53 protein-coding genes and 1 tRNA gene (2 of these 54 only partly in view) are annotated in these 57,022 nt (G+C 54.2%); 28 read left to right on the top strand and 26 right to left on the bottom strand.

Going from position 1 to position 57,022, the window contains the following annotated elements:
- The 5 genes from rpoN to npr form a co-directional block, all read left to right on the top strand.
- On the top strand, nucleotides 1-1,072 hold the 3' portion of the coding sequence (gene rpoN, locus AC6I8C_RS02005; protein ID WP_442798808.1) for an RNA polymerase factor sigma-54. Its footprint begins 362 nt before the window's first position; only the last 1,072 of its 1,434 coding nucleotides appear in the window; its start codon lies beyond the left edge, outside the window; its stop codon occupies nucleotides 1,070-1,072.
- 21 nt (nucleotides 1,073-1,093) lie between these two features.
- Entirely contained in the window at nucleotides 1,094-1,381 is a 288-nt protein-coding gene (gene hpf / locus AC6I8C_RS02000; protein WP_013359877.1) for a ribosome hibernation promoting factor, read from the top strand.
- 150 nt (nucleotides 1,382-1,531) lie between these two features.
- Entirely contained in the window at nucleotides 1,532-2,011 is a 480-nt protein-coding gene (gene ptsN, locus AC6I8C_RS01995) for a PTS IIA-like nitrogen regulatory protein PtsN (RefSeq protein WP_013359876.1), read from the top strand.
- A 47-nt stretch (nucleotides 2,012-2,058) separates the two neighbouring features.
- Nucleotides 2,059-2,913 (top strand): RNase adapter RapZ, encoded by an 855-nt coding sequence (rapZ, locus tag AC6I8C_RS01990; RefSeq protein ID WP_010251920.1) that lies wholly within the window; start codon nucleotides 2,059-2,061, stop codon nucleotides 2,911-2,913.
- Entirely contained in the window at nucleotides 2,910-3,182 is a 273-nt protein-coding gene (gene npr / locus AC6I8C_RS01985) for a PTS phosphocarrier protein NPr (RefSeq protein ID WP_010251923.1), read from the top strand. The genes rapZ and npr overlap by 4 nt, the downstream gene beginning before the upstream one ends.
- Before the next feature lie 3 nt (nucleotides 3,183-3,185).
- Here npr and mtgA read toward each other — a convergent pair whose 3' ends face one another.
- The gene (gene mtgA / locus AC6I8C_RS01980; RefSeq protein WP_497821463.1) at nucleotides 3,186-3,905 is read right to left on the bottom strand and encodes a monofunctional biosynthetic peptidoglycan transglycosylase; all 720 of its coding nucleotides are present in this window, start codon (nucleotides 3,903-3,905) and stop codon (nucleotides 3,186-3,188) included.
- 869 nt (nucleotides 3,906-4,774) lie between these two features.
- The gene (arcB, locus tag AC6I8C_RS01975; protein ID WP_135910351.1) at nucleotides 4,775-7,126 is read right to left on the bottom strand and encodes an aerobic respiration two-component sensor histidine kinase ArcB; all 2,352 of its coding nucleotides are present in this window, start codon (nucleotides 7,124-7,126) and stop codon (nucleotides 4,775-4,777) included.
- Nucleotides 7,127-8,013: 887 nt separating this feature from the next.
- On the opposite strand from arcB, the gene AC6I8C_RS01970 reads away from it, so the two are divergent.
- Both AC6I8C_RS01970 and AC6I8C_RS01965 read left to right on the top strand, forming a co-directional pair.
- Nucleotides 8,014-13,545 (top strand): glutamate synthase-related protein, encoded by a 5,532-nt coding sequence (locus tag AC6I8C_RS01970; protein ID WP_497821462.1) that lies wholly within the window; start codon nucleotides 8,014-8,016, stop codon nucleotides 13,543-13,545.
- Nucleotides 13,546-13,730: 185 nt separating this feature from the next.
- Entirely contained in the window at nucleotides 13,731-15,488 is a 1,758-nt protein-coding gene (locus AC6I8C_RS01965; protein ID WP_013359872.1) for a sulfite reductase subunit alpha, read from the top strand.
- Nucleotides 15,489-15,599: 111 nt separating this feature from the next.
- On the opposite strand, the gene sspB is transcribed toward AC6I8C_RS01965, so the two are convergent.
- The 5 genes from sspB to zapE form a co-directional block, all read right to left on the bottom strand.
- Complete coding sequence (sspB, locus tag AC6I8C_RS01960; protein WP_013359871.1) at nucleotides 15,600-16,085, bottom strand: ClpXP protease specificity-enhancing factor; 486 nt, start codon at nucleotides 16,083-16,085, stop codon at nucleotides 15,600-15,602.
- 3 nt (nucleotides 16,086-16,088) lie between these two features.
- Nucleotides 16,089-16,730, bottom strand: coding sequence for a stringent starvation protein SspA (gene sspA, locus AC6I8C_RS01955; RefSeq protein WP_003851135.1), 642 nt, complete (start codon nucleotides 16,728-16,730; stop codon nucleotides 16,089-16,091).
- Between the two features lie 330 nt (nucleotides 16,731-17,060).
- Entirely contained in the window at nucleotides 17,061-17,453 is a 393-nt protein-coding gene (gene rpsI, locus AC6I8C_RS01950; RefSeq protein WP_008925401.1) for a 30S ribosomal protein S9, read from the bottom strand.
- Between the two features lie 15 nt (nucleotides 17,454-17,468).
- A complete protein-coding gene (gene rplM / locus AC6I8C_RS01945; RefSeq protein WP_008925400.1) occupies nucleotides 17,469-17,897 on the bottom strand; it encodes a 50S ribosomal protein L13 in 429 nt (142 codons plus the stop codon).
- Nucleotides 17,898-18,124: 227 nt separating this feature from the next.
- Complete coding sequence (zapE, locus tag AC6I8C_RS01940; RefSeq protein WP_095706327.1) at nucleotides 18,125-19,252, bottom strand: cell division protein ZapE; 1,128 nt, start codon at nucleotides 19,250-19,252, stop codon at nucleotides 18,125-18,127.
- A 179-nt stretch (nucleotides 19,253-19,431) separates the two neighbouring features.
- Between zapE and zapG the strand changes: the two genes are divergently transcribed.
- From zapG to degS, 3 genes are all read left to right on the top strand, one after another.
- Complete coding sequence (gene zapG, locus AC6I8C_RS01935) at nucleotides 19,432-19,833, top strand: Z-ring associated protein ZapG (RefSeq protein ID WP_003848291.1); 402 nt, start codon at nucleotides 19,432-19,434, stop codon at nucleotides 19,831-19,833.
- A gap of 110 nt (nucleotides 19,834-19,943) precedes the next feature.
- Complete coding sequence (degQ, locus tag AC6I8C_RS01930) at nucleotides 19,944-21,317, top strand: serine endoprotease DegQ (protein WP_010251960.1); 1,374 nt, start codon at nucleotides 19,944-19,946, stop codon at nucleotides 21,315-21,317.
- 89 nt (nucleotides 21,318-21,406) lie between these two features.
- Nucleotides 21,407-22,468, top strand: a complete 1,062-nt coding sequence (gene degS, locus AC6I8C_RS01925; RefSeq protein ID WP_033781618.1) for an outer membrane-stress sensor serine endopeptidase DegS — start codon at nucleotides 21,407-21,409, stop codon at nucleotides 22,466-22,468.
- Between the two features lie 160 nt (nucleotides 22,469-22,628).
- On the opposite strand, the gene epmA is transcribed toward degS, so the two are convergent.
- Nucleotides 22,629-23,606, bottom strand: a complete 978-nt coding sequence (epmA, locus tag AC6I8C_RS01920; RefSeq protein ID WP_497821461.1) for an elongation factor P--(R)-beta-lysine ligase — start codon at nucleotides 23,604-23,606, stop codon at nucleotides 22,629-22,631.
- A gap of 135 nt (nucleotides 23,607-23,741) precedes the next feature.
- Here epmA and AC6I8C_RS01915 point away from each other — a divergent pair, with 135 nt between their 5' ends.
- Nucleotides 23,742-24,266: a lipocalin family protein gene (locus AC6I8C_RS01915; protein ID WP_033781615.1), complete on the top strand. Its 525-nt coding sequence runs from the start codon at nucleotides 23,742-23,744 to the stop codon at nucleotides 24,264-24,266.
- A 55-nt stretch (nucleotides 24,267-24,321) separates the two neighbouring features.
- Here AC6I8C_RS01915 and AC6I8C_RS01910 read toward each other — a convergent pair whose 3' ends face one another.
- The 3 genes from AC6I8C_RS01910 to efp all read right to left on the bottom strand — a co-directional run bounded on the left by AC6I8C_RS01910 (nucleotide 24,322) and on the right by efp (nucleotide 25,307).
- Entirely contained in the window at nucleotides 24,322-24,456 is a 135-nt protein-coding gene (locus AC6I8C_RS01910; protein WP_003848302.1) for an entericidin A/B family lipoprotein, read from the bottom strand.
- 102 nt (nucleotides 24,457-24,558) lie between these two features.
- On the bottom strand, nucleotides 24,559-24,690 hold the full coding sequence (locus AC6I8C_RS01905; RefSeq protein WP_003848306.1) for an entericidin A/B family lipoprotein: 132 nt from the start codon (nucleotides 24,688-24,690) through the stop codon (nucleotides 24,559-24,561).
- Nucleotides 24,691-24,740: 50 nt separating this feature from the next.
- Complete coding sequence (efp, locus tag AC6I8C_RS01900; protein WP_098051707.1) at nucleotides 24,741-25,307, bottom strand: elongation factor P; 567 nt, start codon at nucleotides 25,305-25,307, stop codon at nucleotides 24,741-24,743.
- 43 nt (nucleotides 25,308-25,350) lie between these two features.
- Here efp and epmB point away from each other — a divergent pair, with 43 nt between their 5' ends.
- Nucleotides 25,351-26,379 carry an EF-P beta-lysylation protein EpmB gene (gene epmB / locus AC6I8C_RS01895; protein ID WP_497821460.1) on the top strand — a complete coding sequence of 343 codons (1,029 nt, stop codon included), beginning with the start codon at nucleotides 25,351-25,353 and terminating at the stop codon, nucleotides 26,377-26,379.
- Nucleotides 26,380-26,432: 53 nt separating this feature from the next.
- Here the strand turns inward: epmB and AC6I8C_RS01890 are convergent, their stop codons facing one another.
- From AC6I8C_RS01890 to AC6I8C_RS01875, 4 genes are all read right to left on the bottom strand, one after another.
- Complete coding sequence (locus AC6I8C_RS01890) at nucleotides 26,433-26,780, bottom strand: DUF4156 domain-containing protein (RefSeq protein WP_008925394.1); 348 nt, start codon at nucleotides 26,778-26,780, stop codon at nucleotides 26,433-26,435.
- 323 nt (nucleotides 26,781-27,103) lie between these two features.
- Nucleotides 27,104-28,753, bottom strand: coding sequence for a chaperonin GroEL (gene groL / locus AC6I8C_RS01885; RefSeq protein ID WP_003848314.1), 1,650 nt, complete (start codon nucleotides 28,751-28,753; stop codon nucleotides 27,104-27,106).
- Between the two features lie 48 nt (nucleotides 28,754-28,801).
- Complete coding sequence (locus tag AC6I8C_RS01880; protein ID WP_009092502.1) at nucleotides 28,802-29,095, bottom strand: co-chaperone GroES; 294 nt, start codon at nucleotides 29,093-29,095, stop codon at nucleotides 28,802-28,804.
- Nucleotides 29,096-29,323: 228 nt separating this feature from the next.
- Nucleotides 29,324-29,785 carry an FxsA family protein gene (locus AC6I8C_RS01875; protein ID WP_181405311.1) on the bottom strand — a complete coding sequence of 154 codons (462 nt, stop codon included), beginning with the start codon at nucleotides 29,783-29,785 and terminating at the stop codon, nucleotides 29,324-29,326.
- A 328-nt stretch (nucleotides 29,786-30,113) separates the two neighbouring features.
- Here AC6I8C_RS01875 and aspA point away from each other — a divergent pair, with 328 nt between their 5' ends.
- The 6 genes from aspA to AC6I8C_RS01845 all read left to right on the top strand — a co-directional run bounded on the left by aspA (nucleotide 30,114) and on the right by AC6I8C_RS01845 (nucleotide 35,843).
- Nucleotides 30,114-31,550: an aspartate ammonia-lyase gene (gene aspA / locus AC6I8C_RS01870; protein WP_150011885.1), complete on the top strand. Its 1,437-nt coding sequence runs from the start codon at nucleotides 30,114-30,116 to the stop codon at nucleotides 31,548-31,550.
- A 111-nt stretch (nucleotides 31,551-31,661) separates the two neighbouring features.
- Nucleotides 31,662-32,963, top strand: coding sequence for an anaerobic C4-dicarboxylate transporter (locus AC6I8C_RS01865; RefSeq protein WP_497821459.1), 1,302 nt, complete (start codon nucleotides 31,662-31,664; stop codon nucleotides 32,961-32,963).
- A gap of 64 nt (nucleotides 32,964-33,027) precedes the next feature.
- Entirely contained in the window at nucleotides 33,028-33,342 is a 315-nt protein-coding gene (gene cutA, locus AC6I8C_RS01860; RefSeq protein ID WP_419139108.1) for a divalent cation tolerance protein CutA, read from the top strand.
- Entirely contained in the window at nucleotides 33,318-35,018 is a 1,701-nt protein-coding gene (locus AC6I8C_RS01855) for a protein-disulfide reductase DsbD (protein ID WP_497821458.1), read from the top strand. Before cutA ends, AC6I8C_RS01855 begins: the two co-directional genes overlap by 25 nt.
- A gap of 63 nt (nucleotides 35,019-35,081) precedes the next feature.
- The gene (gene dicD, locus AC6I8C_RS01850; RefSeq protein ID WP_497821457.1) at nucleotides 35,082-35,660 is read left to right on the top strand and encodes a division control transcriptional repressor DicD; all 579 of its coding nucleotides are present in this window, start codon (nucleotides 35,082-35,084) and stop codon (nucleotides 35,658-35,660) included.
- A gap of 107 nt (nucleotides 35,661-35,767) precedes the next feature.
- Nucleotides 35,768-35,843, top strand: a tRNA-Phe gene (locus AC6I8C_RS01845).
- Between the two features lie 108 nt (nucleotides 35,844-35,951).
- Here the strand turns inward: AC6I8C_RS01845 and AC6I8C_RS01840 are convergent.
- Nucleotides 35,952-36,890 (bottom strand): LysR family transcriptional regulator, encoded by a 939-nt coding sequence (locus AC6I8C_RS01840; protein ID WP_497821456.1) that lies wholly within the window; start codon nucleotides 36,888-36,890, stop codon nucleotides 35,952-35,954.
- A 271-nt stretch (nucleotides 36,891-37,161) separates the two neighbouring features.
- Here AC6I8C_RS01840 and AC6I8C_RS01835 point away from each other — a divergent pair, with 271 nt between their 5' ends.
- Genes AC6I8C_RS01835 through AC6I8C_RS01815 form a run of 5 tightly spaced genes read left to right on the top strand, consistent with a single transcriptional unit; the run spans nucleotide 37,162 to nucleotide 42,413 of the window.
- The gene (locus AC6I8C_RS01835; RefSeq protein WP_497821455.1) at nucleotides 37,162-37,650 is read left to right on the top strand and encodes a nucleoside 2-deoxyribosyltransferase; all 489 of its coding nucleotides are present in this window, start codon (nucleotides 37,162-37,164) and stop codon (nucleotides 37,648-37,650) included.
- Nucleotides 37,640-38,722 (top strand): thymidylate synthase, encoded by a 1,083-nt coding sequence (locus tag AC6I8C_RS01830; protein WP_497821454.1) that lies wholly within the window; start codon nucleotides 37,640-37,642, stop codon nucleotides 38,720-38,722. The genes AC6I8C_RS01835 and AC6I8C_RS01830 overlap by 11 nt, the downstream gene beginning before the upstream one ends.
- Before the next feature lie 16 nt (nucleotides 38,723-38,738).
- Entirely contained in the window at nucleotides 38,739-39,971 is a 1,233-nt protein-coding gene (locus AC6I8C_RS01825; protein ID WP_497821453.1) for an MFS transporter, read from the top strand.
- Nucleotides 39,955-41,220 (top strand): ATP-grasp domain-containing protein, encoded by a 1,266-nt coding sequence (locus tag AC6I8C_RS01820; protein WP_497821452.1) that lies wholly within the window; start codon nucleotides 39,955-39,957, stop codon nucleotides 41,218-41,220. The genes AC6I8C_RS01825 and AC6I8C_RS01820 overlap by 17 nt, the downstream gene beginning before the upstream one ends.
- A complete protein-coding gene (locus AC6I8C_RS01815; protein WP_497821451.1) occupies nucleotides 41,217-42,413 on the top strand; it encodes an ATP-binding protein in 1,197 nt (398 codons plus the stop codon). The genes AC6I8C_RS01820 and AC6I8C_RS01815 overlap by 4 nt, the downstream gene beginning before the upstream one ends.
- A 253-nt stretch (nucleotides 42,414-42,666) precedes the next feature.
- On the opposite strand, the gene AC6I8C_RS01810 is transcribed toward AC6I8C_RS01815, so the two are convergent.
- The 3 genes from AC6I8C_RS01810 to AC6I8C_RS01800 form a co-directional block, all read right to left on the bottom strand.
- On the bottom strand, nucleotides 42,667-43,836 hold the full coding sequence (locus AC6I8C_RS01810; protein ID WP_497821450.1) for a Gfo/Idh/MocA family protein: 1,170 nt from the start codon (nucleotides 43,834-43,836) through the stop codon (nucleotides 42,667-42,669).
- A gap of 10 nt (nucleotides 43,837-43,846) precedes the next feature.
- On the bottom strand, nucleotides 43,847-44,764 hold the full coding sequence (locus AC6I8C_RS01805; RefSeq protein ID WP_497821449.1) for a TIM barrel protein: 918 nt from the start codon (nucleotides 44,762-44,764) through the stop codon (nucleotides 43,847-43,849).
- 150 nt (nucleotides 44,765-44,914) lie between these two features.
- The gene (locus tag AC6I8C_RS01800) at nucleotides 44,915-45,940 is read right to left on the bottom strand and encodes a LacI family DNA-binding transcriptional regulator (protein ID WP_497821448.1); all 1,026 of its coding nucleotides are present in this window, start codon (nucleotides 45,938-45,940) and stop codon (nucleotides 44,915-44,917) included.
- A gap of 326 nt (nucleotides 45,941-46,266) precedes the next feature.
- Between AC6I8C_RS01800 and AC6I8C_RS01795 the strand changes: the two genes are divergently transcribed.
- From AC6I8C_RS01795 to AC6I8C_RS01780, 4 genes are all read left to right on the top strand, one after another.
- Complete coding sequence (locus AC6I8C_RS01795; protein ID WP_497821447.1) at nucleotides 46,267-47,310, top strand: Gfo/Idh/MocA family protein; 1,044 nt, start codon at nucleotides 46,267-46,269, stop codon at nucleotides 47,308-47,310.
- 18 nt (nucleotides 47,311-47,328) lie between these two features.
- Nucleotides 47,329-48,207, top strand: a complete 879-nt coding sequence (locus AC6I8C_RS01790; RefSeq protein ID WP_497821446.1) for a sugar phosphate isomerase/epimerase family protein — start codon at nucleotides 47,329-47,331, stop codon at nucleotides 48,205-48,207.
- A 218-nt stretch (nucleotides 48,208-48,425) separates the two neighbouring features.
- Complete coding sequence (yghU, locus tag AC6I8C_RS01785; RefSeq protein WP_013359849.1) at nucleotides 48,426-49,292, top strand: glutathione-dependent disulfide-bond oxidoreductase; 867 nt, start codon at nucleotides 48,426-48,428, stop codon at nucleotides 49,290-49,292.
- Between the two features lie 11 nt (nucleotides 49,293-49,303).
- Entirely contained in the window at nucleotides 49,304-49,600 is a 297-nt protein-coding gene (locus AC6I8C_RS01780; RefSeq protein ID WP_497821445.1) for a DUF1330 domain-containing protein, read from the top strand.
- 255 nt (nucleotides 49,601-49,855) lie between these two features.
- Here AC6I8C_RS01780 and AC6I8C_RS01775 read toward each other — a convergent pair whose 3' ends face one another.
- The 4 genes from AC6I8C_RS01775 to AC6I8C_RS01760 form a co-directional block, all read right to left on the bottom strand.
- On the bottom strand, nucleotides 49,856-50,170 hold the full coding sequence (locus AC6I8C_RS01775) for a DUF5862 family protein (RefSeq protein ID WP_497821444.1): 315 nt from the start codon (nucleotides 50,168-50,170) through the stop codon (nucleotides 49,856-49,858).
- A gap of 91 nt (nucleotides 50,171-50,261) precedes the next feature.
- Nucleotides 50,262-50,561: a DUF5862 family protein gene (locus tag AC6I8C_RS01770; protein ID WP_161736373.1), complete on the bottom strand. Its 300-nt coding sequence runs from the start codon at nucleotides 50,559-50,561 to the stop codon at nucleotides 50,262-50,264.
- A gap of 406 nt (nucleotides 50,562-50,967) precedes the next feature.
- Nucleotides 50,968-52,059 (bottom strand): YncE family protein, encoded by a 1,092-nt coding sequence (locus AC6I8C_RS01765; protein WP_497821443.1) that lies wholly within the window; start codon nucleotides 52,057-52,059, stop codon nucleotides 50,968-50,970.
- 197 nt (nucleotides 52,060-52,256) lie between these two features.
- Nucleotides 52,257-53,198 carry a LysR family transcriptional regulator gene (locus tag AC6I8C_RS01760; RefSeq protein WP_497821442.1) on the bottom strand — a complete coding sequence of 314 codons (942 nt, stop codon included), beginning with the start codon at nucleotides 53,196-53,198 and terminating at the stop codon, nucleotides 52,257-52,259.
- A gap of 64 nt (nucleotides 53,199-53,262) precedes the next feature.
- Between AC6I8C_RS01760 and AC6I8C_RS01755 the strand changes: the two genes are divergently transcribed.
- Nucleotides 53,263-54,333, top strand: coding sequence for a tartrate dehydrogenase (locus AC6I8C_RS01755; RefSeq protein WP_497821441.1), 1,071 nt, complete (start codon nucleotides 53,263-53,265; stop codon nucleotides 54,331-54,333).
- A gap of 1 nt (nucleotide 54,334) precedes the next feature.
- Here AC6I8C_RS01755 and AC6I8C_RS01750 read toward each other — a convergent pair whose 3' ends face one another.
- The 3 genes from AC6I8C_RS01750 to AC6I8C_RS01740 all read right to left on the bottom strand — a co-directional run.
- Nucleotides 54,335-55,666 (bottom strand): glycoside hydrolase family 28 protein, encoded by a 1,332-nt coding sequence (locus AC6I8C_RS01750; protein WP_497823295.1) that lies wholly within the window; start codon nucleotides 55,664-55,666, stop codon nucleotides 54,335-54,337.
- Between the two features lie 103 nt (nucleotides 55,667-55,769).
- Nucleotides 55,770-56,585, bottom strand: a complete 816-nt coding sequence (locus AC6I8C_RS01745; protein WP_497821440.1) for a carbohydrate ABC transporter permease — start codon at nucleotides 56,583-56,585, stop codon at nucleotides 55,770-55,772.
- On the bottom strand, nucleotides 56,585-57,022 hold the 3' portion of the coding sequence (locus tag AC6I8C_RS01740) for a carbohydrate ABC transporter permease (RefSeq protein WP_013359841.1). It continues 435 nt past the right edge of the window; 438 of the gene's 873 nt are visible here — the last part of the coding sequence; its start codon lies off the right edge, out of view — the gene reads right to left on this strand; it ends in the stop codon at nucleotides 56,585-56,587. The genes AC6I8C_RS01745 and AC6I8C_RS01740 overlap by 1 nt, the downstream gene beginning before the upstream one ends.

Genomic DNA, 57,022 nt, shown 5'->3' with positions numbered 1-57,022 from the left:
GGATTACCTGATGTGGCAGGTCGAATTGACGCCTTTCAGCGATACCGACCGCGCGATTGCGACCTCTATCGTCGATGCTATCGATGACACCGGATATCTCACCGTCTCGCTTGAGGAGATCCTTGACAGCATCGGCAATGATGAGCTTGAAGCGGATGAGGTTGAGGCGGTGCTGAAACGCATCCAGCGCTTTGACCCGATTGGTGTGGGCGCACGTGATTTGCGTGACTGTCTGCTGGTTCAGCTCTCCCAGTATGCGCCAGAAACGCCGATGCTGACTGAAGCACGCCTGATTGTCAGCGAACATCTCGACCTGCTGGCCAATCACGACTTCCGCAGCCTGATGCGCGTCACGCGCCTCAAAGAAGAGGTGCTGAAAGAGGCGATGCTGCTGATTCAGTCGCTGGACCCGCGTCCGGGTCAGTCCATCAACACCGGCGAGCCGGAATATGTTATCCCCGACGTGCTGGTGCGTAAGGTTGGCAGCCGCTGGACAGTTGAACTCAATGCCGACAGCGTGCCGCGTCTGAAGATTAACCAGCACTACGCGGCAATGGGTGGCTCAACGCGCAATGACAGCGACAGCCAGTTCATTCGCAGTAATCTGCAGGAAGCGCGCTGGCTGATTAAGAGCCTTGAAAGCCGCAATGACACGCTGCTGAAAGTTACGCGCTGTATCGTTGAGCAGCAGCAGGCGTTCTTCGAGCAGGGTGAAGAATTTATGCGTCCGATGGTGCTGGCCGATATCGCCCAGGCCGTTGAGATGCACGAATCGACCATTTCCCGTGTGACCACGCAGAAGTATCTGCACAGCCCGCGTGGCATTTTTGAACTGAAGTACTTTTTCTCCAGTCACGTTAATACGGAAGGTGGCGGTGAAGCCTCCTCTACCGCGATCCGTGCTCTGGTGAAGAAATTAATTTCGGCGGAAAATCCAGCCAAACCCTTGAGCGACAGTAAACTGACCTCCATGTTATCTGATCAGGGGATCATGGTGGCACGGCGTACCGTCGCCAAATATCGTGAGTCTTTATCCATCCCGCCATCGAACCAGCGTAAACAGCTGGTTTGAAAGAAATGAGAAGGAAGACCTATGCAGCTGAACCTGACCGGGCAACATGTTGAAATCACGCCACCTTTACGTGAATTCGTCAGCGGTAAATTTGCCAAACTGGAACACTATTTTGAACATATCAATCAGGTCTATATTGTCCTGAAGGTTGAGAAAGTCACGCAGGTGGCTGACGCAACACTCCACGTGAACGGTGGCGAGCTGCACGCTACGTCGGAAGCGGAAGATATGTATGCGGCAATTGACGGGCTGATCGATAAACTCGCCCGTCAGCTGACCAAACACAAAGATAAACTGAAAAAACACTAACCTTCACGCTAGCTACGCGCGCATGGCGCGCAGAGCCGACAGGATGGGGCGGATAATCCGCCCCGTTTTGTCATCTGAGCAAGCGCCGTTTGTCGCACATATCAGCGCGCTGGTGGTGAATGGCCTGGTGAACACGCAAGTGAAACGATAATGAACAACGACCTTACACTGGAATTGAGCACAGTGCTTTCGCCAGACTGCACCCGCAGCGGCGTACACTGCCAGAGCAAAAAACGTGCGCTGGAAATCATCAGCGAACTGGCCGCTAAGCAGCTCAACCTGCCGCACCAGACGCTTTTCGAAGCGATTCTGACCCGCGAACGCATGGGCAGTACCGGTATTGGTAACGGAATAGCCATTCCTCACGGCAAGCTGGAAGAGGATACTCTGCGAGCGGTTGGGGTATTTATCAGCCTTGAGCAGCCGATTGCGTTTGATGCCGTCGACAACCAGCCGGTCGACCTGCTGTTTGCATTGCTGGTTCCGGCTGACCAGTGCAAAACACATCTGCACACCCTTTCACTGGTGGCAAAACGTCTGGCAGATAAAACGGTTTGCCGTCGTCTGCGTGCTGCGCAGAGTGATGAAGAGCTCTATGCCATTATTACGGAAGTCCAGACAGAGCAGTAACGCGTCTTTACCGGCCCGGTGCCGGTTTTAAAACGGGAGAGAAGGTCATGGTGCTGATGATCGTTAGCGGTCGTTCAGGCTCGGGGAAGTCAGTGGCGCTCCGTGCGCTGGAAGATATGGGATTCTACTGCGTTGATAACCTGCCGGTCGTGCTGCTGCCTGAATTGGCCAACTCGCTGGCGGAACGCAATATTTCGGCGGCGGTCAGCATCGACGTGCGTAACATGCCTGAATCCCCGGAAATTTTTGAAACCGCGCTGAATAATCTACCTGACACATTTTCACCTCAGCTGCTGTTTCTCGACGCCGATCGCAATACCCTGATTCGTCGTTACAGCGATACGCGCCGTCTGCATCCCCTCTCCAGCAAAAATCTGTCGCTGGAGAGCGCTATTGATGAAGAGAGCGATCTGCTGGAGCCGCTGCGTTCGCGTGCCGATCTGATCATCGACACCTCAGAGATGTCGGTACATGAGCTGGCCGAGATGCTGCGTACCCGTCTGCTGGGCAAGCGTGAACGCGAACTGACCATGGTGTTTGAATCCTTTGGCTTCAAACATGGCATCCCGATTGACGCTGATTATGTCTTTGACGTGCGCTTTCTGCCTAATCCCCACTGGGATCCTAAGCTGCGCCCGATGACCGGCCTCGATCGTCCGGTGGCGGCCTTCCTTGACCGCCACACTGAAGTGCACAACTTTATCTACCAGACACGCAGCTATCTTGAACTCTGGCTGCCGATGCTGGAGACCAATAACCGTAGCTATCTTACCGTGGCGATTGGCTGTACCGGTGGCAAACACCGCTCAGTTTATATTGCAGAACAGCTGGCGGATTACTTCCGTTCGCGCGGTAAGAATGTACAGTCACGCCATCGCACGCTGGAAAAGCGCAAATCATGACCGTCAGACAAACTGTAGAAATCAAAAATAAGCTGGGCATGCATGCCCGTCCGGCAATGAAGCTGTTTGAGCTGGTGCAGAGCTTCGATGCCGAAGTGTTGCTGCGCAACGAAGCGGGCACGGAAGCTGAGGCCAGCAGCGTGATTGCGCTGCTGATGCTCGACTCGGCTAAAGGCGGGCACATAGAGATTGAAGCCAGCGGCCCGGAGGAAATACCGGCGCTGGCAGCGGTCATTGAGCTGTTTGAAGCGGGCTTTGATGAAGACTAAGTCTTAGTCGAGCTTATTACGCTGCAGGAAGCCCTCCCCACCAAGCTGGCGCATCTGACGCATTATCCACTGCTGTCGCTCTCTGACGTAGCCTGAAGGCGCACCCGCACGATAACGAATAGGATTAGGCAGAACGGCCGCCAGTAAGGCGGCATCGGCAGCGGTAAGCCGGCTGGCTGGCTTGTGGAAGTAGCGCTGTGAAGCTGCTTCAACGCCAAAAATACCCGGCCCGAACTCTGCAATATTAAGATAGACGGTCAGAATACGACGTTTCGACCAGACTGTCTCAATACCTACTGTCAGCCCCGCTTCCAGACCTTTACGCACCCAGCTGCGGCCATCCCACAGAAACAGATTCTTTGCTGTCTGTTGTGACAATGTGGAGGCACCACGCATCCGGCTATCGCTGTTATCCAGTACAGATTCAATCGCCGCGACATCGAACCCCCAGTGGTCCGGAAACTTTTGATCTTCTGAGGCGATAACGGCCAGCCCCATCCACGGCGAAATCTCATCATGTCCGACCCAGTCAGAATGGGCGACATAGCTAAAGTCACCGCGTAACCAGGCACCGATCTGTCGTTCAGCCATTACCGCTGAAAACGGTACCGGCAGGAACGAAAAGAGCAAAATTCCCGCCAGCCATACGCCCAGCCATACCAGCAGAACACGACCAATAATACGTCTGATACGCTGTCCGACGCTTCCTTTATGCTTGTTCATGCAATCTTCCCATACCTGTTTCAGACGTTAATTAATCACTCATGTAATCACTGCCAGAAAAGCAGCTTTTTCACAAAAATCGCTGAAAACCTCACAGCGGTTTCCAGACTTTATTCAATCATTTTGCATCAAAATGCTGCAACAGTTCGAAATAGTTCAAGGACTTCCGGAAAAAAGGAATCGGTTCCATTGATTGTCACGGCTTAGCATCTTTCCAGATAAACACTTAATAATGGGTGATAAGCGCCGGTTCAAATCATTCAATATTCTTAACTGTTATTTTTTTATGAATGATGAGCCGCCCAAAGCTTAAACAGAATCACGCTGATAACGTTTAAATAAACAGCGCTTATCCGCGTTGCTCAGAGTTATTGTGTCCCTCTTTACTCTCATTAAGCGCAATGATGTCAGCGCAAGTTAAGGACAAAGTTTTAGATTCTTTTTTATCATTCCAAATCGTTTTGGATAATTCGTGTCATTTCAGGGCGGTCACTTGCAATATCAGCGCGTTAGCTTCCCTGAAGAGGCAAAGGTTAATGCCAGCTTAATTTACTGCTGTTCAGTCTTTGCTTTGCAGCTGAGCAGCATCAAAACTATACCAAAAACCACAAATTTGATTAAAATAACAGCAATGCAGCAGAGAAAATGATTCCTTACTTGACTGTGTTGCCAAATTAATGTTTTCTGTATTTAAACGCTGCTCAATATCACAAATTTTAATGAATCTTGTCGCATGAGAAGATGAATTTGCTAAGGTGATGTCAGTGTTAACCAATACCCTGCGGCTGCATTAATTATTCAAATCATAGCGGCCGCAATGCTTTCCCTGGTGTTGGCGCAGTATTCGCGCACCCCGGCCTCGGCTGGGGTCATTTTTTTCCGGGATATGACTTATCCTGCTCTGCCACCCAGTCGCGCAATACCTGCACATCATGTCGCCACTCATGCTTCAGCTCGTCAATCCATTCAACAACGTTGTCCCACCAAGCCGGTAATTCAGGACTCTGAATCTGTTTCGCCAGCATCTGCAAGCGCTGCAGCCCGACCGAACCCGCCGCCCCTTTGATCTTGTGCCCCTCTTCAGCAATGCCTTTCTGATCGCGCGCCATCAGATTCGATTCCAGCACCGCAAGATAGTCCGGCATCATCTTTTCAAACATCGTCAGGCTTTGGGTGATCAGACCGGGACCAACCAGCTCGATATACTGTTCGAGCATCGCGACATCCAGCAGCATCCGGGTTTTGTCATCGCTGACCTCTGCGGTTTCCTCTTCCGAATCTGCCTGATAATCCCAGTATTTTTTGATCATCGCGGTCAGCGCCGGCACGGCCAGCGGTTTGCTCAGGACATCATCCATTCCCGCGTCGAAATATTCTTTTTTGTCTTTAAGGACATTGGCGGTCAGTGCCACCAGCGGTGGCAGATGCGTTCCCTGATACTGCTGGCGAATCGCACGCGAGACATCCAGCCCGGTCATATCGGGCAGCTGAATATCCAGCAGCACCAGATCAAACTCCAGCGGGTCGAACAGCGCCAGCGCTTCGCTGCCGGTCATGGCGACCTCGACGCTGCAGCCCAGCTTCTCAAGCACCGAGCGCGCCACAATCACATTCAGCTCAATATCTTCAACCAGCAGCACATGCAGCGCAGGGAGTGGCAGGCTGTCGTCCAGGCCTTCATCCTCCACCTCTTCAGCAATGCGCGGCGCCTTAATCTCTACGGTGAAGCATGAGCCCTGCCCTGGTGCGCTGTGTACACGGATGTCGCCGCCCATCGCCTGCGCCAGACGACGTGAAACCGCCAGCCCGATACCGGTGCCGGTCGCCGGTTTACCGCCATGCTGATCTTTGACCTGATAGTACATCGCAAAGATCTTATCCTGCTCCTCCTGCCGAATACCCATACCGGAGTCCTGCACCTCAAAGCGCAGCGTTTCGTCCTGCTCATAGGCTACCCGCACTACGATTTCGCCCTGCTGAGTAAACTTCACGGCGTTACCAATCAGGTTCCACAGAATCTGACGCAGACGCGTTCCATCTGTCGAAATCATATGCGGCAGCGGCAGTTGTGGCGCAAGCACAAATTTCAGCCCTTTTGGCTGAGCCAGCAGGCCGGAAAGATTTTCTAAATCGGCGAGGAAACCGGTGAAGTCGAGCGGCTGATTGTCCAGCTGCACTTTGCGGCGCTCGATTTTGTCCACCTCAATCACATCATTGAAGATGTTGCCCAGCGTGATGGCAGAGACGTGAATGGTTTTCAGGTATTTCAGCTGTTCCTGATTAAGGTCGGTATCCAGCAGAATACGACTCAGGCCGACAATGCCATTAAGCGGCGTACGAAGCTCGTGGCTGATCGTAGAGATAAAGGTGGTCTTCTCCCGGCTGGCGTTCTCTAACGCGTCCTGATAGCGCTTACGCTCCGTTATATCGCGGCCAAAGCCCATCAGCCCGCTGCGCTTACCGACGCGGTCGTAATAAGGCACTTTACGGATCTCGAAACAGGCTTTGCGCCCGTCGGGATATTGCAGCCACTGTTCATAAGTCAGCGAGACGTTATGACGGAACACCTTCTCGTCCGTTTCCAGCACTTTCGTTGCCGCTTCATCATCATAGATATCGCGCGGCGTCAGGCCAATAAGCTGCTTCTCGCTTTTGCCGGTCAGCAGTTCCATCGCCCGATTACAGCCGGAGAACTGCTTATCGATGTTGCGATAGAAAACCAGGTCAGGCGAAGCATCCAGGAATGAGCGCAGGAAGGAGGATTGCTGCTCCAGCTCAATCTGTGCCTGCTCGCGACGGGTCACCTCTTCACGAAGCTTGTCCATCACCTGTTCGCGAGCCAGCTCCGCCTTCTTACGATCGCTGATCTCCTGATTCAGCTGCGTGATGGTCTCTTTCATCTGCTGGTTCAGTTCCAGGTCGCGGGTGCGCATCTCTTCCAGCTTATCCACCAGCCGTGCCAGCCGTTGCCGCGATTCCTCCAGCTGATCGACCACCACAGACAGAAAATAGACCGCCCAGGGCGTAATCAGCAGCCCGAAGAAGACCGAACGCACCACGTCAATGCTCTCGACATGACCCCGCAGTACCATCGTAACCGCCATCTGGACGATCATCGCCAGCACCACCAGCGCAGATGCCAGCAGCAGCGAGAACCTCACCAGTCCAAGCTTGACCATTAAATCAACGTAGTACTGCGCCAACAGACGAATTTGTTTCATAACAACTCCCTGGAAGAGAAACAGCCTCATAATAGCGCAGTTAGCCTGCTGACGTCCCGGCACGTCGCGTGAAGATACGGGATCAAATGCGCTTTTATGGTGCATTCGCATAGCCGATCGGCGACGTTAAGGACAAAGCGGTTAAAACCCTTGACTGATTGTGCCAAATGAATAATCTGTAATGCCGCCAGCGAATCCGTGATTTCTCCGTATGGCCTGTTTTCAATATCCTGGCAACGTCCTGTTGCGCAGGCACACCTTGTTCACATGCATACCCATTCAACTTAAATGCTGTTTTAAGCACGCCCGTGTTGATTAATTTTTCTTATAACCAACCGCTGTTTCATTCAAATAGACGGACATAAGAAAAACAGATACATGCTATGCATCAACGGTTCTGAACAGCATTTAATGCTGTCTAATACCCCGTCACCAGCATGGTGCAGAGATCTGACGCCTGCACTACAGTGAGTCAGTTCACATTTATGGGCCGATCGGCAGGCAGCAGAGTGATACATTTTAAACCTAAAAAAACAATAAATTCATAATGTTAAGCGGATAAAACACCTGTTAACCCTGTCTGGCCGCCCTATTTGACCTGATTACGCTTTCCCGATAAGTTGGAAATCCGCTGAAAGCTTTCCAGACGGGCCATTGTCTCGGCATATCTATGCAACAAGAAGACTCCCGCGCGGTTTAAGTCATCTCCTTTAAGAGACCGGAAATCAGAGAGCAGCTCAATTAAGGACGTTTTATCGATGTCTGGAGAGAAATGCTCAGGGCTATGACGCGCGCTCGACAGAGCATGGCGATGAAAATGATAGCGCTCGTTGCGCTCAGACCCTGAAACAGTGCAGGTAATGTCAAAGCAGTTAAGGAGACCCTCAATGTCCACTAAAAAACCTCAATCCTATGGCTTGTATGATCCAACAGCAGGCAGTGACAGCTGTGGTGTAGGTTTCATTACGCGCAAGGACGGCGAGCAGACCCACGAAATTCTGCAGATGGCGCACAGCGCCCTGTGCACGGTGCCACATCGCGGCGGTATGTCAGCGGAAGGCGTCGGCGACGGCGCGGGGGTCAACGTTGACCTTTCCCTGCATTTCTTCCGCAAGATTACCGGCCAGATGCTGGAAGCGGGCCGCTTTGGCGTCGGCAACTTCTTTGTGCCGAAAGATGCTGCGCTGCGCGCGAATGCCGAACGTCTGGTAGATGAGACACTCAACAGCTTTGGCCTGCCGGTGATCATGAAGCGTGACATGCCGCTCGACAGCAGCGTGACGCGTCCGGCCGCCGTACAGTTTCAGTTACCGATCCTGCAGTGGATTTTCACTGCGCCACAGGACGTGGTTGACCAGAACGACTTCGAGCAACGCATCTACCGCGCCCTGTTAACGATTGAAGCCCGCGCGTTTACCGAGAGCGAATTTGGCGGCCTCTATCCGCTGTCACTGTCGTCGCGCACCCAGGTGTTTAAAGCCCGCCTGAATTCCAATGAAGTGATCCCCTACTTCAAAGATCTGACCGATCCCGATCATCAGGTGCGTGGGCTGTTTTTCCATACCCGCTTCTCCACCAACACCGATCCGCATACCACGATGGCCCAGCCGTTCCGCCTGATGGCGCACAACGGTGAGCTGAATACCGATCGTAAAAACCGCATCGCTGAGTCCGCGCTGGCACTGGCCCGTGGCAAGAAAATCGTGCGGCCGAAAGGTCAGTCTGACAGCTCGCGTCTGGACCAGAGTATCCACAGCCGTCTGATGGAAGATAACCTCGATCTCATCACCGCCGTGGTTTCAATGATGCCGCCCGCCTGGGAAAACGACAGTTCGCTGCCGCCAGAAGTGCGTGACATGCTGGAATATTTCTCTCTGTACGAAGAGAAGAACGACGGCCCGGCAGCATTAATCTTTGGCAATGGTGAAGTGATTGGCGCCCGTCTTGACCGTCTTGGCCTGCGTCCACTGCGCTCAGTCGAAACGGCTGAGTATATTGGTGCGATGTCAGAAGCCGGCCAGATCGCCTTCCCACCCGAAAGCGTATTACGTCGTGGCCGTATCGAAGCGGGCGGCATGCTCTATTTCGATCATCGTGAAAAACGCAGCTACACCACGCTGCAGGCGCTGGAAAAACTGGCGGCGGAAAAAGATTATTCAGCGCTGCTGCGTGAAGCGCGCGTCGGTCTTGACGATCTGCCTGAGATTCCGGCAGAACAGCAGGGTTCACCGCTGCGTTATCGCGGCGATCTGAAAACCTATCAGCGCTTTGTGGCTTACTACTACAACCAGGAAAGCTTCAAATTCATGATGGACCCGATGCTGAACACCGGCGCAGAGAAAATCTCCGCCATGGGTTACGGCAACGCCATTAACGGCTTATCCGATCATGAAGGCGGCATGGCGCACTACTTCTCTCAGCGCTTTGCTCAGGTCACCAACCCACCGCTGGACTCAATCCGCGAAGTGGATGGCATGACGCTTCGTGTCGCGCTGGGCGCAAAACCCCATCTGGGCCGCAGCAAGGGTCGTCAGATCGTGGTACCGAGCCCCATCCTCAGCCATCTTGATATGCTGCGTTTGCGCGAGCAGACCATCGCACCTTACGCCCGCTTTGAGATGCTCTATGAGCCGGTCATCGGCAAAGATCTGCTGAGCACCACCGCGAACGCAAACGCGCTGGAAAAAGCGATTGATGACCTGGCGCAACAGGTCGTGGATTTTGCCCGTTCGCAGGGTGGCATCGCCGTGCTTACTGACCGTCACATCTCGTCAACGCACGCCGCGATCCCGATGCTGCTGGTGGTTTCCGCCATCAACCAGCGTCTGGTGCAGGAGGGCCTGCGTCTGGATGTGTCTCTGGTTGTAGAAAGCGGCCAGAGCATCTCCTCGCACCATATTGCCGCCACACTCGGCTTTGGGGCTTCCGCTATCTATCCACTGGGCGTACAGATGCGCGCAGAGGAGAAATTTGGTGAAGGTGAAGAAGGCAACAAAGCCTTTAAGCGCTATGCCAAAGCCGCTGAAAAAGCGCTGATGAAAACCATGGGCAAAGTGGGCCTCTGTACCGTTGAAAGTTACAGCAGCGGCGAATTCTTTGAGCCTAACTTCCTCAACACCGACGATCCGGTGCTGAAAAAGTATTTCCCGAATATCAAAACCCCAGTGGGTGGCGCGGGCTTCGCAGCCATCGCAGCGATGGCCGTTGACTGGCACCAGAGCGCGCTCAGGATTCAGGGCGAATCTGAAGTGCCGTTGCTGGGCCTGTTTAAAGAGCGTGCAGAAGGTGCAGGTCACTCCTACGGCACTATCGCCGTGCGCACCTTCATCGACATGACTGAAGAGCCGATTCGCTTTGCCGACAAGGCGCGCGAAGAGGACAACTTCATTCGTCTGATGACACTGGCAAAACTGGATAACGCCTTTGGCATCAAGCCAGAGACCTTCAAAGACAGCAGCTTTGAGCGCATCCCGGATGACGTGATCAACAACTTTGCGATTACGGCCGATTACCGTCAGTTCTCAAGTTTGATGTATGAAGAGCGTAAACGTCGCCCGGCGGCGCTGCGTGACATTCTGACATTCCCGGCTGATCTGACCCACATTGACAGCGAAGCGGAGTTCCGTCGCAAGCTGGGACGTTACTCGCTGACCAACAACGGCTTTGCTATTCGTGGCATGGAGTGTGAAGCGGTGGATGGCAGCCTGAATCACTTTATGCTGCGTCTGACCGATGCGATTGAGGGGCTGAAGCCTGAGAGTGAACGTCTGCAGAATCTGTCCCGCGCCCTGAAATCCCGTTTCGGCGATGATATCGAGAGCAGCGACGTCGTCACTGGCGCTCTGAAAGTGACCGCATACGGTAAAGCGGCAGATTATCTGTCACGTATCTTCACCACCCTGCCCTCACTGCCGCTGAGCGAAGTACAGCCAGCCTGTGAAATTACCCGCACCTTTGCTTCCGGGGCAATGAGCCACGGTGCACTGGTCGCGCCGGCTCATGAAGCGGTCGCACACGGCACCAACATGGTCGGCGGCATGAGCAACTGCGGTGAAGGCGGCGAGCATTACTCCCGTCACGGCACCATCCGTGCCTCCCGTATCAAACAGCTGGCTTCGGGTCGTTTCGGCGTCTGGGCTGCTTATCTGGCGGATCCGATGCTGGAAGAGCTGGAGATTAAAATTGGTCAGGGTGCGAAGCCTGGCGAAGGCGGTCAGTTACCGGCGGCCAAAGTGACGGTCGAGATTGCTGCGGCCCGTGGCGGTACGCCTGGCGTCGAGCTGGTCTCGCCGCCGCCGCATCACGACACCTATTCCATCGAAGATCTGGCGCAGCTGATCCACGATTGTAAAGCCGCGCGGGTACGCGTTATCGTCAAACTGGTGTCGTCAGAAGGGATCGGCACCATCGCAGTTGGCGTGGCTAAAGCCGGTGCCGACGTGATTAACGTGGCAGGCAACACCGGCGGGACCGGCGCGGCGTCGGTAACCAGCCTGAAATATACCGGACGCGTGGCCGAAATCGGCATCGCTGAAGTCCACCAGGCGCTGTGTGCCAACGGCCTGCGTGAGAAAGTCCTGCTGCGCTGCTCTGGCGCACAGCAGACCGGCAGCGACGTGGTGAAATCTGCCCTGTTGGGCGGCGATAGCTTTGAGTTCGGTACCACCGCGCTGATGATGCTGAAATGCGTGATGGCGAAGAACTGCAACGTGAAGTGCCCGGCTGGCTTAACAACTAACGCCGAGGCCTTTGATGGCGACCCGCGTCAGCTGGCGCAGTATTTCCTCAACGTCGCGCATGAAGTACGTGAAATTCTGGCACGTATGGGCCTGCGTTCCCTGCGTGAGGCGCGTGGTCGCTCTGACCTGCTGCACCTGATGGATCATCCGCTGGAGGTCGGCAAACTCGACTTACGCGCCATGCTCACCGTGGTGTCAGAGCTGAAAATCGACAAGCCGGTTTACCTGGAAAAAGATTTTGAGCTGGATGATGGCTGGATTGAGCAGCTGAAGCTGTCACTGGTGGAGCAGGGAAATCCTGCCGTCTCACTGGGCAACAGCATCGTCCTGAACAACCGCAACAAAAGCGTCGGCGGCCAGCTGGCCATCGACATTGAGCGCATGCTGAACCATCAGCTCAGCGCAGAGCAGTTGCAGGCGATGCCTGCGGTAATGACCGACGATCGCGGTCGCCGCTATCTGGCCCCTGAAAGCGTAAAAATTTCTACCACCGGATCTGCCGGTCAGTCATTTGGCGCCTTCTGCAACGATGGCATGCAGCTGTCCCATTACGGCACCTGTAACGACGGTGTCGGCAAAGGACAGTGTGGCGGTGAGCTGATTGTGATGTCGCCTGGCGGCGGCGCGCAGGATGGCGATGGCAACGTGCTGATCGGTAACTTTGCCCTGTTTGGCGCGACTGGCGGACGACTGTTCGTGCAGGGCCAGGCTGGCGACCGCTTCGCAGTGCGTAACTCCGGCGCAACGGCTGTGGTTGAAGGCGTGGGTGACTTCTGCTGCGAATATATGACTAACGGTGCCATTCTCAACCTCGGTACCTTTGGTAAAGGATTTGGCAACGGCATGAGCGGCGGCTTTGCTTACCAGTACGACCCGTATGGATCGCTGGCCAGCCACGCTGCAGGTGATTCAGTACGCTTCGGATCGATTGCGGATCAGGATGAGATGGCACAGGTGCACAAGCAGGCCGTGCTGACCATGCTGAACTGGCACCTGGAGGCGACCCAGTCACCGCGTGCCGCGTGGCTGCTGGAGAACTGGGAAACAGAGTGCCACCACTTTGTTTACGTGATGCCGCGCTCACTGCTGCTCTATCAGGATGGCGGCGAGATCCTGAAAGCCAAGAGCCGCAAAGATCTGCTCGAAGAGCTGTCCACGGCGCTGGCAGGCCATCAGGTAGCGAAATTCAAAGCCGCGTGGCGTCAGGGTAAAACCATCGCCAACGGTGCCGTTCCGGCCTATGGCGCGACCGATACGCAGGAGATGTTTGTCCTGCTGAACAACTACACCGTGCTGAGCTTTGCCCAGCAGCTGGCACTGGCGAAGTTGCCAAAAGGCACGCCGGTTGAAGATGCGGCGGTGGAAAAAGCGGTCCGCAATCTGCTGATGACGGAAGACTTTTCACTGGTCAGCAAGCTGCAACGTCATGCCCGTTCTGCCATCGAGAGTTACAGCGATGATGAACTGGCCAGTCTGATTGGTACTAAACGCATGTCAGATTACAAAGCGGCACTGACGCAACGTAACATCCGCTCCATGGACAGTCTGGCGACCTACGGCTGGATCATGTATCAGGATGCCTGTAACCGGGAAGTGCTGGGCCACCTGCCTGACTTTGAAGAGCTGTTTGCACGTGCGGCATTGCCGGAAATTGCCGCTGCGGTGGGTAAACTCTCCTGACAGTGATACTGATCAGGCTGAACTGAATATTATTAATTGATCATTGCCCGGATTAATCGTTGTACCGGACAGAGGCAGAACCGCTTTCCCCTGCTGCACACACTGCGGCGCGGGGAGGCGGAACCGCTTTCAGACCGGGGAACGCCACTGATATCGGGCGAGAACGGGATTGAGTAAAAGTACCCATGAAAATTCCTTATATTCCAGAAGATGCACCTTTTAATGGCGATCAGAAGTACTGGCTGGCTGGCTTTCTCGCGGGCCTTCACTCCCGTTTGCTGGTCTTAGAAGACAAGCAGCAACCTGCTGCAGGCACGGGCGCGGCCGCGACCACGCAACTGCATATTCTGTACGGCTCACAGACCGGCAATGCCGAAGCGCTGGCGCAGACCGCTGCGAAATCTGCCCGTGCGAAAGGGCTGGTGCCGGTGGTTCAGGCGCTGGGCGATGTCGATCTCGACGTGTTTGCCACCATGCGCCATGTACTGATTGTCACCTCGACCTATGGTGAAGGTGAGATGCCGGACAATGCCCAGCTGTTCTGGGATGCGATCTCTGCCAGTACCGCACCGCGTCTGGAGCAGATGCATTTCGCCGTGCTGGCGATTGGCGATACGGGTTACGATGGCTTCTGTCAGGCGGGCAAATTCATCGATATGCGCCTTGAGCAGTTGGGTGCAAAACGCGTGGTGGATCGCATTGACTGCGATATCGACTATGAAGAGCCGTCCAGCGAGTGGCTGAACAGCTCAATGCCACAGTTTGCCGCCAGCGCAGGCAGCAGCGGCACCGTGCTGGAGAGCGCGCCTGAAGCGCCGGTCATTCCAGGCAGCAACAAATCGAATCCGTATGCCGCCGCGCTAATCACCAACAAGCGTTTGTCAGGTGAGCAGTCAGCCAAAGATATTCGTCATTTTGAATTCGATCTGTCGGATAGCGGCCTGAAGTATGAAGCGGGCGATGCGCTGGGCGTGATTCCGGTCAACGAGCCGTCACTGGTCAGCCTTCTGCTGACGCAGCTTAATGCTGATTACCAGACGCCAGTGCCTGGCTTTGACCGCAGCCTCGGCGACCTGCTGACCTATCAGTTCGAAATCTCTGAGCCGTCACGCAAGTTAATCGAGTGGGTTGGACAGAACACCACCAATCAGGAACTGCGTCATGTCTTACAGCATGATGATAAAGATGCACTGGGCGTCTGGTTGTGGGGCAAAGATACCCTTGACCTGCTGCAGCTCGAACTGACGCGCACGCTGACAGTGCCGGAGTTTGTTGCCCTGTTGCGCCCGCTGCAGCATCGTGCTTACTCAATTTCATCCAGCTCTAAAGCCCATCCGAATCAGGTGCACCTGACCGTTGCCTCTGTGCGTTATCACAGTGGCGGCCGTAATCGCGGTGGCGTCTGCTCGACCTATCTGGCCGAACGCGTGCGTCGTGGTGAGAAGCCCGCCATCTTTATCTCACCCAATAAAGCGTTCCGCGTCCCTGCCAATAACAGCGCACCGCTGATCATGGTGGGACCGGGCACCGGTATCGCACCGTTCCGCGCCTTCCTGCAGGAACGCCAGGCAACCGGCGCGCAGGGCAAAAACTGGCTGTTCTTCGGTGATCAGCATCAGGAACATGACTTTATCTATCAGGATGAGTTGCTGGCCTGGCGGGATAATGGCTTGCTGACGCGTCTGGATCTGGCCTTCTCACGCGATCAGGAGAAGAAGATCTACGTGCAGAGCCGGATGCTGGAACAGGGCGCTGAGCTTTACGCCTGGCTGCAGGAAGGGGCTTACTTCTACGTCTGTGGCGATGCTTCGCGTATGGCGAAAGATGTGGATAATGCGCTGTATGAAGTGGTTCGTCAGTTTGGTGGTCTCTCCACCGAGCGCGCTGCCGACTATGTCGATCAGCTGAAGAAAGAGAAACGCTACCTGCGCGACGTCTACTAATCGCGAAGGTCTGCTGAAAAATCCGGCTTGCGCAGGCAGCCGGATTTTTTTTATGGATGACAGGCAAAAAAATACCCGCCGGATGGGCGGGTATTCGCTGTTATGTCACGGCTATTTCACGACGCGCAGTGAAGGCCGTCCGCCACGTGGCGGTGGATCGTCATCAGGTGGTGTCTCGTCATCGCTGGCGTCGTCAGGACGATCACCATCAATCACTGACATCATGGTCTCTTCCTGACCCTCTGATGCCTCCTGCATACCCAGCTCGTAAGCCGGTTCCGGTTCAAACATCGTGCCGGCACCGTTTTCACGTGCATAGATCGCCAGAATCGCCGCCATCGGCACGTTAACCTGGCGAGGAACGCCACCAAAGCGGGCGTTGAACGACACCTGATCATTAGCCAGGTCGAGGTTACCCACAGCGCGTGGCGCAATGTTCAGGACAATCTGACCATCACGCGCATACTCCAGCGGCACCTGCACACCTGGCAGATTAATGTCGACCACCAGATGCGGCGTCAGCTGGTTGTCGAGCAACCAGTCATAGAAGGCGCGCAGCAGATAGGGACGACGTGCAGTAAGTTGCGACATTTCCATACGTTAAGCCCGGGCTTGCAGGCGCATTTCACGTTCAGCTTCAGTTAATGAAGCAAGGAAAGAATCACGCTCAAATACGCGGTTCATGTAACCTTTCAGCTCTTTTGAACCCGAGCCGATCAGATCGATGCCCATGGAAGGCAGACGCCATAACAGCGGCGCCAGGTAGCAATCGACCAGACTAAACTCTTCGCTCATGAAGTAAGGCGTACGACCAAACAGTGGGGCGATAGCCAGCAGCTCTTCACGCAGTTGCTTGCGTGCGGCTTCGGCTTCCTGACCCGTGCTGTTCTCGACTTTCCGCATCAGGCTGTACCAGTCCTGCTCGATGCGATGCATCATCAGGCGGCTGTCACCACGGGCAACCGGATAAACCGGCATCAGTGGCGGATGCGGGAAGCGTTCATCCAGATATTCCATGATGATGCGTGATTCATACAGCGTCAGCTCACGATCTACCAGCGTTGGTACCGTGCGATACGGATTGAGGTCAATCAGATCCTGCGGCAGGTTATCCATTTCGACCTGCTCGATCTCTACGCTGACACCCTTCTCCGCCAGGACGATACGAACCTGATGGCTGAAAATGTCAGTAGGACCAGAAAACAGCGTCATTACCGAACGTTTGTTGGCAGCGACAGCCATGAAAACCTCCAAGTTTGTTCACAAAAAGATACTGCGAATAGCCAACCACACGGCGATTCACCAGCTTATCGAACTCGCACGCAACCTGGTTAGCCGCGTCACAGATACTGACGCCCCGACAGAGGGAAGGCGCATAACGCACCGGCCTGCGGGCGCAAAGTGACACAGAGTTTACCAGATTTTAGGCTGCTTGTGGGCGTGTAATGAATCTTTGCAGGTAAATTGAGCGCGACGTTACGGTTTTCGCGGGAAGTCGTGGGAAGGCAGAAAATAAAAAACCCGCCGAAGCGGGTTTTTTGAGCCAATTGCTGCAGCCGGAGCTGCAAACAATTAACGCTTGGAGAACTGAGGACGACGACGTGCTTTACGCAGGCCGACTTTCTTACGTTCAACCTGACGCGCATCACGAGTAACGAAGCCTGCTTTACGCAGTTCGCCACGCAGTGATTCGTCGTATTCCATCAGAGCGCGGGTGATACCGTGACGGATCGCACCAGCCTGACCAGAAATACCGCCACCTTTAACAGTGACATAGAGATCGAATTTACCAACCAGGTCCAGCAGCTCAAGCGGCTGACGAACTACCATGCGGGCAGTTTCGCGACCGAAGTACTGTTCCAGAGAACGTTGGTTAATTACGATGTTACCGCTACCCGGCTTAATGAATACGCGAGCGGTAGAGCTTTTGCGGCGACCAGTGCCGTAGTTTTGAGTTTCAGCCATTGCCTTTAATCCCGATTAAATGTCAAGAACTTGCGGTTGCTGTGCCGCATGGGTGTGCTCGTTGCCTGCGTAAACTTTCAGTTTACGGTACATAGCACGACCCAGCGGGCCCTTCGGCAGCATGCCTTTAACCGCGATCTCAATCACACGCTCAGGACGGCGAGCAATCATCTCTTCAAAGGTCGCCTGTTTGATACCACCGATGTGGCCGGTGTGGTGATAGTAGATCTTGTCAGTACGCTTGTTGCCGGTTACAGCAACTTTTTCTGCGTTCAGAACGATGATGTAATCACCCGTATCAACGTGCGGAGTGTATTCCGCTTTATGCTTACCACGCAGACGGCGCGCCAGTTCAGTCGCCAGGCGACCCAAAGTTTTGCCCGTTGCGTCAACTACAAACCAGTCACGTTGGACGGTTTCTGGTTTAGCTGTAAAAGTTTTCATCGAAAAGCTTACCCAAATTAAGTTACACGTTGGTGAAATCCCAAACGCTTAAGTAAACGAATGAGGCTCACACGACCATTTTGACCAGCAAGCCACCCCTTCGGATAGAGTTACTGGAACACAGAGGATTTGGGAAAAAAATCCTTTGCTGTAACGTGGGGTCGCAAGATTATAGAGAAGTCGGTTACAAAAATCGAACCCTATTTCGGTATTTATCCTGTTTATTCTCACGGCAGGTGCGGCAAACGCAGATACTCTTCGCTCTGCATCTCCTGGAGTCGGGATAAACAGCGCTGGTATTCAAACTTCAGTCGCGTGCCCTGATAAATCTCGGTCAGTGACGTTTCCGCCGCGACCACCAGCTTCACATGACGTTCATAGAACTCATCGACCAGCGCCAGGAAACGGCGCGCCTGATCTTCGGTTTTGTAGATCATCACCGGCACGTCATAGAGCAGCACGCTGTGAAAACGGCGCGAAAGCGCAATGTAGTCATGCTGACTGCGTCCCTCACCGCACAGGGTCGTGAAATTAATGGCCAGCACGCCTTCGCTCACACCCAGCGTCGGCATCTGGCGATGATTAATTTCCAGAACCGGTGCCGCTTCAGGCTGGCTGCCTGACAATGCTTTGAACATCCGGCCCATCTCGGCATGCGTCTCTGCGTTGAGCGGAAAGTTCCACAGATGCGCGGAGGTCAGCGTGCGTAACCGGTAGTCGATACCCGCATCCACGTTCATCACATCACAGTGCCGTTTTATCTGCTCAATCGCAGGCAGGAAGCGCGCACGCTGCAGACCATTGCGATAGAGATCGTCCGGCGGAATGTTCGAGGTGGCGACCAGCGCGATGCCACGTTCAAACAGCGCTTCCATCAGCGTGCCCAGCAGCATGGCATCGGTGATATCGGAGACAAAAAACTCATCAAAACAGAGGATGTCGGTTTCGGCTTTGAATTTGTCCGCCACGATCAGTAACGGATCGCTCTGGCCCTGAAGCTGCGTAAGTTCTTCGTGTACGCGCAGCATAAAACGGTGGAAGTGCAGACGCAGTTTGCGATCGCCAGGAATAGACTGAAAAAAGAGATCCATGACCCAGGTCTTACCGCGACCGACACCGCCCCACATATAGAGCCCGCGTACCGGTTGTGCCGTCTCGTTTTTCTCTTTGCCCATCAATTTAGAGAGGCGTCCCAGCAGGCCGGATGAGGAAGGCGCGGCGGCTTGTTGCCGGGCAACCAGCGCCTGCTGCAGCGCGTCTAAACGGGTAATCGCTTCACGTTGTACGTCATCGGGCCTGAATTCGCCCTGCGACAGCGCCTGCTCATAGCGTGCAAGCGGAGTTGAGGTTTGCATTATTGTTTCAAAGTCCCTGAATGGTGTCTGATTGATACCACGGTTGCTGAAAAAAAGGCCGTTCTACACTAAGCCATGCTGCTCCGGAGTTCCACATCCATAAGATTAACGGGTATAGTGACTATTATTGAACATGGTGTAACGCCCTACGGAACAATGGAAATAACACGGGAGTCATTATGACCTGGGAATACGGGCTAATTGGTTTAGTGGTAGGTATTATTGTCGGCGCAGTCGCCATGCGTTTTGGCAACAAAAAGCTGCGTGAGCAGCGCAGCATGCAGTATGAGCTGGAAAAATCGAAAGCGGAGCTGGCTGATTATCGCGAAGAGCTGACCAACCACTTCGCGCAGAGCGCGGAGCTGCTGGACAACATGGCGCGTGACTATCGTCAGCTCTATCAGCATATGGCAAAAGGCTCGAATGACCTGCTGCCAAATCTGCCTGGCCAGAAAAATCCGTTTGCCTATCAGCTGACTGAAGCTGAAGCGGACAACGATCAGGTGCCGGTGCAGATGCCGCGCGACTACTCTGAAGGCGCATCCGGTTTACTGCGTGGCGAGCGCCCTGCCCGCGACTAATCTTTTTGGGGCGCAGCCTGTCTGCGCCCACTGTTTTTGCGAACCCTGATCGCAAACGACTGTCACACTCATTGATTCCTCCCACCTTTTGCAGCGAGAGCGTTGTAGCAATGAAAAAACAAGCACGCCTGTTTAGCGCATTAGCCCTGAGTATTGGGATGAGCCTTGCCGCCGCGCCAGACGCGATGGCAACGCTGCCAGCACAAATTGCGGGCCAGCCACTGCCAAGTCTGGCACCGATGCTGGAGAAAGTGTTGCCCGCCGTGGTCAGTGTTCACGTGGAAGGCACTGATTCCGGTGCGCAGGCTCAGGATATTCCTGAACCCCTGAAGCGTTTTTTCGGCCAGATGCCTGGCGGAAACAGTCAGCCGCAGCCATTTGAAGGCTTAGGTTCTGGCGTCATCATTGACGCCGCTAAAGGCTATGTGCTGACTAACAATCACGTGGTTAACGGTGCGGATAAGATCAACGTACAGCTTGGCGACGGCAGTGAATATGAAGCCAAACTGATCGGCCATGATGAGCAGACCGATATCGCGCTGATTCAGATTCAGGGTGCAAAAAACCTCACGCAGGTGAAAGTCGCAGACTCCGATCAGCTGAAAGTGGGTGATTTCGCAGTGGCGATCGGTAACCCGTTTGGTCTGGGGCAGACCGCCACCTCCGGGATTATTTCTGCGCTGGGCCGCAGCGGCCTGAACCTGGAAGGGCTGGAAAACTTTATTCAGACCGATGCTGCCATTAACCGCGGCAACTCAGGCGGTGCGCTGGTTAACCTTAACGGTGAGCTGATCGGTATCAACACCGCGATTCTGGCCTCCAGCGGCGGCAACATCGGCATCGGCTTTGCGATTCCGAGCGATATGGCGATGAACCTCGCGCAACAGCTGATCAAATTTGGTGAAGTGAAGCGCGGTCAGCTCGGCATCAAAGGCACTGAAATGACGGCCGATATGGCTAAAGCGTTCAATGTCGATGCGCAGCGCGGCGCCTTCGTCTCAGAAGTCTTACCGCAGTCTGCCGCACAGAAAGCAGGCGTGAAGTCAGGCGATATCATTACGTCGATTAACGATAAGCCGATTACCAGCTTCGCAGAGCTGCGCGTCAAAGTGGGCACCACGCCGCCAGGCGAACAGGTTAAACTTGGCCTGCTGCGCGAAGGTAAGCCACTAACCGTTACCGTCACGCTGGAACAGAGCGCCCAGAGTACCGCCAGCGCTCAGCTGATGTCACCTGCACTTCAGGGCGCAACCCTGAGTGATGGACAGACCAAAACCGGTGATAAAGGCGTGAAGGTCGATACCATCGAAAAAGGTACGCCGGCTGAACAGGTTGGCCTGCAGAAAGATGATGTGATTATCGGCGTTAACCGCAATCGCGTTCAGACCATTGCAGAAATGCGTAAAATTCTGGAAGGAAAACCGCCGGTCCTGGCACTGAATGTGGTGCGCGGCGATGAAAGTATCTATCTGTTGTTGAGATAAACCTCGCATTACGGCGGACACAAGCGCGTGTGTGTCCGCCGCTCTCATGTTATTCTCCCCTGCGATCTCCCCTGGCGTGATTTAACACCATGTTTCTTAAACTTTTGCGTGCCGTGGTGCTGGGCCTGATTGTGGCGGGTATTTTGCTCGCAGCACTGCCTGCACTGCGTATGGGCAGCGACGCCCTCTATAACCACGAAAATATTACCGACGAAACGCCCTTTAGCTTCAATCAGGGGGTGCGCCGCGCCGTGCCTGCCGTTGTGAACGTTTACAACCGCAGCGCTCATGGCAACAACAATCGTGGCATCACTACCCTGGGTTCCGGGGTGATCATGAATACGAAAGGCTACATCCTCACCAATAAGCATGTGATCAACAATGCCGATCAGATTATCGTGGCATTGCAGGATGGCCGCTTCTTTGAAGCGACGCTGGTGGGTTCCGATGGCATGACCGATCTGGCCGTGCTGAAGATTACCGCTTCAGGCCTGCCCGTTATCCCGATTAATCCCAACCGGCAGCCGCATATCGGCGATGTGGTAATGGCAATCGGTAACCCCTATAACCTCGGTCAGACGGTAACGCAGGGCATTATCAGCGCCACAGGCCGCGTAGGTCTGAGTTCGTCAGGCCGACAGAACTTCCTGCAGACCGATGCCTCAATCAACCAGGGTAACTCCGGCGGTGCGCTGATTAACTCGCTTGGCGAACTGATGGGCATTAACACCCTGACGTTTGATAAGAGTAATGATGGTGAAACCCCGGAAGGCATCGGTTTCGCCATTCCAACTGTCTTAGCCTCAAAAATCATGGATAAGCTGATTCGTGATGGCCGGGTCATCCGCGGCTATATCGGCATTACCGGGCGTGAGTTGCCGCCGCTGCACGGACAGGGCAGCAATCTGGATCGGGTTCAGGGGATTATTGTCAGTGTGGTCACGCCAGATGGACCGGCAGATAAAGCCGGGATTCAGGCCAACGATGTATTGCTCAGCGTCAACGGCAAGCCCGCCATCTCCGCGCAGGAGACCATGGATCAGGTGGCCGAAATTCGTCCGGGTTCAGTAATTGATGTACAGGTGCTGCGAAACGACCAGAAGCTGACGCTGCCGGTAACCATTCAGGAGTTTCCGGATAGCAGCAGCTGATTGGCGGGGTTTTAGACTAATAGCAATGCCTTAGCCTGACGGGCAGGGGTGGCCCATCTGAAGAGCAAAGCGTCCGAGCCAGGATGGCGAGGCCGACCTGCAGGGATGCAGGTTTCCTTTGCGATCAGATGGGCCATCCCTGCCCTTTTCACCCGGACTTTTAGCAACGATCCACCGGAAACGCGATCACTTCACTCAATGACTCCGCTTTCAACGCCAGCATGATCAGTCGATCGATACCCAGCGCGACCCCGGAACAGGCTGGCATGCCATGCGCCAGTGCATCCAGCAGATAGGTATCAATCGGATGCACAGGCAGGCCACGCGCCGCACGGCGGCGGTTATCCTGCTCAAAGCGCTGACGCTGCTCACGGCTGTCGGTCAGCTCACGGAAACCGTTCGCCAGCTCAATGCCTTTGTAATAGACCTCGAAACGCTCGGCCACACGATGATCTTCCGTACTGATCTCCGCCAGTGCCGCCTGACTGGCCGGGAAATGATAAACGAAGCAGGGTTTATCCTGACCAATCTTTGGTTCCACACCCAGCATAAACAGCAGCATCAGCAAGGTATCGCGATCCTCTTCTGCGCGCGCCAGCTCACCTTCACCCAGCTTCTCTGCTGCTTCACGCAACTGCGCTTTGTCCGCTGACAGCGGATCCAGATCCAGATGGCGGATAAATGCCTGCTGATAAGAGAGCGACTCGGCGCTGTCACACTCCAGCACCTGCTGCATCAGATCGTCGACTTCGTTCATCAGACGATACATGTCGTAATGCGGACGATACCACTCCAGCATGGTAAATTCGGGGTTATGGTGCCGTCCCGCCTCTTCATTGCGGAAGCTGCGCCCCATCTGGTAGATCGGGCCACTGCCCGCCGCCAGCATGCGTTTCATATGATATTCCGGGCTGGTCATCAGCCAGAGATCGCGCCCCTGCGCCGCACCAGGTCCGACAAAGCGCGTCTGGAAGGGCACCAGATGGATATCGGTAATCGTTGCCTGGCTCATCGCCGGCGTATCGACTTCCAGCACGCCGCGATCGGCAAAGAAACGACGCACTTCGGCTAAAATAGCGGCGCGTTTTAACAAATTGGCGATGGATGCGCTTGGTTGCCAGCTTGCCGTTTCGCTCATGGTGATGACTCCTGATACAAATTAGGGGGGGAAGTCTACCTGCAATGCCTGCGGCAAACAATCTCGTGCCCGCGCTGCCAAAAACAGCGTTTCGGCTTCTATACTTAAGCGGTTAAATCACAAAGGAATCCCACTATGTCTCCATGGAAAACAGTTGTTGCCAGCCTGAGTGCTTTTCTCTCAGTTGCCTGTAGCACCACGCCGCCAAAGAACGTCACGGTCATTGATAACTTTGACAGTCAGCGCTATCTCGGTCAGTGGTATGAGATTGCCCGCCTTAACCATCCCTTTGAGCGTGGCCTTGAGCAGGTGACGGCAAACTACAGCCCGCGTGAAGATGGCGGCCTGAAGGTGATTAATCGTGGCTATAACGTCAAAAAGCAGCGCTGGCAGGAGAGCGTCGGTAAAGCCTACTTTACTGGTGAACCCCAGCGTGCGTCACTGAAAGTCTCTTTCTTTGGCCCCTTCTACGGCGGCTATAATGTTATCGCACTGGATCCCGACTATCGCTATGCGCTGGTGTGCGGCCCGAATCGCCACTATCTCTGGATACTGTCACGGACACCCCAACTGGAGCCGGGCGTAAAAGAGAAACTGGTTGAGCAGGCACGTCGGGATGGTTTTCCGGTCGAAGAGCTAATCTGGGTAAAACAGAAATAGTGCAGAATATGACAAGCCGGTACGAAAAGCCTTTCGTACCGGTTGGAATAACAGGTTACTTCGTGCTGTTCTGAATCGCCTGGCCACCCGCTTCGACATCTTCACCGACACCGCGCGTGGTATTACACGCCGTCAGCAGAGAAGAGAGCACCAGTACAGAGAAGATTGCGGCAATACTTTTCTTTAACATAACAATGTCCTTTTTGATGGATGTAAAGTACAGCGCTTTAAGCATAGCCGGATTTCAGGCAGTTGCTGCCGGCGGGACTCTAAAAAGGACAATCGGTTAAGGTCATTTTGCCGCACGCGAAATGGCACCGCCTAAGTGGGAGACATCTTCGCCAAAACCGTGGAATGTGTTGCAGGCGCTAAGCGCAGAAGAGACCAGCAACGCGAATGCGATTAATTTTGCCAGCTTGATCATTTTTTCTCTCAGACAAGAAAAAGGCGCACCAGAAGATGCGCCTGCGAATCTTATTTCACGCGTGACACGTATTCGCCAGAGCGGGTGTCAACTTTGACCACTTCGCCCTCTTGCACGAACAATGGCACTTTCACCACGGCGCCGGTAGACAGCTTGGCTGGCTTGCCGCCAGTACCCGCAGTATCACCTTTCAGGCCTGGATCGGTTTCGATAACTTCCGCTTCGATAAAGTTCGGCGGCTGAACGGCGATTGGACGACCATTCCACAGCGTAACGATACATTCAGCGTTATCCTGCAGCCATTTTGCTGCATCGCTTACCGTCTTCTCTTCAACCGGGAACTGCTCAAAGCTTTCCGGGTGCATGAAGTGGTAGAACTCGCCGTCGTTGTACAGGTAGTTCAGGTTGGTATCTACAACGTCTGCGCCTTCGGCGGAGTCGGTAGATTTAAAAGTTTTCTCAACGCGAGAACCCGTCAGCAGGCGACGCATTTTAACGCGTGCGAATGCCTGACCTTTACCCGGTTTAACGAACTCACTGGATTCGATGGCATACGGCTCGCCTTCGAACATGATTTTAAGACCGGGACGGAAATCGTTGCTAGAATAAGTCGCCATGAAGGCCCTCTACGAAAATTGACACTGGTACTAAGCCAAAAAAATGGCACACATTGTAACCCTAAAAACACCTTCCAGAGAAGATTGGTTGCAGCAACTTGCTGATGTTGTCACTGAACCTGATGAATTACTGCGGATTTTAGCCCTTGATCAGCACACCGAGCTGGCTGAGGGTGTGGATGCGCGGCGTCTTTTCGCCCTGCGTGTTCCGCATGCGTTCATCCGCCGGATGAAAAAAGGCGATGCGCACGATCCACTACTGCTTCAGGTACTGACCCGCCGCCAGGAATTCATCGATGCGCCAGGTTATAGCACCGATCCACTCGATGAACAAAGCAACGTTGTACCTGGATTGCTGCATAAATACCGAAACCGGGCGTTATTGCTGGTAAAAGGCGGCTGCGCCGTCAACTGTCGCTACTGCTTCCGTCGTCACTTCCCCTATCAGGATAATCCCGGCAACAAGCGTAGCTGGCAGGCTGCACTGGACTATATCGCCGACCATCCTGAACTGGATGAGATCATTTTTTCCGGCGGCGATCCGTTGATGGCGAAAGATCATGAGCTCGCCTGGCTAATCGCGGCGCTGGAAAAGATCCCGCACCTGAAGCGTCTGCGCATCCACAGCCGCTTACCGGTAGTGATCCCGGCGCGCATCACCGATCGGCTCTGTCAGATGCTCAGCGAAACCCGTCTGCAGGTGTTGATGGTGACGCACATCAATCATGCGCAGGAGATTGATGATGAGCTGCGCGAGGCGATGATCAGCCTGAAGCGTGCCGGCGTCACCCTGCTGAATCAGAGCGTGCTGTTGCGTGGTATCAACGATAATGCCCGGACGCTGGCCACGCTGAGCAATGCGTTGTTTGATGCCGGTATTCTGCCCTACTATTTGCACGTGCTGGATAAGGTACAGGGTGCCGCGCATTTCTTTGTGTCTGATGACGAAGCCCGTCAACTGGTGCGTGCCCTACTGTCACAGGTCTCGGGTTATCTGGTGCCAAAGCTGGCGCGTGAAATTGGTGGAGAGCCAAGTAAAACACCACTGGATTTACAGCTGCGTCAGGAATAAAAACGGCCAGCAAAAGGCTGGCCGGTTTAACAGATCAGGATGCCGGATTCACATTATGGGCACTTATAAACCTGACCGGTCATTTTGCTGTCGAGTGGTGCGAACGCGGACAACAGGTTCTGCGTCGGGCTGGTTGCCCCGTAAATGACGTTGCCGCCCATCTCCGCTGCGCGATTGCGCAGGTCATTCGCTGCACCGCGCAGTGCGCTGGTTTCGCCGCCTGCACCGCTCAGCCAGTTGCTCTGTGAGCCAGTGATATTGCCCAGAAGCTGGCAGTTATTGCCAGGCTGCTGATCGGTAAACGTCACGCGCTGTCCTGCTGAAGAGAGTTGCGTAGAGCTGCTGCAGCCCGCCAGCAATAACGCGCCAGCCGTCAGTCCGAGCAAGAGGTTAATCCGCATTGTAATCCCCATTTATTATCATCAGAGTCGGGTGGCAGCGTAGCAGAAAAAGATCACTTTTTTCTGAACATTCATTGCCTTGATCCCGTTATATCACCTCAATATTTCATACTGAGTTCAGGCTGGCAGATTGGCGCATCCCGATAAACTTACAGCAGTAAGTCAATCCGGCAGGGCGGCAACAGTCAGCGCGCAGACAGCGGGAGATATCAGAGGAAAGACGAACGATTGTGTCACTACTTATACTATTTTCCTGCCCAAAAGAAAAACCCCCGACCGTTTCCGATCGGGGGTTCTGTGATGACTTAAGCAGTCAACGGCAATTACATCATGCCGCCCATACCGCCCATGCCACCCATACCGCCAGCGCCGCCGCCTAAATCAGGTGCGTCGCCTTTTGGCAGGTCAGTGACCATACATTCAGTGGTGATCATCAGACCCGCAACAGAGGCCGCGTACTGCAGAGCAGAACGGGTCACTTTGGTTGGATCCAGGATACCGAAGTCGATCATGTTGCCGTACTCTTCAGTCTGCGCGTTGTAACCGTAGTTGCCGTCGCCCGCTTTCACGTTGTTAGCAACAACGGATGGCTCTTCACCGGCGTTAGAGACGATCTGACGCAGTGGCGATTCCATTGCGCGCAGCGCAACTTTGATACCGACGTTCTGATCTTCGTTCTGACCACGCAGATCGGCCAGCTGTGCGGCAACGCGAACCAGCGCCACACCACCACCTGCAACCACGCCTTCTTCGACAGCAGCACGGGTTGCGTGCAGCGCATCTTCAACGCGTGCTTTCTTCTCTTTCATTTCAACTTCAGTTGCTGCGCCTACTTTCAGAACGGCTACGCCGCCTGCCAGTTTCGCTACGCGCTCCTGCAGTTTTTCTTTGTCGTAGTCAGAAGTTGCTTCTTCGATCTGCTGACGAATCTGGGTTACACGGCCCTGGATTGTCGCCTCTTCACCCACACCGTCGATAATGGTGGTGGTGTCTTTGTTGATCACAACGCGTTTAGCCTGGCCCAGATCTTCCAGCGCCGCTTTTTCCAGTTCCATACCGATCTCTTCAGAGATCACGGTACCACCGGTCAGGATAGCGATATCCTGCAGCATAGCTTTACGACGGTCGCCGAAGCCTGGTGCTTTAACCGCAGCCACTTTCACGATGCCGCGCATGGTGTTAACCACCAGTGTTGCCAGCGCTTCGCCTTCAACATCTTCCGCGATGATCAGCAGTGGTTTGCCTGCTTTCGCAACGGCTTCCAGTACTGGCAGCATTTCACGGATGTTAGAAATTTTCTTGTCAGCCAGCAGGATGAACGGAGATTCCAGTTCAATCGCGCCAGTTTCTGGCTTGTTGATGAAGTAAGGAGAGAGGTAACCGCGATCGAACTGCATACCTTCAACCACATCCAGCTCGTCCTGCAGGCCGGTGCCTTCTTCAACGGTGATCACGCCTTCTTTACCGACTTTTTCCATCGCCTGAGCAATCAGCTGGCCTACGGTTTCATCGGAGTTAGCAGAGATAGTACCTACCTGCGCAATCGCTTTAGAGTCTGAGCAAGGCACAGACAGCGCTTTCAGTTTCTCAACCGCAGCGATAACGGCCTGGTCGATACCGCGCTTCAGGTCCATCGGGTTCATACCCGCTGCGACCGCTTTCAGGCCTTCGGTGATGATAGACTGTGCCAGTACGGTTGCCGTGGTGGTACCGTCGCCCGCAGCGTCGTTCGCTTTAGAGGCCACTTCTTTCACCATCTGGGCGCCCATGTTCTCGAACTTGTCTTCCAGCTCGATTTCACGTGCCACAGAAACACCATCTTTAGTGATGGTCGGTGCACCAAAAGATTTATCCAGAACCACGTTACGGCCTTTCGGGCCCAGGGTAACTTTTACTGCATCTGCCAGTACGTTCACGCCACGCAGCATTTTTACGCGAGCGTCATTACCGAATTTTACGTCTTTAGCTGCCATTTCAATTGTCCCTTAAATTCGTTTCGTTCAGTGAGTTACGCGAAAAAATTACGCTTCAACAATCGCCAGAATGTCGCTTTCAGAGATGATCAGCACTTCTTCGTTGTCGATTTTCTCGGTTTTAGCACCGTAACCTTCATTGAAGATCACGACGTCACCAACCTTCACGTCCAGCGGCTTAACGTCGCCACTCTCAAGGATGCGGCCATTGCCGACAGCCAGAACTTCACCACGGGTGGATTTACCGGCTGCAGAACCGGTCAGCACGATGCCGCCAGCTGATTTAGCTTCAACTTCTTTACGCTTGACGATAACGCGATCGTGCAATGGACGAATTTTCATTTGATAGCTCTCCTTTGAGAAGTCCAATCATTCAGTTTTGGGGTTGAACACCGGGCTGCATGGCTTCCGGCCTCGTGACCAGAGAGATTGGGCCATACCCACCTGCTTTCAAGGGGGCGGACAACAAATTTTTTACCCGAACGTGATAAGTGGCGGCTTTTTGAACAGAAGGCGCGACAAATAAAAAACGCAGCCCGGAGGCTGCGCTTTCAAAAGTGACCGCTGCGATTAACGATCCTTGTGATCATCATGGTGCTCAAGTCGATCGCTGTTTTTACGTTCGAACTCGCCATCCATGGTGTAACCGCTGTCCGGTCCGGCACCCGGTCCGCGCCAGACGCGCAGATGAGGCATCAGCTTCAGCGTCAGATGCTTCTGCACTGGAGGCAGCAGCAGCAACAGACCGAGCAGGTCAGTAAAGAAACCCGGCAACAGCAGCAGGAAACCGGCAATGATCAGCGATACGCTTTTGATCATCTCACTGGCAGGACTTTCGTTACGCGCCAGCTTCTCCTGCATCAGCATGAAGTTCTTCATGCCCTGATTTTTAACCAGCGACACCCCGATGCACGAGGTAAAGACCACCAGCAGCATGGTGAGCAGCACGCCCATGACGTGTGCAACCTGAATAAAGAGCGAAATCTCGATCCAGGCCAGAATAAAAAAGACTAATAACGGTATCCAGCGCACCGTACTCTCCTGTAAGTAGGGGCTGAACGGCAGCGTGCCGGTCAGCAGAAAGCGTTCATCCTGAGGATGATAAGAAAAGAGATGGGCACCCGCGCCGCCATTTTCAACCGATCCTGTCAAATTTATCCTGCGGGGTTAATTTTGTAACCAACTTCACATATCGTTAACCAGACGGCAGCATTAAGTGATCTGCATGCGTGCTTTTCTTATGCATCAGAATATGATCGCACATGCCACGGTGAAGACGGATAATATGTCGGCACGGGCACACCACAACAAAATAAACACATCCTTTGTGATGGTTAGCGGCAACAACAAGAAGGTTATCATGGCGAACAACATTCGTATCGAAGAAGACCTGTTAGGTATGCGCGAAGTTCCGGCGGATGCCTATTATGGCGTTCATACTCTGCGTGCGATTGAAAATTTCTATATCAGCAACAGCAAAATCAGCGACATACCTGAATTTGTCCGCGGTATGGTGATGGTTAAAAAAGCGGCAGCGATGGCTAATAAAGAGCTGCAGACCATCCCGCGTAACATTGCCGATACCATCATCAAGGCCTGCGACGAAGTGCTGAACAACGGTCGCTGTATGGACCAGTTCCCCGTGGATGTCTATCAGGGCGGTGCCGGAACCTCGGTCAATATGAACACCAATGAGGTGCTGGCAAACATCGGCCTGGAGCTGATGGGCCACCAGAAAGGGGAATATCAGTACCTTAACCCCAACGATCATGTGAACAAATGCCAGTCCACTAACGACGCCTACCCGACCGGTTTTCGCATCGCAGTTTACAGCTCGCTGCTGAAGCTGCTTGATGGCATCAGCCAGCTGGCCGAAGGCTTCCAGCGCAAAGCCGATGAATTCCAGACCATCCTGAAAATGGGCCGCACCCAGCTGCAGGATGCGGTGCCGATGACCCTCGGCCAGGAATTTCACGCCTTCAGCGTGCTGCTGAACGAAGAGACCAAAAGCATTCTGCGCACTGCTGAACTGCTGCTGGAAGTGAACCTGGGCGCGACCGCCATCGGCACCCGCCTCAATACGCCGGAAGGCTACCAGCACCTGGCGGTTCAGCGTCTGGCGGAAGTCAGTAACCTGCCAGTGGTGCCAGCAGAAGATTTGATTGAAGCGACCTCTGACTGCGGTGCCTATGTGATGGTCCATTCATCGCTGAAACGTCTGGCAGTGAAGCTCTCTAAAATCTGTAATGACCTGCGCCTGCTCTCCTCCGGTCCGCGTGCTGGCCTGAACGAAATTAACCTGCCAGAGCTGCAGGCGGGTTCCTCTATCATGCCGGCCAAGGTCAACCCGGTTGTGCCGGAAGTCGTCAACCAGGTCTGCTTCAAAGTCATTGGCAACGACATCACCGTCACAATGGCCTCTGAAGCGGGTCAGTTGCAGCTTAACGTGATGGAGCCGGTGATTGGCCAGGCGCTGTTTGAATCGATCAGCATCCTGACTAACGCCTGCTACAACCTGCTGGAGAAGTGCGTCAACGGCATTACCGCCAATCGCGCGGTGTGCGAAGCCTACGTCTTCAATTCAATTGGTATTGTAACGTATCTCAACCCGTACATCGGCCACCACAACGGCGATATCGTCGGCAAAATCTGTGCGGAAACTGGTAAAAGCGTGCGAGAGGTGGTGCTGGAGCGCGGCCTGCTGACGGAAAGTGAGCTGGACGATATCTTCTCGGTGCAGAACCTGATGTACCCGGTTTATAAAGCCAAACGTTATACCGATGAAAACGAACAGTAAGGCTTAACCGACGCTGGTTAACCAAAGGCACACCGCGATCAACACGGTGTGCCTTTTTTTTTGTTACACAGCACACCCAGGTTTTACCGGTTTACTTTACAGGAGTGATTCATGTTTGTGGTTGAGCTGCTTATCGTCTTGATGGCGATCTGGTTGGGCGCCCGTCTTGGCGGCATTGGTATCGGGTTCGCCGGCGGAATGGGCGTGCTGGTCCTGACGCTGGGATTTGGCATGTCGCCTGGCACTATCCCGTTTGATGTGATTGAAATCATCATGGCGGTGATCGCCGCGATCGCCGCCATGCAGGTGGCGGGCGGCATGGATTATCTGGTAAGCCTGGCGGAACGTCTGCTGCGTCGTCATCCGCGCCATGTCACGCTGCTGGCCCCGCTGGTGACCTATCTGATGACGCTGCTGGCCGGAACCGGGCACACCGCGTTTTCGACGTTGCCGGTAATTGCGGAAGTGGCGAAGGAGCAAGGCGTTCGCCCTTCCCGACCGCTGTCGATTGCGGTGGTGGCTTCGCAGATCGCGATTACCGCGTCACCGATTTCAGCCGCGGTGGTCTTCTTCGCTACCCTGCTTGAACCGCGCGGCGTCAGCTACATCACGCTGCTGGCGATTGCCATCCCCTCAACTATGGTGGGTCTCTTCCTGGCGGCACTGGTGACAAATTTCCTGGGCCGTGAGCTGAAAGATGATGAGGTCTATCAGGCACGTCTCGCCAAAGGCGAAGTCACGCTGCGCGGTGCCAGCATCTTCCAGGCAAAACCGGGCGCGAAAAAGTCGGTGCTGCTGTTTCTGATAGGGATTGTGGCCGTGGTGCTCTATGCCACTGCGACCAGCGCCAGCGTCGGCCTGATCGCCAATCCGCCGCTGCCACGTAACGAAGCGATTGTGGTATTTATGCTGACCATCGCCACGCTGATCAGCCTGACCTGCAAACTCGACACCAGCGAAATCCTCAGCGCCAGCACCTTTAAATCTGGCATGAGCGCCTGCATCTGCGTGATGGGCGTCGCCTGGCTGGGCGATACCTTTGTCAAAGCGCATCTGGCGGAGATCCAGATGCTGGCGGGCGACGCGCTGAAAACCTATCCGTGGATGCTGGCGCTGGTACTGTTCTTCGCCTCCATGCTGCTCTACTCACAGGCCGCGACCACCAAAGCACTGATGCCCGCCGCGCTGCTGCTGGGCGTGACCCCGCTGACGGCCATCGCGTCATTCGCGGCGGTTTCGGCGCTGTTTGTGCTGCCGACCTACCCGACCCTGCTGGCCGCCGTGGAGATGGATGACACCGGCTCAACCCGTATTGGCAAGTTTGTCTTTAACCACGCCTTTATTATTCCCGGGGTGATCGCCATTGCGCTGTCCGTACTCTCTGGCTTCGTGTTTGGCGGATTGCTGTTGTAGCGCCGTCATCGTGTTACAGATGGAGCGTGCTATCATCGGCGCTCTTTTCAACAGGAGTCACAGAATGAATGCGGTCGTTATCCTCTGCACTGCGCCCGATCAGGCCACGGCGGAGCACCTTGCTGGCTTAGCGCTGCAAGCCCGACTGGCAGCCTGCGTGACAATGCTGCCGGGCGCCACCTCCTGGTATCTCTGGCAGGGCAAAATGGAGCAGAACAGCGAAGTCCAGATGCTGCTGAAGTGCGACAGCGATCATCAGCAGGCGCTGTGTGATTTGCTGAAAGAAGCACACCCTTACGACGTACCCGAACTGCTGGCGCTGCCGGTTCAATATGGAGACAGTGAATACTTGTCATGGCTGCACGCATCTCTCGCTTAATTACGCTCCTGCTGACGCTGTTTATCGGCCTGCAGGCGCACGCTTCACTCTTTTCAAATCCGACGACCAGTCGCTTTGTGCCGGTCGATCAGGCGTTTACGTTTGACTTCGACCAGCAGGACGCGCAGCTCAACCTGCACTGGAAAGTGAAATCGGGTTACTACCTCTATCGCCAGCAGATCCGTATCACGCCGCAGAACGCGACCATCGCGCCGCTGACGCTGCCCGCCGGTCAGCCGCATGAAGATGAATTCTTTGGCAAAAGTGAGATCTATCCGCAGGACCTGACGCTGCCGGTGACGCTGCAACAGGCAGGCCCAGGTGCCACGCTCAGCGTGACTTATCAGGGCTGTGCCGCCGCCGGATTCTGTTATCCGCCGGAGACGCGCAGCGTGCCGGTGAGTGCGGTAGCAGCCAGCAGCGCGCCAGCGCCGGTCAGTGCTCAGCCCGCGCCCGCCAGCCCACAGCCCTTTTCCCCGCTCTGGGCACTGCTGATCGGCATCGGCGTGGCCTTTACACCCTGTGTGCTGCCGATGTATCCGCTGATCTCCGGCATTATCCTGGGCGGTAATCGCCACTATTCGCTGGGCCGACTGTTCGCGCTGGCGATGGTCTATGTGCAGGGGATGGCGCTGACCTACACGCTGCTGGGAGTGGTCGTCGCGGCAGCGGGCCTGCGCTTCCAGGCCGCGTTGCAGCATCCTTATGTGCTGTTCACGCTCTCACTGCTGTTTATCGTGCTGGCACTGTCGATGTTCGGCCTGTTTACGCTGCAACTGCCCGCCAGCCTGCAAACCCGCCTGACCCTGTGGAGCAATCGCCAGCAGGGCGGATCGCTGCCCGGCGTCTTCCTGATGGGCGCGCTGGCGGGATTGATCTGCTCGCCCTGCACGACAGCACCGCTCAGCGCCATTCTGCTCTACATCGCGCAGAGCGGTAATCTGTGGGCCGGTGCCGGGACGCTGTGGCTCTATGCGGTCGGCATGGGCTTACCACTGATCGCCGTGACCCTGTTTGGTAACCGGCTGCTGCCGAAAAGCGGCCCGTGGATGCAAACGGTTAAAGAGGGCTTTGGCTTTGTCATTCTTGCGCTGCCGGTCTTCCTGCTGGAGCGGGTGCTGGGCGACGCGTGGGGAGTGCGGCTCTGGAGCCTGCTCGGCGTGGCCTTCTTTGGCTGGGCGTTCAGCGTGAGCCTGCGCGCCAGCAGCGGTAAGTGGCGCGTGGTGCAGATTCTCATGCTGGCCGCGGCGCTGATCAGCGCGCGTCCGTTGCAGGACTGGGCCTTTGGCGGCCCGGCCGGACAGCATGCTGTAGCTCCGCTGCCGTTCCAGACGCTTCAGACGCCGCAGCAACTCGATAGCGCGCTGCAGCAGGCAAGCGGCCGTATCACCATGGTCGATCTCTACGCCGACTGGTGCGTCGCCTGCAAAGAGTTTGAAAAATATACCTTTAGTGATAGCGCCGTGCGCGATAGCCTGAGCAAGGTACAGCTGCTACAGGCTAACGTCACCGCCAACAATGCCAGCGACAACGCGCTGTTGCAGCATCTTCAGGTGCTGGGCTTACCGACGATTTTGTTCTTTGATGCGCAGGGCCGTGAAATCCCCGATTCGCGCATCACCGGGTTTCTCAATGCCGCCGACTTCAGAGCGCATTTGCAGAAACTTACCCCGTAAACAACACTGGAGTCAGGTCATTGCCCGGTGAATGACCGGGCCTGCATACCAGAGGAGAGTCACTTGCAGCGTGAACAGATACTCGAGCATGCATTGAATGTGCTTGAACAGAACGGCCTCGCCGCCACCCTCTCATTGGAAACCCTGGCGGGACAGACTGAATTAACCCTTGAGCAGCTTCAGCTGTTCTGGCCCGATCGTGATGCTCTGCTCTATGATGCGCTGCGCTATCATGGCCAGCAGATTGATACCTGGCGACGCCAGATCCTGCTGGATGAATCGCTGTCGCCCGACCAGAAGCTCATGGCACGCTATGAGGTCCTGAGTGAGCAGGTCAGCAAAGGACGCTTTCCAGGCTGCCTGTTTATCGCCGCCTGTAGCTTCTACCCGCAGCCCGATCAGCCCATCCATCAACTGGCCGAACAGCAGAAACGCGGCTCATGGCAGTTCACCCACGACATTCTGGTGGAGCAGGCGCTGGACAACCCCAGCATGGTGGCCGATCAGATGGAGCTGATTCTTGAAGGCTGCCTCAGCAAGCTGCTGGTGAAGCGCAATGTGCAGGATGTTGCCACCGCCCAGCGACTGGCGGAAGATGTTTACAGCATCGCGCTGTGCCGTAAAAATGGCGCGCTGGCCTGAGGTTTTGCCTGCTTTGACTGAAAATCAGGCAATCAGTCACGTTTCCAGGGGTTTTTTAGTGAAAGCCGTTGACGACCCGCGGCCTTTACGGTTTAATGCGCCCCGTTGCCCGAATAGCTCAGTCGGTAGAGCAGGGGATTGAAAATCCCCGTGTCCCTGGTTCGATTCCGGGTTCGGGCACCAAAATTTAAAGAAACCCGCCTCTGGCGGGTTTTTTGCGTTATAGAGCGAACCCGTTATCGAAGGTTCGATACACTCACCACATCCTGTGGTTCGCCCGTCCCCTTCAATTCACGCTTCGTCAACCCCACTCAGCGTCTGACTGCCAATATTGGTAAAATAGTTCCCCTGAACCAGTTCGCTGCTGACAAAATCCACAAATGCTCTGACCTTCGGGGATAAATGGCGGTTAGAAGGCCAGATTAGCGACATCGCCCCTAATGGCAGCATGTATTCAGTCAGCAAAGGGACAAGTAATCCTTTTTCGAATGCTTCTTCAGCAACATAGACCGGCAGATGAGCGACACCTGACCCATCAATGGCTGCCCGCAAGCCAGCGTGAGTATTGTTGAATATAAGATCCCTCGGAAGGTCCAGGTTTTCAAAATCGGCAGTGAAAGCCCAGCTCGCGATACGGCCACTTGAGGGGTATTTGAAATGTATGCAGCGATGATGGACCAGCTCGGCAGGGTTTAAAGGAACGCCATGCATTTTTAGATACTCTCTGCTGGCACAGACGACAAAATACTGCTCTCCCAGCTTTCTGCTCACCAGGCGGTTATCTGCCAGCTCACCACTTCTCACCGCGACATCTATTCCTTCCGCAATCAGATCCACCACGCGATCTTCAAAATCGATATCAAGCTGTATGTCCGGGTACTTTTCAATAAAGCGTGGAAGTATGGGCATTAAAAGGGAGTGCCCGAAAATTTGCGGCACGCTGATATGCAATCTGCCACAGGGCGTAATGCGCGTTTCGGCAATCAGGGCTCTGGCATCGCGAATCTCATTCAGGATGAACTTACACCGTTCATAGAAGACATTCCCTTCTTCAGTCAGACCGATGCTGCGCGTTGTCCGATGAAAAAGCCTCACCCCGAGTTCGTCTTCAAGTTTCGCAACACTCTTTGCAATCGCTGAAGAAGAGATGCCTGACACCCTCGCCGCTGCAACATAGCTGCCCAGTTCAGCCGTATAAACAAACGCTCTGAGGCCTCGCAGACTCTCCATACCTCCTCCTATTGTGGAATTTTTTTCCTTAGTGTAAGTACCTTTACTTATATTTACAATAATGTCACTGCATTTTAGTCTTGATGAAAATGAATTGTTAAATCACCTGAACGGCACTGTCGCTTTTCAAATTTTCAAAATAGAAAGAGTAGCTCCCCGGCTTTATTAATTCCATTAATAAGCCTGATAAACCTCTTTTTATAAGATTCAAAAAAATGAAAGCATGACTGTTATTTTTCGGTCAAGGGAAACCCTTATATGGAGAAGCATCGTGAGTGAATTAGTACATACCCTTTCGCCTGAAACTATTATTGATAATGGATTAGTTATCTATTTTGCTGGTTCAATCAGAGCCGGACGGGATGATGTTCCTGTTTACGCGAAACTGATTAATAAGCTCAAGGGATACGGTAAAGTTATTACCGAACACGTGGGTGATTACAGTTTATCTGATGGTGGTCAGTCTTTCCTGAGTGACAAATTTATTCATGACCGTGATTTGCACTGGCTGCGCCATTCTCAGGTGGTTGTCGCTGAAGTCACCACACCAAGCCTGGGAGTGGGTTATGAAATTGCGACTGCAATCAGCTGGCGCATTCCGGTTATCACGCTCTACAGGAAAAATGATAAAAGCGTTTCAGCTATGATATCTGGCAGCGAGGGATGTCGCCATTATAATTATCAGCAGGTTGAAGAGGCGTTTCAGATTATCGAAAGTGAAATGGCGAAATTAGGTCACGAGGTCGCCCATGAATCGTAATATTACGCATGCACTGGTTAATACCGTAAATAACATCATGATCAATGGTAACGATGTTGGCTCACGCGATCAGGAGCAACGGGAAGTGCTCTCAACATTAACCAAAATCAGCCATCCCACAGAGCGATTTCTGGTGTTGCCCCACAGAAATAATAACGTCTTTGCGCAGGTTGCAGAAACGATGTGGGTACTCGCAGGACGAGATGATCTGCAGTTCCTTAAACATTATCTTCCTCGCGCAGAGGACTATTCCGATGACGCCCTGACCTGGCGAGCAGCCTACGGACCCCGGTTGCGCAAATGGAAAGGGAAAGTAGACCAGTTGCAGGGAGTGGTCAATCGCCTCAGAGAAGATCCTCTGACTAAACGTGCAGTAATGAACATCTTTGATCCTGAAACGGATTATCAGGAAACAAAAGATGTTCCCTGTAATAACTGGCTGCACTTCATCCAGCGAGGCGGCTATATTGATTTACATGTTACCGTCCGCGCGAATGACGCCATCTGGGGATTCAGCGGCATCAATTTTTTTGAGTGGAGCGTTTTACACGAAATTATTGCTAATACGCTTGGGTGGAAAGTCGGAAAGTTATCCTGGTATGTAGGCACATTCCATATCTATAACCGTCATTACTCTACTGCAGAGAAAATCAGCAGCATGAAGAACCCGGTAAGCATGTACGAATGTCAGATTAACCCGACGAAAATAACCACTTGCGTAGATAATATCGATGAAGTGTTAGCAATAGTTTTTCAGGCTGAAGACGCTTCACGAAACGGAAACTTTAAAAAATCGTCTGATATCGAGAAGAATATCGCCGATCCTTTTTTCAGAAAGGCCGCGACCTTGTTGAAAATTTATAATGCGCTGCAGCTAAATGTCGATCGGGACATTATCAGCAATTACCTCAAGGAGTTGGGCAATAGTGATTTCCACATTGCCGCACTTGAATATCTGAGCAGGAAGTGGAAATCCCAGGAAACACTTGCGGCAATCAGCACGATTTCAGATGAATTTTACCAGGCGTTTACCTCGATGAAGAATCCGGTAAATAGCAGCTTAATCACTTAGTTTTAAAGGTCTCTGCGTGAAAACCACATTAAGAATTTCAGTGCCAAATATAAAACGCTCCAGACTATTTGTTGCATCGACAATATTAAATGCAACGGGTGGCGGATTGATCATGGCGTTTATGATGATCTACTTCGACAGAACGACAACGCTTACGCTCTCAATAATAGGTGTAGCTATTGCCACAGGCCGCGCCCTTTCCTCTTTAGTACCTGTCCTGATTGGAAGGTTACTGGACAGGCTCGGTCCTAAAAAACTGTCGATATGGGGCGATTTTATTAGCGGCGCGGGTTTTATCATGTGTCTTTTCGCCAGAGACCCTTTAACCATAATGCTGACGCAGTTTTTTACCCAAGCGGGATCGCATATTTTCTGGACGAGCAACCGAGGGCTGGTTTCACTGGCTTCAGGTGGGAAAGGCACACAAACCTGGTTCGGACTCATTGCGTCAATCAGGAATATTGGCCTGGGATTGGGCACCATATTTACTTCACTGGCTTTTTCTGTTGATTCCGACAGCAGTCTGCATTTTATCATCATCGCGTCGGCATCACTTTACTTTCTATCCTGCCTGGCACTTTTGATGTGGCATCCTGTCGCCGTGCAGACGGTAAACAATAGCCATAAAAAAGCAGAAAGTCATAACATAAGAAAAGTGTTGAGCGACCCCAGCTATCGCCAGCTTCTGATTGTCAATTTTGGCTTAGTCATTGCTGCAATGGTTATTCCGCTCGTAATCGTTATTTATGCCACCCAACAACTTGGCCTTCCTGCTCTTTTCTCAGGCGGACTGGTCATTTTAAATACGGCCCTTGTGGCGCTAATCAGCACCCATATTGCAGCATGGACAAAAGAGAACGATCCCGTCCGGAACATAAAAAACGCTTATTACCTGAACATTCTTTCGTTCATTATTTTCTGGTGTGCCAGCATAAATGTAAGTAATCAGATATTAACCGGCGGACTGTTAATTGTTGCGATGCTTATTTACAGCCTTGCGGAAATGTTATCTACGCCGTCGGTTAACATGCTAAGTATAAAACTAGCTCCGGAAGTAAATAATGGAAATTACATGGCTGCCTTTCAGATGACCTGGTCGGCAGGAATGACGCTGTCTCCGGCAATTTTTGGCTGGCTGCTGGATATGAATACGCATTCCACCTGGATAGTACTGCTCTTACTGACCGCAGTCACTTTTAGTCTGGGATTCAGAAATTTAAAAGGAGGAGTTAATGAATACAACTATTAATGGAAATAAAAACATACTGGTTATTGAGCCGATCGGTATGGGAGGAGAGCTGCTTCTTAAGGCCATTCGCGCATTGGGTTATCATTCAGTCGTTGCCACGACTGAAGAAGTCTATGCCTCCATGCTGCAAGAGGTCTCAGGCATGATTGATGACCTCATTTTTCTGGACTTTTCGGTGCGCCAGCAGGCCATTGAGACGCTGGTCAGCGAAGCGAAGAAGAAAGGCGTTTCCGGGGTGGTGGTCGCCTGGGAGTTCCTGACAGATATCGCAGCAGAAGTCGCACAAAGGCTCAATCTTTGCGGTCCGGATGCCTCGCTTTCCAGAGCCAGAAGAAACAAATATGAAATGTACCGCACACTGTCGAAGGCAGAGTGTCCGTTACCGGCACTGCTGGCGGTATTAACTGACAAGGATGATGTGCATCAGCTTCCTCTGGAAGAGCTGGCGTTTCCTCTGGTGGTTAAACCGGCTGAAAATGCAGCATCCTTTGGCGTTTCAGTGCTGATGGAGAGCAAAGAGTTTCCTCAGGCATGTAAAGACGCATCACAATGGACGCATGAATACCCACACGGTATCCCTTTCAGCAAAGAAATTCTGGTTCAGGAATATATTCCCGGACAGGAGTTTAGTGTTGAAGGCCTTTCCGTATCAGGTCGATATGCGCCCTGGGGTGTGACAATGAAGTTCACCACGCCCGGCAAAGCGCGTGCAGAAACCGGGCACATTTTCCCGGCACCGGTTCCAGACGCTTTACGCGATGAGATTCTGAACGTTGCCGCTCAGGCGGTTATTGCCCTGGGCATCACGAATGGTATAAGCCATACCGAAATCAAATTAGACAAAGATGGAAGGCCACGCGTTATTGAGAGCTGTTCACGGCCAGCTGGTGACTATATTCCTCATCTTGTCGCCCTTTCCACTGAACAGGACCCGCTTGAAATCTATGCCCGCCAGGCGGTCGGCAGGCTGGATAGCGATTTCAAACCTGCCGCGCCTAAACGCTATTGTGCCATTCAGTTTGTCCGGCCTGACGCCGAAGGCGTTTTAAAGCAGCTTGAAATTCCCGCCCGGCTGGAAAATGCATCCGTCATTGAAACCCGCTCTACCGTTAGTGAAAATTCGCAGGTAAAACCGGGCTCTACAAATATTGAACGTCTGGGATGGGCCATTTTTACCGCTAATTCTGAGCAGTCGATACTTTTGGCTATGGATGAATTCTCACAAAGCACCAGGGTCTCTATCGTATGAGTGATTTTCCTGTACTCTGCATCCGCTCGCTGGATATAAGCCAGGCAACACCCTTTCTCGAAATGGCCTGGGAAACGATCAAAAGCAAGCACAGTGACTCACGACTGCTGCTCAAAGATCAGCCTCACTCTTCGTCTCCGATGAGGTCTGATACCGCAATTGACTCTGCCCCAGGTGAGCTTCAGCCGGCTTCAGGCAGCCACGTTATTTCCTGGTCCATTCCCAATGAAAGGACTATTGAAGACATCACTTTGTCAGAAGGCGTCAGCGCGGTCCCTGGCCCGATTAATGCTGTCTATAAGCTCTCCGATAAAAGAGCAACCAAAATGCTTTTTGAGCAATTCGCTCTTCCCACGCCGCGCTGGGAACTTCTGGACCGCGAATTTACACATGGCGAGCTTTTAAAACCGGGCTGCAGAGACAAACTTGAGCAGGACCTGGTCAGCCATATCGCTTTTCCCGTCATTCTGAAACCCCTGTGGGATTGTATGGGGCATGGTATTGAGATAATCAGTAACAAAGACCAGCTGTTCAAGACTCTGAGTCAGAATCAGCGCAAGAATATTTTAATTGAGTCCTTTATTGACGGTGCACTCGGTTGCCTAGAAATTGTTGGTACGCCAGGGAATTACTTTTTCCAGCCTCCCTGTTATACCGGCCAGAGTTCACAGGGCGTTCGCTCTGATTTTGATACGATACGCGTCTGTCATCCTGGTCTTTTCAGCAAACAGTTAACCGGCGAGGTCCAGACAAAACTAATCCTCTTATTAAATCACCTGGGTTTCAAGGGTGTCTGCTGTGTCGATTTTATTGTTACGGAAAATAGCCTTTATCTGCTGGAAATTAACCCACGTATTAGCGGAATTAGTTGCCTGAGCTCAGCAGCAAGCGGCGTCAATTCATTTGAGTCAACTTACCTTATTTCTGCGGGTCGATGGCAGGCGCCGCTTCCTTATCAAAGTCGTCAGGGAGCCGCTCTGCAACTGGGCGGGAAATATGCAGATGAAATCAGTCCTGTTCTTCGTGACGAAGGCAATAACGTCACGGTTTACCGTGACAACATCATTACGGTAGACGGAAAACACTCGCGAAATATGATTGCCGGCGGAACGATCAGCAGCATTGAGAACGTGTTGCAGTCTGTTCAACATAGCTCGCTAAGCTTTATTGCTTCAATGCTACGCATGGCTTAGTCCCGCACAGTCTTGCCTGACGTCGTCAGGAGCAGGTCTCCCTGGCGTCTCGCTTTACAGGCTGATCTATCCGGGATAAAAAGTTGATAATGTCGTATGGATGCCATCATCCTCAGGGTGTTTTTGTCCTGCCTGTTACGGCCCTTTTCAACGGTTGAACATTAAAACGTCAGCGACAGTGCGGTATACGCCCAGTGTGACGCCGCTTTCCTCAACCCGTCTCTGGCGGGTTGAGGTTTTGTTTATCACGCCCTTATCCTTCCACCCATACCGCCCCGGCATCCGCTGATTTCACGCACTGCGCCACCCAGCGCACGCCCGCTAATCCGGCATGCACATCGGGATACCAGAAATCCTCCAGGAAAGCGGTGTCACGGCGATCGGTGGCATCCATCGCCAGCGCGAAGCGGCGATAGAGATTCGACCAGGCTTCAAACAACCCTTCCGGGTGCCCGCCGCCAATGCGGTCCTCTTCCAGCGCCCGCGGGCTGAGATAGCCCATACCGCGCTCCAGAATGCGAACCGGCTCGCCCTGCACTTCGTAACGCAACTGGTTTGGCTGCTCATCCCACCACTCCAGACTGGCTTTCGATCCGACCACGCGAATTTTCTGCCCATGCATGGAACCTGCATTCACCGCCGAGGCCCAGAGCGTACCCACCGCGCCGTTGTCATACTCCATCATCACAAAGGCGTTATCCTCCAGCGGCGCACGCGAGGCGACAAAGCTCTGGCGCGAACAGAGCAGGCGCGTCACCTTCAGCTTCGGTAACATCGTTTCGGCGATAAACAGCGGATGTGTTGCCAGATCGCCCAACACGTAGCTCGGGCCGACAAAGCGCGGATCTACCCGCCAGCGGGTGCTTTCACTCTGCAACTCCACCGCCTCATTATGGAAGCCGTGAGCAAACTGCATATTTACAATGCGGATCTCACCCAGTATGCCTTCAGCGATCATCTCTCTGGCCTGATGAATCAGCTGATGCCCGGCATAGCCGTAAGTGACGCCGACAATCTTCTGCTTCTCCCGGCTCAGCTGCTCCAGCTCATCGGCCTCTTCGACCGTAAAACAGAGCGGCTTCTCGCACACCACATGCAGCCCGGCATTCAGCGCCGCACGGCAAATGGCGAAATGGGTATTGTTTGGCGTGGCGATCGACACCGCTTCAATGCCATCTTCGCGCGCCGCTTCTCCGGCGAACAGGCTGGCGTAGTCGGGATAGCAGCGTTCAGGTGCCACACCCAGCGCCTGACCAAAATCGCGGCCGCGCGCCGCATCGATATCAAACGCCCCCGCCAGCAATGCAAAATTGCCGTCACGCTGCGCCGCCGACCGATGGATATAGCCAATCTGGCTGGTGCCGCCGCCGCCGATCATGCCCCAGCGCAGCGAGCGGTTAACTGCTTTTTTACCGTTAATCATGCTGTTGTCCTCAGAATCCTGTTGATCGGAGATAGTCCAGGCTGGCTTTCACATCCTGCAGACTGGTGTCGGCATGACGCGGATCGCGCTCCTGTTCGATGGTGATCCAGCCCTGATAATGACGTTCAGTCAGCAAGCTGCGCACCGCCGGATAGTCGATTGCGCCCTGCCCCAGCGGACACATCACCCCCTGCGCGCAGGCAGTGAAAAAGTCGAGTCCCTGCGAGAGGGCATCACGCCAGACCGGCTGATTAACGTCTTTAAAATGGAGATAGTCGATACGGTCCCAGTACTGTTTCAGCGAAGCGACCGGATCCATCCCGGCGTAATAGAGATGACCAGTGTCCAGGCACAAACCGGCGACCTGATGCGGAATATCACTGACCAGTTGCGCCAGCTCATCGGCAAACTCAATGCAGCCGCCCGCATGCGGATGGATAACCGGCCGCACGCCATACTCCTGCCAGGCGATCTCACTCAGAAGGGTGATGTGCTGCATCATGCGCTGCCAGTCGTCAGCGGAAAGCCGTGGCGCTTTTTCAGACTGACCGGCATATTTCGCCCGCTCCGGATTGCCGAAATCAATGATCACCAGATAAGGCGCGCTGGCACCGGGCGTTTTTGTCGCAACAGGTACGCTGGACAGCGTGCGACACAGATTGTGGGTCAGCGTCACCAGTGCCGGAAAATGCGCCTCACTGACCAAATCATCGAAGATCGTGCCTGCCACCAGCGAAAGCTGATGCGCATTAAGCTGCCGGGTGAGTTCGGCGGCATCGGTTGGCAGATAGCCCCAGGGGCCGAGTTCAATACTGGGATAGCCGGCCTGCGCGGCTTCGGTCAGGACTTTCTGCCACGGCGGCAGAAAGGGATTAGCGGGATCATCCACGCCCCAGCTACAGGGCGCATTCGCAATATGAAAGGTCATGGTATCTGCCTGTGCAGTGAAAACTGCTGGCAGTATCAAATAAAAATTTCATCTCACACAACAATGAAAGTTTCATTTTTTGATAGAGATCGCGTTTAAAAATCCCATTAAATGATAGTTTACTATCAAATAATGGCTAACCTGTTCATTCTACAGGTTTTCACGCGTAACGATCTCAAACGGCACGGTCACCTGTGCAAAATGGTCAGGCTGATCCCTCCGGCTGCTGAGACAGGTAGCGATCACCGCCTCCGCCATCGCATCAATACGGTGCCGCACCATCAGCGTGATGGTGCCGTCAATCAGCGCCAGTTCATCGCCGGGCAGCGGGCCGTGGCACAGCAAATCAATCTGCGTGCGACCGCTCTCACGCAGCGCCTGTATTACGCCCTCTATGCCGCCGCAGGGCGCATAAATCATGACCAGATCGTCGTGGGCTTCCAGCAGTTGCCGGGTCGCCTGATAGCCTCCTTCACCCGACTCATGCGTTTTTAACGGTTCCAGTACCCGCTGACTGATGCCCGACTCGCGCAGGTAGGAGCGAAAACTGATTTCGCTGCTCTCCTGGCAGGTGAAACGGTGGTCGCCCAGCAGCACACCGACACATCCCGGCTGACGCAGGAGATGCTGTGCCATCCAGGCCGCAGAGCGTCCTGCTTTCTGATTATCGATGCCAATAAACCCGGCATGGTCACAGGGCGAGAAATCGGAGAACAGCGCGTAAACCCGCACGCCCAGCCGTGAAACATCCTGGATTGCGTGACGGATCAGCGGGTGATCCAGCGCCACCAGAGAAATCACATCGCTGCGCTGTGCCAGCTGACGCAAGGAATGCGCGACGGCTTCAACCTCGTGAATATCATGCCAGCAGAATTCAGGTTCGCTGCCCTGTGGCTGCTGCGCCCTGATCTGCTGTTTCAGCGCCTCGCCCAGCTGCTGATAAAACGAATAGCGGGCAGGCAGCAGGATAAAGCTCACGCGGAGTGTGGCCGCAGCCAGTGGCGCGGTGGTCTGACTGTGCGCCTGGGTCAAGCGATAGCCCAGTTCGCGGGCCGCAGCCAGCACCTTCTGCTCGGTCACACTGCGTACCGGCGCACGGCGGTTCAGCACCCTGTCTACCGTCGCCACACCCACGCCCGCCGCCTGCGCAATGGCCGTCATCGTCACTTTTGACATCACCCTTCTCCTGCTTTTTCTGATGGCGTTAGCTGACGGCTACGCCTTTATGCTCTGTTGTTTAAAACAGCACTACTTTATCGCGACAGGGCTATTTCCTCTCATTTATTTGATAGAAAATCAGAGCTAATTTTGATCTCCCTCTCAAAATGAAACATCCATTTCTTTCTGTATTCTCTTTAAAACGTCTATTTGCTAAAACGGGTAAAAATCCCGCGTCGATCCGGTTGATGGGATCACATCATCAAAAGGTTAGAGCGGTGACGGTGAGCTTTTTATAGTGGAGACCTGAGCACCCCCAGCCTGCACGTAAAAAAGGAAAAGTAATGTTCCCATCAACGCTTCCGGCTCCACGCACAACCGATGCCCGCCAGGTTCCGCGACTGCGCTGGGGCATTATCGGGCCAGGCTGGATCGCCGACCATTTTGCCCATGCGCTGCGCCAGCATACCCACCAGCAGATCACGGCGGTGGCTGCGCGCGACCCGGCAAAAGCACAGGCCTTTGCTGACAAATGGTCAATCGGCCATGCCACAGGCGACCTCAATGCGATGCTGGCGCGGGATGATGTGGATGCAGTCTATATCGCGACACCCCACAATCACCATTTTCCCGATGGCCTGCGCGCGATTGCCGCCGGAAAGCATCTGCTGATCGAAAAACCGCTGGCGCTGAATGCGCAGCAGGCGGCTCAGCTTAAACAGGCCGCCGCGGCCGCGAATCGGCTCTGTATGGAGGCGATGTGGTGCAACTTTGCGCCGAAGTATGACGTTATCCGTCAGCTGCTGGCGGATGGTGTACTCGGTGACGTCCACACCCTGATTGCCGATCACGGTGAGTTTTTCACCCCGGATCACCGCATCTTCAATGCCGATCTGGCGGGCGGTCCGATGCTCGATCTCGGTAGTTATCTGGTGGCGCTTAGCGTGTTTATTGGCGGCGGTGCACCTGACACAATCGTCGCCCGTGGTCAGCCCATCCCGGATGGCCGCGTCAACGGTCAGACGTCGATGCTGTTTACCCATCAGCACGGCATGCAGTCGGTGCTGAATACTACCCTGTTCAGCAACACGCCCGGCTGCGCGGTGATTGCCGGTCGCGACGCCACGCTTGAGCTGGCGGGCCAGTTCTATGCACCCGGTAACTTCACGCTCACTTCCAGCGATCGGCGTCACCGCCTGCAGTGGCAGGAATCCACTAACCGCTATGAACAACTCTGTCATGAAATTAACCACTTCGCCTGGTGTGTCGGCAAGAACCTGATCGATTCACCTGTCCATTCGCTTGACCAGGCGATCATCACCCTGGCCGCAATGGACAACGTCAGGCAGCAGATCGGCGTGACCTTCAACGAAGAACAGCAACCTTAATGTGCCCGGAGCAGAAAGATGAAAATCGCTTTTGATGTGGATGTGATTAAAGACTTAGGCATCACCCGAATGGTTCATCAGGTGGCCGACTGGGGCTACAAATATATCGAACAGTCGCCGCATCCGCAGATCAACCCGTTTTATAAACATCCCAAAGCCAGCCGTGAAATTATCACCGAGTATAAGAATGCATTGAGCGCCACCGGGCTTGAAATCTCATCTTTTATCGTGGTCTATCGCTGGTCCGGCCCGGATGAGTTGCGCCGTCAGGCGGCGGTAAAGAACTGGAAGCGGATGATTGAGGTTGCGGTTGAGATGGGTGTGCAGGTGATTAACACCGAACTTTCCGGCACGCCTAACGAACCGGAAATCTGTGAAGAGATGTTCTATCGCTCGATGGAAGAGTTACTGCCGATTATCGAACGTGAAGGCATCCGCGTCGAAATTCAGGCGCATCCGTGGGATTTCTGCGAAGAGAACAATGAAACCGTGGATATCGTGAAGTCGTTCCGCAGCGATAACGTGAAGTATATCTACAGCGCGCCGCACACCTTCTTCTATGACAAAGGCAAAGGCGATGTGAAACCGATGCTGGAGTATGCGGGTGACGATCTGTCGCACATGCTGATCGCCGACACCATGAACCATACGAAGCACTGTCGCTATATCGTTAACCCGCCAGGCGTGGATGCCACTATTCACCAGCATGTTGGCGTAGGCGAAGGTGAAGTCGACTTCGATACCCTGTTTAAAACCCTGCGCGACACTGGCTTTGCTACCCGCACGCATAAAGTGGGCGGTGAACCGATTATCGCGGCGTCACTGTTTGGCTACCCGGAAAAGATGAAGGTGCAGGCGATTGAAACCCGCGAACTGATTGAGCGCGAACTGCTGTAACTCTGCCTGCCGTGCAGTCGTTGCTGGCTGCACGGTTATGTCCGCGCAGGACAAACATCGTCCCGTCTGACACACTTTTAAGCACTTTTCCCCTGAGCCGCTCTCCGCCTGACATCGGCCCGTCACAGCACGCCCTCGCGCAGCCAGCAGAGTTAAACCGCCTTCGTAGCACCTGCTACACTCCAGACCAATACCACACCATAAGGCGAACTTTCATTATGTCGGAAAATGCATATCAGCCCGCAAAAGTCTGGACCTGGGATCCTGAAGCCAAAGGTAACGGCGCTAAAACTAATCGTCCGTTCGCTGGTCCCACCCATGAGAAAGCGTTGCCGGTCGGCAAACACCCTCTGCAGCTCTATTCGCTCGGCACGCCTAACGGCCAGAAAGTCACCATCCTGCTGGAAGAGCTGCTGGCGCTTAACGTCAAAGATGCCGAGTATGATGCCTGGCTGATTCGTATCGGCGACGGCGATCAGTTCTCGAGTGGTTTTGTCGACGTGAACCCGAACTCAAAAATCCCGGCGCTGAGCGACCACTCGGCTACACCGCCGATTCGGGTATTTGAATCAGGCAATATCCTGCTCTATCTGGCGGAAAAATATGGTTACTTCCTGCCGAAAGATATCGCTGGCCGCACTGAAACGCTGAACTGGCTGTTCTGGCTGCAGGGCTCTGCGCCTTACCTCGGCGGCGGTTTCGGTCATTTCTATCACTACGCGCCAGAAAAAATTGAGTACGCCATCAACCGCTTCACGCTGGAAGCGAAGCGTCAGTTTGACGTGCTGGATCGCCAGCTGGCTGATAACCGCTATCTGGCCGGTGATGACTACACTATCGCTGACATCGCCACCTGGCCGTGGTACGGCAACATGGTGCTCAACGATCAGTATGGCGCGGCCGAATTCCTGGATGTGCAGTCCTATAAAAACGTGGTGCGCTGGGCGAAAGAGATCGCACAGCGTCCTGCCGTCATCCGTGGCCGCAAGGTTAACCGCGTTATGGGTGACCCGGCCGATCAGCTGCATGAGCGTCATGATGCAGCCGATTTTGACATTAACACTGAAGATAAACGCCAGGCGTAAAGGAGCCCACAATGAGCGCATATGTCATCTTTATTCGCGACAAAATTACTGACCCTGAGGAATTCGCTATTTACGGCGAGAAAGCGGGCAAAGCGCGCGGCGACCATCCAATTACGCCGCTGGCGTTTTATGGACAGCTTGAGACGCTGGAAGGACCGGAAGCGGACGGCGTTGTCGTGCTGGAGTTTCCGACGGCTGAAGCAGCGCACGGCTGGTATGACAGCCCGGAATATCAGGAAGCGAAACAGCATCGCCTGAAAGGTGCGGAATACCGTGTGGTGCTGGTCCAGGGTGTAGAGCAGTCATAGCCTGTCATGACTATGAGAACAGTAAGCCGTAGCCATTAAGGTGCGGCTTAAATTCTCATTCGCCAACAGGTTACTGACATAACTGCACAAAAAAATCCGCAACGTCGTAACGTTACGGATTTGATTAAACTCTCTGAGTATTCGAATATCGTCCCTGATTTTATTTTCAAAAGCGTTAGTAAAAATCCATCGCTAACATTATGGATAGATAATAGCGCTATCGTACAACTCAGATCATATTTCGTTCAGAAAATTTTAAACGATGGCTGCGCTGCCGTTGGTGCCATAATTCTGACGGAAGTCAGCAGCATAGGCGGCCACAGTGTCCTTACCCCACAGCGCACCCATCACGGCACCTACAACCGGACCGATAATGCCGCCCAGAATAGCCCCCACGCCCTGAGCGATAGGACCGAACACGGCGCTACGGCTGGCGCTGCCGCCGACTGTTACGCCTGTAGCCAGACCTTCAATGATACCCCAGACCGCACCTTCCGCAGCGTCAGCCAGAGTAGTCACTAATGCACCACCGCTTACGGTTTCCATTTCAATCAAAGATAATTCACGCATGATTAATTTCCTTTTATTTAAAATAAGTATTGATAAAAACACTTCATTAAAAAGTATTTTTAATGAAGAGGGTATGACGCAACGCTTGCAGTTAGCTGGCGTATTGCTTTCTGAAGTCAGCCGCATACGCTGCAACTGCGTCTCTGCCCACCATTGCGCCCATAATCGCGCCCGCAATTGGGCCAATAATGCCACCTAATATCGCTCCGACGCCCTGTGCGATAATGCCGAATACGGCATCACGGCTTGCGCTTCCACCGACAGTAACACCGGTTGCTAATCCATCCAGCGCCCCCCAGACAATACCTTCAAAAAAAGCGTTAACCTCATCGGCCGTCGCTGGAGCGCCACCGCTCACGACACTAATCTCGTATTCCTTTAGCTTTCTCATTATTTTACCCCGGCTATTTAACGTAAGTTTATAAGCCCTTTTATTTCAGGAAATGTAAAATTGATTTACAGGAACAATACAGCAGCAGAATGCTAAAAAAAATAGTAAAAAAATCCATTTTCTGGAAAAACCTAAACATAATAAAATAACTTTCCAGATATTATGAAATAATCATAAAAATCGGGATAATATTGGAATGATAATAATAAAAAAAGCCAGCCACCTGGTTATATGGTTAATTTTTTGACAACATTAATTCCAGAATGAATAGCAAAAGCCGTTCCCCTGCCAGTGAAATAGGTCCATGCAGAAAGACAAGAAACATTTTGCTAATAATTAAAAACAACAACTGAAATTGAGAATCAGATAAAAGCATTAAGACGGCCTGCGGCCGCCATTTATTAACTTAATTCAGCTGAATACGTGCTACGCCGTCCAGCTCTTTGCTGCTGTGATGCTGATTAAAGTCAGGCCTGGTGGTGACATAGAGCGTCTGCCCATCCGGTGAGACCAGCAGATTGTCAGGGTGACGATCAAATGACCAGCTGTTTTTCACTTCATAGGTCGTGCCATCCAGTTGCAGCACCTTCTTCGACTCAGGCTGGCTGATGTAAATCTCATTGCGCTTGCCGTTAAACTTAATCCCTATCGAATCACCCACATCAAGACGCTTAATCACCTTGCCGCTGCGCTCATCAAACACCAGGGTGTTTTTCGCCTTAGAATTATCCGTAACAAACAGGCGTCCCGTCGCCGGATCTTCGGCCATGTTCAGAAACAGGTAATCCTGCCCGTCCCCGGCTGTCAGCCGCTGTTCAATTTTGTGATTACGCGGATTGATTACCAGGATTTCACCGCTGCCGTTCGCCGCGTAAATCCGGTCGCTGACCGGCGAGAAGATAATGCCTGTAACACCCTTCCCGGCATTTTTAATGCGGGCTTTCAGCGTCAGGGACTTCGCATCAACCACCCAGATCACACCCGGTTCACCCGCGCCGCCCACATAAAGCAGCCCGTCATGCAGAAAGATGTCACGCGTGCCGACCGGTAACCCTTTCTCGTTTTTGTCGTCAAACATCAGGCGCTTCAGCACCTTTCCGTTCTCCGGATCGATTTTAGAGATACCGCCGTCCAGTGAGTTAGTGGCGTAGAGTGCGCTGCCGTCCGGCTCGCTAATCAGCCCAAAGTTTTTCAGGTCGAAATGCCCCGTCCCGATGTTCTGCAGCGTGGTGCCATCAAGACGGTAGATCATGCCGCCACTGATATCGTTGCCTTCCGGCGCACTGGCAACATAGAGCGCATTCCTGGCAGGCAGGTACGCCATCTCATACAACCCTTCACCCAGCTCGCGCTCAATCAGGTTATCGGGACTGGAGGGCTGCATCACTACGGCGCCGCCATCCACTTTTTTCACCGCAGTCTGGCACGCAGTCAGGCTGACGGTGGTGACCATCGCCAGTGCAAGTGCCGTTTTACGCGGGCTGAACAACGCTTTCATGCTTAACTCCACTATCGACCTGCTCTCCCGGCTGGCCGCAGCGCAGAGGGCAGGCAGGGAAGAAAATGAATAAGAATCATACGCATCAGAAAAAAGGCTGTAAACGCAGCGGCAGCCTGAAGCCACCGAATCAGCTTAATGCGGTATGTTAATTGTCCGCAGATGCTTTTTCACGCCCGCCCATCAATATAAAATCACTATTTTTCAACAGATTGAAGGTTATTCTGCAAAAACGCCACAAATGCGGTAATGCGCGCCGGCAGCTGACGCTGCGCCTGCCAGACCGCAAAAATATCGCCATCAGCTGCCTGCCAGTCGGGTAAGACATGCAGCAACTCGCCCGTTGCCAGGCTGTGCTGCGCGTCCCACCAGGAACGCAGCAGAATGCCATGCCCATCCATCGCCAGCCGCATCGCCACTTCACCATCGTTGGTAATCAGGCTACCGCGCACTTTCTGGCTGATACTCTGTTCGCCGCTGGTGAGCCGCCACAGCGTAAAATCGCTGTCGTGCTGGCGCAGTAGAATACAGTTGTGCTGCGCCAGATCGCGCACCGTAACGGGCAGGCCGTGGCGGGCAGCATAGGCGTGTGAGCAGCAGAGAATGCGCGGATTCGTGCGCAGTTTACGCGCCACCAGCCGCGAGTCGGGCGGTTCGCCGACGCGGATATCAATGTCCATGTGCGCATCCAGAAAATTAAGCGGCTGACTGCTGAGCGACAGCGATAGCGAGAGCTGCGGATGCAGCGCGGCAAAGGCCGAGACGCAGGGCGCAATATGGCGACGACCAAAACCAAATGAGGCGTTGATGTTAAGTGTGCCACGCAGCTGAGCCGTTTCACCGCTGACCGCCTCTTCCAGCGCCGCCAGCTGATCCAGCAACGGGCGCGCACCTGCCAGATAACGGCGACCTTCCGGCGTCAGCTCCAGCCGTCGCGTGGTGCGGCGTAGCAGTTGCACACCAAGGCGCTGCTCCAGCTGGCTCAGACGCTTGCTGACCGCCGCCAGCGACAGGCCCAGTTCGCGCGCCGCCGCGGTCAGACTGTCCAGCGCGGCCAGGCGAACAAAGAAGGCTAAGTCATCGGTGGAGGTGCGGGATTCTCTACTTTGATTCAACAATGGATTGCCTTTGAGGCTCATTATTTCCCCGGAATCGACAGTTATACTGCGTACACAATTCGAACATCAACCGGAAAGGTACCCTGTGACTGACAAAATTCACTCTATTGCTGTCATCCCTGGCGACGGCATCGGCAAAGAAGTGATGCCGGAAGGCGTCCGCGTAATGAATGCGGCCGCAAAGAAATTTAACATTCCGCTGCGCTGGGAGTGGTTCGATTACGCCAGCGCCGACTACTGGCAGCAGCATGGCAAAATGCTGCCTGACGACTGGTTCCCGCAGCTGAAAGCCTTTGATGCGATCTATTTTGGCGCGGTGGGCTGGCCCGATGTGGTGCCCGACCACGTTTCGCTGTGGGGTTCGCTGCTGCAGTTCCGCCGGGAGTTCGACCAGTACGTCAATCTGCGCCCGGTGCGGCTGATGCCTGGCGTCAAAGCCCCGCTGGCGAATCGTCAGCCCGGCGATATCGACTTCTATGTGGTACGCGAAAACACCGAGGGTGAATACTCCAGCGTTGGCGGCACCCTGTTCCCCGGCACTGACCGTGAAGTGGTGATTCAGGAGACGGTGATGACGCGCACCGGCGTCGATCGTATCCTGAAGTTTGCGTATCAGCTGGCGCAGAGCCGTCCGAAGAAACACCTGACTTCCGCCACCAAATCCAACGGCATCGCCATCACCATGCCTTACTGGGATAGCCGCGTCGAAGCGATGTCCGGCCAGTTCCCCGAGGTTCGCGTCGACAAATATCACATCGATATTCTCACCGCCAACTTCGTGCTGCACCCGGACTGGTTTGATGTGGTGGTCGCCAGCAACCTGTTTGGCGATATCCTCTCCGACCTCGGCCCGGCCTGTACCGGCACCATCGGCATTGCGCCTTCCGCCAATATCAACCCGGAAGGCCTGTTCCCGAGCCTGTTCGAGCCGGTTCACGGTTCTGCGCCCGATATCGCTGGCAAAGGCGTCGCCAATCCCATCGGGCAGATCTGGTGCGGGGCGATGATGCTGGAGCACCTCGGCTACAAAGCAGCGGGTGATGCGGTGTTAGAGGCGATTGAACGTACGCTGGCGGCGGGACAGCATCTGACGCGCGATCTCGGCGGCAGCGCCAGCACCGAACAGCTCGGTGCCGCCATCGCCGCCGCGCTGTAAATCAATCAGGCAACTGCACCACACACTCAGGGTGCCAGCCTGACGGTAACGGCTCCGGACGGGTTATCACCAGGCTGTGCAGTTGCAGGTTCTCTACCCCACGCGCGAACAGGCCCGGCAGTCCGCCGGGATAGCGCTCGACGCCAAAGGCTTCGCCGGTTTTCGGGTCAAGTTTGTAGGCGTTATCCAGCCCCATGCCGGTCGGCGAGTCCGGATTACAGGGTGGTCGCACGTCAAAGTGTCCCTGTGTCATCGGCGACACGCTCTGCCGCATCTGCAGCTGGCTGATGACCACATCGCGTATCCAGCCGGGTTCTGCCGCATGCAGGTTAATTGCCCCTTCTGCTACGCCCGTCAGGTTACTGAACTGTACCTGCTCCACGATGCCAGGCGGGATGGCGGGATCGCGGCGGCGCACCGAAATATGCAGCGGATCGGCTTTACCCCAGTGACAGGGCGGCGCGTGATGACAGGCAAAGGTCAGGTTACTGAACAGCAGACGCCGCATCGCGCCGCCATCACGCGACAGAATGCCGATGCCGCGGTTGGAATCAAAAATGGTGCAGCCGGTTACCGTGACATCTTCGACGTCATCCCAGGTTTCGGTGCCGATCTTAAAGGCGCAGCTGTAGCTGCGCAGCAGGCAGTTGGTGATCATAATCTGCCGCGCCGGTCGCCGCAGCGCAGCCGGTTTATGGGTGGTTTTAATGCAGATGGCATCATCAGCGGCGCTGAGGTAGCTGTTGCTGACAAACACGGCTTCGCAGCTGTCGATGTCGAGCGCATCGGTATTCGGCATGGTCATGGCGTTATCGATGGTGAGGTGGTCGATATGCACATGGCGACAGCTCACCAGATGCACTGTCCACATCGGTGCCTGCATAATGGTAAAGGCGGTCAGCGTCACCTGTTCGCAATCTTCAAACACAATGATGCGTGGCCGGTCGGCTCGTGGCAGGCGATAGCCCTGTTCATCCCGATCTGTGGCAAACCAGGCTTCACCCTCGCCATCGATGCGGCCGGTGCCGCTAATAGTGATATTGCGCTGGCCTAGCGCATAGAGCAGCACGTTGTGGGACTTTTCCGCGCAGCTCAGCGCCTGTACCGCCTGGTAGTCCGCCAGCCGCGGACTGGCGATTAGCACTGCACCCGCTTCAAGGTGGAGTTCAAAATCAGAGGGCAGATTCAGGCAGCCGCTGCGATAACGTCCGGCAGGCAGCGTCAGACGGCCACCGCCTGCCGCCGCAATCTGATCCATCGCGCGTTGCAGTACGGCCGTGTCCGGGGTTTCGCCATCGGCGACAGGGTGAAAATCAGCAAGGGAAAGGTGCATCATGCGTCTCCCGCAGGGTTGAGGAGGAGGAATTGCAGCACGACACGGCGCTGCAAACCTTTGTCTGGCCGCCAGTGCGCCGTTTCGTGCGGGACATCACGACTTACTTCACGGCCCCTTCGGTAACGCCGCTAATAAACTTGCGCTGGAAAATCAGGAACACCACGATCAGCGGCATAATCACAATCATCGCGCCCGCCATCAGCACCGGAATGTCGATGGTGTTTTTGTTCTGGAAAAACATCATGCCAATCGGCAGCGTGCGCAGCTCATCCTTGTTGACCAGAATCAGCGGGATCAGGAACTCATTCCAGGTCCAGATAAACAGCAGCAGTCCCAGCGTTGACAGAGTCGGCCAGATAGCGGGCACCAGAATGCCCCACAGAATTTTGACGCGTGACGCACCATCCATCACCGCCGCTTCTACCAGCTCTTTCGGCACCTGCTGAAACGCGCTGGCGATCATCAGCGTGGTAAAGGGCAGCGACAGGGCAATTTGTGGCAGGATCAGCGCCAGGTAGGTGTTGGTCAGCCCCATCCAGCGCAGCTCATGATAGAGCGGAATGATAAAGGCTTCACTCGGCAGCACCATCCCCAGCGCCAGCATCGCCCCGATGACTTTTTTACCGGGGATTTTCAGCCAGGCGAACCCGAACCCGGCCAGAATGCCGAGCAGCACGCTGAATAGCACCACCGGGATCACCACCAGCACGGAGTTCAGGAAGTAAACATTGAAGTGCCCCTGCTGCCAGGCGGTCACGTAGTTTTTGAAATTCAGCGAGGCGGGCAGCGTGAAAACACCCTGAAACAGCTCCATCTGGGTTTTAAACGAGGTCATCAGCGCCATCAGAAACGGCAGAATCGTCATCAGCGCCACGACCCAGATCAGCGCGCGTGAAATCACCGGCGTGCTTCGCATCAGTAACGCTCCTTTAAGGCCAGATGGATCAGGTAGTTAATCCCTAAAACAATGATCATGCTGAACACCGCGACTGACGAGGCGTAGCCGAAGTAGTGCAGGTCAAAGCCCTGCTTATACATAAAGATATTGGTGACCATAGTGGAGGTGCCCGGCCCGCCCTGCGTCATCACATAGACCAGGTCAAAGGCCTTCAGGCTGGCGATCACCGTCAGCAGCAGGGCAATCCGCAGTTCGGGCCGCAGGCCAGGCAGCGTAATGCGCATAAACTTCTGGCGACGCGATGAGCCATCCAGATCGGCGGCTTCCAGCAGAGAAGGATCCATGCGCTGCAGGCCCGCCATAAACAGCACCAGACAGAAGCCGAAGAAGTACCAGGTGGCGACCAGACCGACAGCGGGCAGCGCCCAGGTGAAATCACCCAGCCAGGAGAGCGC

Source organism: Pantoea sp. X-Soil-YNGN-844, from assembly GCF_059730595.1.
The sequence above is the reverse complement of the archived record's forward strand: the minus strand, read 5'-3'. Positions and strand labels throughout refer to the sequence as shown.

Bases quoted from the DNA above. Each gene is read 5' to 3' on its own strand.
- hpf (WP_013359877.1), top strand. From the start codon at position 1,094: ATGCAGCTGAACCTGACCGGGCAACATGTTGAAATCACGCCACCTTTA.
- ptsN (WP_013359876.1), top strand. From the start codon at position 1,532: ATGAACAACGACCTTACACTGGAATTGAGCACAGTGCTTTCGCCAGAC.
- rapZ (WP_010251920.1), top strand. From the start codon at position 2,059: ATGGTGCTGATGATCGTTAGCGGTCGTTCAGGCTCGGGGAAGTCAGTG.
- npr (WP_010251923.1), top strand. From the start codon at position 2,910: ATGACCGTCAGACAAACTGTAGAAATCAAAAATAAGCTGGGCATGCAT.
- mtgA (WP_497821463.1), bottom strand. From the start codon at position 3,905: ATGAACAAGCATAAAGGAAGCGTCGGACAGCGTATCAGACGTATTATT.
- arcB (WP_135910351.1), bottom strand. From the start codon at position 7,126: ATGAAACAAATTCGTCTGTTGGCGCAGTACTACGTTGATTTAATGGTC.
- AC6I8C_RS01970 (WP_497821462.1), top strand. From the start codon at position 8,014: ATGTCCACTAAAAAACCTCAATCCTATGGCTTGTATGATCCAACAGCA.
- AC6I8C_RS01965 (WP_013359872.1), top strand. From the start codon at position 13,731: ATGAAAATTCCTTATATTCCAGAAGATGCACCTTTTAATGGCGATCAG.
- sspB (WP_013359871.1), bottom strand. From the start codon at position 16,085: ATGGAAATGTCGCAACTTACTGCACGTCGTCCCTATCTGCTGCGCGCC.
- sspA (WP_003851135.1), bottom strand. From the start codon at position 16,730: ATGGCTGTCGCTGCCAACAAACGTTCGGTAATGACGCTGTTTTCTGGT.
- rpsI (WP_008925401.1), bottom strand. From the start codon at position 17,453: ATGGCTGAAACTCAAAACTACGGCACTGGTCGCCGCAAAAGCTCTACC.
- rplM (WP_008925400.1), bottom strand. From the start codon at position 17,897: ATGAAAACTTTTACAGCTAAACCAGAAACCGTCCAACGTGACTGGTTT.
- zapE (WP_095706327.1), bottom strand. From the start codon at position 19,252: ATGCAAACCTCAACTCCGCTTGCACGCTATGAGCAGGCGCTGTCGCAG.
- zapG (WP_003848291.1), top strand. From the start codon at position 19,432: ATGACCTGGGAATACGGGCTAATTGGTTTAGTGGTAGGTATTATTGTC.
- degQ (WP_010251960.1), top strand. From the start codon at position 19,944: ATGAAAAAACAAGCACGCCTGTTTAGCGCATTAGCCCTGAGTATTGGG.
- degS (WP_033781618.1), top strand. From the start codon at position 21,407: ATGTTTCTTAAACTTTTGCGTGCCGTGGTGCTGGGCCTGATTGTGGCG.
- epmA (WP_497821461.1), bottom strand. From the start codon at position 23,606: ATGAGCGAAACGGCAAGCTGGCAACCAAGCGCATCCATCGCCAATTTG.
- AC6I8C_RS01915 (WP_033781615.1), top strand. From the start codon at position 23,742: ATGTCTCCATGGAAAACAGTTGTTGCCAGCCTGAGTGCTTTTCTCTCA.
- AC6I8C_RS01910 (WP_003848302.1), bottom strand. From the start codon at position 24,456: ATGTTAAAGAAAAGTATTGCCGCAATCTTCTCTGTACTGGTGCTCTCT.
- AC6I8C_RS01905 (WP_003848306.1), bottom strand. From the start codon at position 24,690: ATGATCAAGCTGGCAAAATTAATCGCATTCGCGTTGCTGGTCTCTTCT.
- efp (WP_098051707.1), bottom strand. From the start codon at position 25,307: ATGGCGACTTATTCTAGCAACGATTTCCGTCCCGGTCTTAAAATCATG.
- epmB (WP_497821460.1), top strand. From the start codon at position 25,351: ATGGCACACATTGTAACCCTAAAAACACCTTCCAGAGAAGATTGGTTG.
- AC6I8C_RS01890 (WP_008925394.1), bottom strand. From the start codon at position 26,780: ATGCGGATTAACCTCTTGCTCGGACTGACGGCTGGCGCGTTATTGCTG.
- groL (WP_003848314.1), bottom strand. From the start codon at position 28,753: ATGGCAGCTAAAGACGTAAAATTCGGTAATGACGCTCGCGTAAAAATG.
- AC6I8C_RS01880 (WP_009092502.1), bottom strand. From the start codon at position 29,095: ATGAAAATTCGTCCATTGCACGATCGCGTTATCGTCAAGCGTAAAGAA.
- aspA (WP_150011885.1), top strand. From the start codon at position 30,114: ATGGCGAACAACATTCGTATCGAAGAAGACCTGTTAGGTATGCGCGAA.
- AC6I8C_RS01865 (WP_497821459.1), top strand. From the start codon at position 31,662: ATGTTTGTGGTTGAGCTGCTTATCGTCTTGATGGCGATCTGGTTGGGC.
- cutA (WP_419139108.1), top strand. From the start codon at position 33,028: ATGAATGCGGTCGTTATCCTCTGCACTGCGCCCGATCAGGCCACGGCG.
- AC6I8C_RS01855 (WP_497821458.1), top strand. From the start codon at position 33,318: ATGGCTGCACGCATCTCTCGCTTAATTACGCTCCTGCTGACGCTGTTT.
- AC6I8C_RS01840 (WP_497821456.1), bottom strand. From the start codon at position 36,890: ATGGAGAGTCTGCGAGGCCTCAGAGCGTTTGTTTATACGGCTGAACTG.
- AC6I8C_RS01830 (WP_497821454.1), top strand. From the start codon at position 37,640: ATGAATCGTAATATTACGCATGCACTGGTTAATACCGTAAATAACATC.
- AC6I8C_RS01820 (WP_497821452.1), top strand. From the start codon at position 39,955: ATGAATACAACTATTAATGGAAATAAAAACATACTGGTTATTGAGCCG.
- AC6I8C_RS01815 (WP_497821451.1), top strand. From the start codon at position 41,217: ATGAGTGATTTTCCTGTACTCTGCATCCGCTCGCTGGATATAAGCCAG.
- AC6I8C_RS01810 (WP_497821450.1), bottom strand. From the start codon at position 43,836: ATGATTAACGGTAAAAAAGCAGTTAACCGCTCGCTGCGCTGGGGCATG.
- AC6I8C_RS01805 (WP_497821449.1), bottom strand. From the start codon at position 44,764: ATGACCTTTCATATTGCGAATGCGCCCTGTAGCTGGGGCGTGGATGAT.
- AC6I8C_RS01800 (WP_497821448.1), bottom strand. From the start codon at position 45,940: ATGTCAAAAGTGACGATGACGGCCATTGCGCAGGCGGCGGGCGTGGGT.
- AC6I8C_RS01795 (WP_497821447.1), top strand. From the start codon at position 46,267: ATGTTCCCATCAACGCTTCCGGCTCCACGCACAACCGATGCCCGCCAG.
- AC6I8C_RS01790 (WP_497821446.1), top strand. From the start codon at position 47,329: ATGAAAATCGCTTTTGATGTGGATGTGATTAAAGACTTAGGCATCACC.
- yghU (WP_013359849.1), top strand. From the start codon at position 48,426: ATGTCGGAAAATGCATATCAGCCCGCAAAAGTCTGGACCTGGGATCCT.
- AC6I8C_RS01780 (WP_497821445.1), top strand. From the start codon at position 49,304: ATGAGCGCATATGTCATCTTTATTCGCGACAAAATTACTGACCCTGAG.
- AC6I8C_RS01775 (WP_497821444.1), bottom strand. From the start codon at position 50,170: ATGCGTGAATTATCTTTGATTGAAATGGAAACCGTAAGCGGTGGTGCA.
- AC6I8C_RS01770 (WP_161736373.1), bottom strand. From the start codon at position 50,561: ATGAGAAAGCTAAAGGAATACGAGATTAGTGTCGTGAGCGGTGGCGCT.
- AC6I8C_RS01765 (WP_497821443.1), bottom strand. From the start codon at position 52,059: ATGAAAGCGTTGTTCAGCCCGCGTAAAACGGCACTTGCACTGGCGATG.
- AC6I8C_RS01760 (WP_497821442.1), bottom strand. From the start codon at position 53,198: ATGAGCCTCAAAGGCAATCCATTGTTGAATCAAAGTAGAGAATCCCGC.
- AC6I8C_RS01750 (WP_497823295.1), bottom strand. From the start codon at position 55,666: ATGCACCTTTCCCTTGCTGATTTTCACCCTGTCGCCGATGGCGAAACC.
- AC6I8C_RS01745 (WP_497821440.1), bottom strand. From the start codon at position 56,585: ATGCGAAGCACGCCGGTGATTTCACGCGCGCTGATCTGGGTCGTGGCG.